Below are 57,671 nucleotides of genomic sequence, written 5' to 3'. Positions count from 1 at the left end.
CATCACCCGAAGGCGTGGCACGCGTCGAGGCCGAGCAACGCGACTACGCGAACAAGTGCGTGCAACGGACAGGCGACGGCGTCGAGATGCTCGCCAACATGGGCAGCAGGGACGTCGCCAAGGACATGGACGTGCTGCGGTCCGCGCTCGGTGACGAGAAGCTCACCTACATCGGCTACTCCTACGGCACGCGCCTCGGCTCGATGTACGCCGAGACGTTCCCCAAGAACGTCCGCGCGCTCGTGCTCGACGGCGCCCTGGACCCCGACCAGAACGTGGTCGACGAACTCGTCGCTCAGGGCGAGGGTTTCCAGAAGGCGTTCGACGCGTTCACCCAATGGTGTGTCAAACGCCAGGACTGTGCGCTCGGCCAGGACCAGGGTCGGGTCCTGCAGGGTTACTGGGACCTGCTCCGGCCGTTGATCGACCGGCCGCTGGACACCGGCGAGAACGGCCGGAAGCTGTCGTACTCCGACGCCACGACCGGTGTGATCCAGTCGCTCTACGCCGAAGAGCTGTGGGAGACGCTCAACAACGGCCTGTCGGAGCTGAAGCGCCAGCGCGCCACGACATTGATGATGCTCGCCGACACGTATTTCGAACGTGACCAGAACGGCCATTACTCGACCACGCAGGACGCCTTCACGGCCGTGCGATGCGTTGACGACCCGCGCGTGACGGACAAGGCGCTCGTGCTTGAGGCACAGCAGCGCTACAAACAAGCCGCGCCTTTCCTCGACGACGGCAAGCCCGCGAGCCCGGCGCTCGACGCGTGTGCCTTCTGGCCGGCGCCGAACACGTCCCAGCCGCACGTGCCGCAGATCCAAGGCCTGCCGCCGGTCCTGGTGGTCTCGACCACTGGTGACCCGGCCACGCCGTACCAGGCGGGCGTCAACCTGGCGAAGGCCCTTGGCGGCGGACTGCTGACCTACGAGGCGACTCAGCACACGGCCTTCCTGCAAGGAAACCGTTGCGTGGACGACGCCGGCTCGGCCTACCTGGTCGATCTGACCGTGCCGCCTGCCGGTCTGCGGTGCTCGTAGCGGCTATGTTGAAAGATGTGCGCCGATTGGGAGCGATGGCGGTTGCCGTCTTCACGCTGACCGCCTGCTCGACAGCCATGCCGGGAACTCCGCTCGCGGCACCGCCGCGCGGCCCGGTCGGCCCGATCCCCGCGGGACTGGAGAAGTTCTACGGACAGGAGCTCGCCTGGGGCGACTGCGAGCCCTATGTGAACGACGAGCTCAGCAAGTTGTCGTTCAAAGGCGATGTCGAGTGTGCGCGGCTGGAGGTGCCGGTCGACTACGCACGTCCGCAGGCAGCCACGGCCAAGCTCGGCCTGTTGCGCAAGCGGGCGGGCAAACCGGCCGACCGGATCGGCGCGCTCGTGCTCAATCCAGGTGGTCCAGGCCAGTCCGGGATGGTCGCTGCGGCGAGCATGGACTGGAAGAGCAGCCTCGCCGCCCGGTTCGACCTGGTCGGCTTCGACCCGCGTGGCGTGGGCGCCAGCGAGCCGAAGGTGAAATGCCTGTCGGACAAGGAAAAGGACGCCGAACGGCTGAAGCCGCCGATCACGGGCGTGTCGCCGGAGGCAGTGGCGGCCATCGAGCAGGAGAACAAGGAGTTCGCGGAGCGGTGCGCCAAGGAGACCGGCGCGGACATGCTTGCGAACATCGGCACGCGGGACGTCGTGAAGGACATGGACGTGCTGCGGTCGGTGCTCGGTGAGCGCAAACTGACCTACCTGGGATTCTCCTACGGTACGAGGATCGGCACGGCGTACGCGGAAGCGTTCCCCGGCAACGTCCGCGCGATGATCCTGGACGGAGCGGTCGCCCCGAACCAGGATCGCGTGCAGCAGATCATCGGCCAGGCCAACGGTTTCAAGAAGGCGTTCGACTCGTTCGCCGCGGCCTGCACCAAGAAATCCACCTGCGCGCTGGGCACGTCCGCGCCGGGCGCCGAGGCCGAGCTGGACAAGATGGTGGACCCGTTGAAGGCCACACCACTGGCGGTACGGGACCGTAAACTGTCCTATTCGGACGCGGCGATCGCGGTGATCCAGGGGCTGTACAGCGAAGAGCTCTGGCCCACGCTGGAACAGGCGCTCGGCGACTTCAAGGCAGGCCGGGGCGACATCCTGCTGAAGCTGTCGGATTTCTATCAGGGCCGCAACGCCGACGGCAGCTACTCCAGCTCGCAGGACGCCTTCACGGCCATCCGGTGCGTGGACGACCCGCCGGTGAAGGACCGCGCGGTCGTGGCGGACGAAGCCCGGCGAATCGCCGAGGGCGTGCCGAAAGGCGCACTGGACGATGAAGAGGACAACGCGCCCGCGTTGAGCCCGTGCGCGTTCTGGGCTGTCCCGAACACAAGCGCTCCGCACGAGCCGAAGGTTTCAGGCCTGCCTGAACTCCTGGTGATTTCGTCCACCGGTGATCCGGCCACGCCCTACGCCGCGGGAGTCGAGCTGGCGAAAGCACTCGGCGCGGCCCTGTTGACCGTGGAAGCCAACAGCCACACGGCTTTTCTGCAGGACAACCGTTGCGTGGACGACGCGGGGACGGCGTATCTGATCGACCTGAAACCGCCCGCGGAGGGCACGCGCTGCAAGTAGCTCGTCCCAATTGGACCGAAATAGGCATAGTCGTACGAGCCTGAGCGTGCCATTCTGTGCGCATGACACGCCCCCGCCGCGCCTTCATCGGCGTGATCGCCGCTGCGCTCGTCACGACAGTCTCCGGGTGTGGCCTGTTATCCGGCGAGGACTCCAGTACGCCCGCCGGCACCGGAGTGGAGAAAGCCAAGATCAGGCTGGGCATCATCCCCATTGTGGACGTAGCGCCCGTGCATATCGCGATTCAGAAAGGCTACTTCCGCGACGAGGGCGTGGAGGTGGAGCTCAAGGCCATTCAGGGTGGTGCGGCCGGTATCCCCGGTCTGGTCAACGGCGAGCTCGACGTGACCTTCGGCAACTGGGTCTCCTTCCTGGCCGCCCAGGCCAAGGGCGCGACCGACCTCAAACTGGTGGCCGACGGCTACCGCGGCAAGCCGGAGATGTTCCTGGTGATGGCCATGCCGGGCTCGCCGATCAAGACCGCGCAGGATCTGGTCGGCAAGAAGGTCGCGGTGAACACGCGCGGGAACGTCGCCGAACTGGCCGTGCGCGCCGCGGTCAAGGCCAAGGGCGTGGACGCCAACACCGTGCAGTTCACCGAGATGGCGTTCCCGGACATGCAGCCGGCATTGCAGCGCAACGACATTGACGCGGCTCTGCTCGTCGAGCCGTTCATCACCCGTGCGCAGCAACAGATCAATGCCTTCACCGTGGTCGACACGATGACTGGGGACGCCAGCGAACTGCCCATCGGCGGCTACGCGACCAGCGCGAAGTTCGCCGCCGGGAACCCCAAGACGATCGACGCCTTCCGGCGTGCGCTGGTCAAGGCCCAGCGGGACGCCGGTGAGCGGCGTGAGGTCGAATCCGTGGTCACGGGGTACGCCAAGGTGGACGCCGCGGCTGCGAGCATGCTGCACCTGGGCTCGTATCCGAGCAGTATCGACGTCGGGCGGCTGAAGGGTGTCGTGTCCTTGATGAAGGCCAACGGCATGCTCACCGGCGACGTCGACCCGGCCACGATGTTGCTTGCCCCTTAGGGCAGTTGGAAAGGGTTGCGCGGCAACGTCTCCGGCCGCGCAACCTCAGTTCCCTTGGTTTCCTGTGTAGTTGGCTGGCTGAAGAGGTTCTGATGGGAGGCCTTCGCCTTGGCCCGAGGGACGTCGCCCGCGTCATCGGCCGAGGCATGGCTGAACAGTTCTGGGGTAATGGCGCACATCCTTAAGGAAGAAGTGCTGTGACCCCACTGATTCTAGCCGCGAGCCGCCCACCGCAGGGGCCACTTCAGGGTGAGGCGCGCCGTTGTTGTTCGCGAATCGCGATCGGCGCCCCGGCGAGGTCCTCGTCGTTGCACAACAACTTGACCTCGTAGTACGGCGAATTCTCACTGTCGTCGTAGTCCAGGTGGATCGCGATCACGTCCACTGGCTCGCCGAGCCACTGCTCGGCTTTTCGCAGCCAGGCTGCTGACCGTTCCAAGGCGGTCGGCAGGTTGTCATCACGGAAATCCACCGGGCGGTACGCCACTTCCTGGACTTCGTCTTGCGCATGGTCCAGCCGGGGCAGATCAACCGCCACGCCGGCCTCGTCTAGATCCAGTACGACCCGTTGCTCGGTCACTTTCGAAGGGTCCCTTAATTCCGGCGCCTTCGCAATCCGCGATCGATCTCAATCTGCCTGCCGCGCACGCCCGACACACAGCGCGAGCAGGGCGCCTGCCACGCAGATCAGCGACGTGATCAGGAAGATCTCGCTGTACTCGGTGTTCAGTGCGTGAAACAGCTTTGCCTTGTACTCCACCACCTGGGCGTCGAACTGCTCCTTGCTCATCCCGGGGAACGGCAACGGCTGGTCGAGATCGGCGGTCAGGCTGTGGAAGCGGTAGAGGCCCCAGGCTGTGAGTGCAGCCACACCGACCAGCATGCCCGTCATCCGGGCTACGACCACACCGGCGGATGCCACACCGTGTTGCGCTGCGGGCACAACGCGTAGCACTGCCGAGGACAACGGCCCGATAACCAGGCCGAGACCGAGACCCGCCAGCACCAGATCGGTGTCCAACCGTGGCAGCGAGACGAAGCCGAGGTCGTGCCGCGCGGCCAGCACGTCGATCGGCCAGCCGGAGATCAGCAGGTAGCCGCCGGCCGCGATGAGCAGCCCGCCGAACGCGACCCATCGGTCGCCGACCCGGCCCGCGAGCCAGCCGCCGAGCAGCGCCCCGACGGGCAACGCGACCAGGAACCGCACCAGCAGGAAAACGGCTTCGTTCCGGTCCTTGCCGAGCAGTGTCTGCGCGATCAGTTCGACGTTGACCAACGTGACCATCAACGCGGCGCCCGCGGTCACGGAAGCGCCGAGTGCGGCCAACATCGGCCCCATCCGCACACCCGCCGGGTCGATCAGCTTGGTGCGCGCGAACTTTTCCCAAGCCAGGAACGCGAACAACGCGATGACCGCGCCGATCAGCACGGGCACGCCCCACGGAGGCAGCACCGCGTGTTCCGGATCGGGGTTGTACAGCGCGACAACAGTGAGCCCCAGTGTCACGGCCAGCAGCGCGCCGCCGGTGACGTCCACCTTGGCCGGTGGCGGGCCGCTCTTGTCCCGGCCAGGGACCGTGAAATGAATAGCCACCATCGCGATGATCGCCAGCGGCACGTTCACCCAGAACAACCCGCGCCACGAACCGAACGCGACCGCGAGCAGAACACCGTAAATAGGCCCGAGCACACTGCCGAGCTCCTGCGCGGCACCGACAGCGCCGAGCACTGTCGAGCGACGCCGTTCCGCCCATAGGTCTGCCGCGAGGGCGAGCGTGACTGGCAACAATGCACCACTGGCAATGCCTTGGATGACACGGCCGATCACCAGGATCGGCAGATCCGTCGCGATGGCCGTGACGATCGAACCGATGGTGAACCCGATCAGGCAGGCCTGCAACAGGGCCCGGCGGCCGAACCGGTCGGATGCCTGTCCCAGCAACGGCATCGCGGCGATGTAGCCGAGCAGGTACCCCGTCACGATCGGGGTGGCCTGCTCCAGCTTGTTCACCGCGATGCCCATGTCGCGCATGATGTCGTTGAGCACGCTCACGACCACGTACGTGTCGAGCGCGCCCAGCAGGACTGCCAGGCCCCCGGCCCCGATCGCGACCTTGCGGCCCTTGCGGGTCACGTCCCCCAGTACGGTCATCAGACCGGCTTGGTGACGGAGACCGGCTTGTTCACTTCGGACAGCGTGATGTCCACGGTGTTGCCCGGCGAGATCTCGACCTGCGCGCGCACAGGCTGGTGATTGCCCTCGTTGCGGACCCAGACCTTGACGTTCACATCGGACTGAACGCCCGGCACCAGGCCGGTGACGATGTCCTTGGCGACCTTGCCCGAGATCCGCACGGCCATGGCGCCTGCCACGTCCTCGTTGCCCTCGCTGACCGGGGACTGGATCGACGCGAGCAGTTTGGCCACGCCCCGCTCGGGATCCAGGATCGCCGACGGGTCGTAGATCTTGGACGCGTCACCGAACTCCTGCCAGGAGCCGGTGATCCCCTTGATGTACAGCTTCTTGCCGAACAGCACGAAGTCGACCTCGAAGACCTGGCCGAACTGGTCGAGTTTGGCCTTGCCCTTGGCCTCGCCCGCCCGGTTGAGATCGCCGCTGACCTCCTTGACCGGGACACCCGGCACCTGGCCGGTCACGGTCAGCGCGAAGGTCGCGCTGTTGACGGATTTCATCGTCTCGGAGGCATCCTTGAGCAACGCCGCGCCGTCCGGCGGCGGGGTACCGGTGTCCGGCGTCGACGAACAACCGGAGGCGGTGACCAGGCCAAGAACACCGAGCACGACCAGACGCTTGAACATGGGGGCATCGTAGGGCGCACTCGCTGAGACATCCCTGACACCTCACCCGCCGCAACCGAGTTGTTGTGCCCCCAAAGTGGCGTTGGGAGCATCCAGCGCTCCGAAAGCCACTTTGGGGGCACACCTTTTCAGCTCGGCGGGCGGAATGCCTTGCGGTATCCCAGCGGGGACACGCCGAGCGTCGTGCGCAAATGCTGGCGCAACGACGCCGCCGTGCCGAGCCCCGATTCCGTCGCGACCCGGTCGACCGCGAGATCAGTGCTTTCCAGCAGGTGCCGGGCGCGCTCCAGGCGCTGCTGAAGCAACCACTTGCCCGGCGACACCCCGGTTTCGGCCCGGAATCGCCGGCTGAACGTCCGCACGCTCATCCGCGCGTGCCCGGCCATCGTCTCCAGAGCCAGTTCCTGCCCGAGCCGTTCCAACGCCCACGCCCGGGTCGAGGCCGTGGACGCCTCGCCGATCTCGGGCATCGGCCGTTCGATGAACTGCCGCTGCCCGCCGTCCCGCCACGACGGGACAACGCAGTAACGCGCCGCGTGATTGGCGACTTCGCTGCCGTGGTCGTTGCGCACCACATGCAGGCACAGGTCGATGCCCGCGGCGAGCCCGGCCGAGGTGAGCACGTCGCCGTCGTCGACGAACAGCACCTCTTCATCGAGCAGCACATCCGGGTACAGCCTGCGGAACTCGCGGACGTGGGCCCAGTGCGTGGTCGCCGGCCGTCCGTTCAACAGCCCAGCCGCGCCGAGCACGAACGCGCCGGTGCAGATCGACATGATCCGGGTGCCCGGCCGGATGAGCGCCAACGCCTCGCCGACCTCCGCGGGCAGGACGCCGTCGTACCGCGGTCCATGGATCCGTGTGCCGGGGATGATCACGGTGTCGGCTTCGGCGAGCGCCTCCGGGCCGTGGTCCAGCAGGAGCGAGTACCCGGCTTCGTACGTCCGGACCGGCTTCGCGTCGACTCCGCATATGCGCACGTCGTAGCGGCCGGGCCCGGCGGCTCCGAAGACCATCGAAGGGATGGCCAGGTCGTAGCCGATCACGTCCGACAGTGCCAGAACGGCCACCACGTGCGTCATGGCCGAATTCTTGCACATATTGTCATTCTGGCCACTGGTTGGCGGCGGTCCGCCCATTCAGACTGACCCGGTGACTCAACTCGAGGTGCGGACCAGGCGCGTGCACTGGGCCTGGTGGGTGGCAGGCGTAGCGTTCATCTCCCTGCTCGGCGCGGCCGGATTCCGGGCGGCGCCCAGTGTCCTGATCGACCCGTTGCACCAGGAGTTCGGCTGGTCACGCGGCACGATCTCGTTCGCGGTGTCGGTGAACCTGGTGCTCTACGGCCTGATCTCCCCGTTCGCCGCGGCGCTGATGGAACGCCTCGGCATGCGCAAGGTCGTCGCGGGCGCGCTGGCGCTGGTCGCGGCAGGCGCAGGGCTGACGGTATTCATGACTGCCAGCTGGCAGCTGGTGCTGTTCTGGGGAATCTTCGTCGGCGTCGGTACCGGGTCGATGGCCATGGCCTTCGTCGCGACCGTGACCTCACGGTGGTTCGTCAAGCACCGAGGCCTGGTCAGCGGCGTACTCACGGCGGCGGGCGCGACCGGCCAGCTGATCTTCCTGCCGGTCGTGGCGAACATGGCCACCGATCTCGGCTGGCGCCCGGCCTCACTGGTGATCGCAGCCGTGGCGTTGCTGGTCGTGCCGATCGTGCTCATCTTCCTGCGGGACCACCCGCATGACGTCGGCACGACAGCACTCGGTGCCGAGACAGACGAGCCGCCGCCGGTCGCGAACAAAGGCGCGGCACGCCGTGCATTGCAGGTGCTGGGGACATCGGTGCGGTCCGGCACCTTCTGGATGCTCGCCGGTGGCTTCGCGATCTGCGGGGCGTCGACCAACGGCTTGGTCGGCACGCATTTCGTTCCCGCCGCGCACGACCACGGCGTACCTATGACCACCGCGGCAGGTCTGCTCGCGCTGGTCGGGATCTTCGACGTGGCCGGCACGATCTTCTCCGGCTGGCTGACCGACAGGATCGATCCGCGCTGGCTGCTCGGCGCGTACTACGCGTTGCGCGGCGGCTCGTTGTTGCTGCTGCCGCACCTGTTCGGACCGACGGTCGAACCACCGATGTGGGCCTTCATCATTTTCTACGGCCTCGACTGGGTGGCGACAGTTCCCCCGACCGTGGCGTTGTGCCGGGACAAGTTCGGTGTTTCCGGCCCGATCGTGTTCGGCTGGGTGTTCGCGTCGCACCAGCTGGGTGCGGCCGTCGCCGCTTTCGCCGCCGGCACGACCCGCGACCACCTCGGCAGCTACGACCTCGCCTGGTACGGCGCCGGAGCCCTCTGCATGATCGCCGCGCTGCTCTCGATATCCATCCGGCGAACCCCGACGCGCATGTGATCGACATCTGCAAAGGTCGCGGTGTCAAGGTGGATGTGGCCTGACACGCTCTGCGACCACGGAACCCCACCCACGAAACACGCCGTTAACACGGTCTGCCTAGGCTCACGACATGGATCGGCAGCAAGAGTTCGTCCTGCGCACACTCGAGGAGCGCGACATCCGGTTCGTCCGGCTGTGGTTCACCGATGTGCTGGGATTCCTGAAGTCCGTCGCGGTCGCGCCCGCGGAACTGGAAGGCGCGTTCGCCGAGGGAATCGGCTTTGACGGCTCGGCGATCCAGGGCTTCGCGCGGGTCTACGAGTCCGACATGGTCGCCAAGCCGGACCCGTCGACCTTCCAGGTCCTGCCGTGGGAGACCCCGGAGGGTGACCACTACTCGGCGCGGATGTTCTGCGACATCACGATGCCCGACGGGTCGCCGTCGTGGGCCGACCCGCGGCACGTGCTGCGCCGGACCCTCTCGCGGGCCAGCGAGATGGGCTTCACGGTGTACGTGCACCCGGAGATCGAGTTCTTCCTGCTCAAGGACCTGCCGGCGGACGGCCGCGAGCCGGAGCCTGCGGACAACGGCGGCTACTTCGACCAGGCCTCGCACGCCACGGCGACCAACTTCCGCCGGCACGCGATCGAGGCGCTCGAGGCGATGGGCATCTCGGTGGAGTTCAGCCACCACGAGGGCGCGCCCGGCCAGCAGGAGATCGACCTGCGTTACGCCGACGCGCTGACCATGGCCGACAACGTGATGACGTTCCGGTATGTGGTGAAGGAGGTCGCCCTCACCCAGGGGGTACACGCGTCCTTCATGCCGAAGCCGTTCTCCGACCAGGCCGGTTCCGGGATGCACACGCACCTGAGCCTGTTCGAGGGCGACCGCAACGCCTTCTACGACGCCGAGGACCCGTACGAGCTCTCCGAGGTCGGCAAGGCCTTCGTCGCCGGCCTGCTCAAGCACGCCCGCGAGATCTCAGCGGTGACCAACCAATGGGTGAATTCCTACAAGCGGCTGATCGTCGGCGGCGAAGCCCCGACAGCGGTCTGTTGGGGCCACGCGAACCGGTCGGCCCTGGTACGGGTCCCGATGTACTCGCTGGGCAAGGCGTCCTCCCGGCGCGTGGAGATCCGCAGCCTGGACTCGGCCTGCAACCCGTATCTGGCCTATGCGGTGATCATCGCGGCCGGCCTGCAGGGTGTGCAGAAGGGCTACGAACTGCCGCCCGCGGCCGAGGACGACGTCTGGTCGTTGTCGGATTCGGAGCGTCGTGCGGCCGGTTACGCGAACCTCCCGCAGAACCTGGGCGAGGCCCTGGCCGAGATGGAGAACTCGGAACTGCTGGCCGAATCACTCGGCGAGCACGTCTTCGACTTCTTCCTGCGTAACAAGCGTTCGGAGTGGGACCAGTACCGCCGCAGCGTCACCCCGTACGAGCTGCGGACACTGTTGCCGGTTCTGTGAGAGAAAGGGCCCTCGCGGTGAGGGCCCTTTCCGTACTAATTGGTCGGCAGGGTCGGAATGGCGCCACCGCCGAGTGATTCCCCGGGCTTCCTGGCGAATCCGTCCGGAATCGTGTGCTCAAGCAGTTTCCGGTTCTCCGCGGTGGCCGGCAGCCAGTCGATGGCCATCGTGTAGTTGCCGAAGACCGCCCGGTTGGGCAGGTAGGTCCTGGCGTCCAGCCATATCTCGACCCGCAGTCCCCGCCGGACCCCGATCAGGTGAATGCCGCCATCGTTCGGCCGTACTTCGGTGATCTGGTCGAACCATGAGTTCGGATCGCCCACCCCGGATCCGGAGACCTCGGCGACCACGTCGTCCCCGAGCCGGTATCCGTCGAAGAAGCCGACGGTCCGCGCCGGGTAGTCGATCTCCTCCTTGTAACCGGGGCGGACGATTCGGTCGAACTTGTCCGGCCAGCTGATCCGGGCGAGCTTCTCCGACCGCAGTGCCCAGCTCGCGGCCGTCGAGACCGTCGGGCTTTCCACCGAATGCCCCTCGGTGGTCCCGGGCGTGAACTGCGCGATCATGTTGTTCGTCGTGACATGCATGATCATGTTGTTCGCGGCGGCGGTGGCCTGCTTCGCCTTGCGGACGATCGCGGCCTGCCCCGGCGAGGCCGATTCGATCGGCAATGGCGTGCTGCTGGTGAACAGACCGCCCAGCAACGCCACCACCAGTGCGGTCGCCGCGATCGAACCGCCGACCAGGCCTGCCCTGGCCCGCTTGTGCCTGCGTGCGTGTCCTTCGGCGACGGTTTTCAGCAGATCGCCTCTTGGCATGAGCCGGACCGACTCGGCGTGCAGCCGGTCGCGCAGCTCGTCCTCGGTGATCATGAGTTCTGCACCTCGATCTCTCGTGGCTCTTCGAGCAGCTCGCGTAGCCGGTTCAGTGCTCTGCTGGTGTACGACTTGACCGTGCCTTCGGTGCAGCCGAGCGCGGCTGCGGTGTCGGCGATGGTCAGGTCGGCGAAGAACCGGAAGACGATCACCTCTCGTTGCCGTGCGGGCAGGTGGCGCAGTGCCTGGGTGAGCGACTCTCGGTCGGTGACCTGTTCGGCGGCGTCCGGGAGCGCGAGCTGCGGAAGATCTGGATGATGTCGCTCCCGGACGCGACGGCTCAGGTTCCGCCAACGGTCGCGGGAGAGGTTGACCAGCACCCTGCGCGCGTAGGCCTCGGGCCGCTCACTGGCAGCCGACCAACGCCACGCGACGCGGAGCAACGTCGTCTGCAACAGGTCCTCGGCATGGCCGCGGTCGCCGGTCAGCAGGTAGGCCGTGCGCAGCAACGACGGCGATCGTGCCCGCACGAAATCCTCGAACGCTGGGTCCAGCTCGCGAGAACCACCGTGGAATCTCATGCCAGTCAGAACTCCATCCCCAGGCACCGGGTTGCCCCCGATACTGGGTGACGACCCTGGGTCAGGAAAATTTCTCCGAACGGGTGGCGAGTCCCACTTCCGGGTCGACCCAGCGCGGCCCTGTCTGCGTCACGACCCGGCCGCACCCGCCCGTAAGCCGCCGAGGTATTTGGTCGCACTCCCGTGACCTGCAAGGACAGTGTGTTCCGGGTGCCACCGAAGCCAGGCACACCCGGGCCGCGCTAGTTTCGTGGGTGTGACCGAAGTGTCTGCGTGCACGGTGGCAACAAGCGCCCAGCTTCCCGCCGCCCGGGTGACGGCGGAGTCGTTCCGCGCCGCCCACCCCGGAGCCAGGTTCGACATTCTGCTGGTGGACGGCGAGCCCGGTGGTGATGTGCTGACGCCGTCGGATATCGGCATCAGCGATGACGAGCTGGCGATGCTGTCGACCGCCTACACCGCCGCGCAGGTGCGCGCGGTGCTGCGGCCACAGCTGCTGAAGGCGTTGCTGGGCAACGGTCCGGTGGTGTACCTCGATCCGTGGGTGCTTGTGCTCGCGTCGTTCGACGGAATCGTGCAGGACGCTTTGAAAACTGGCGACTTTGCGTTGGTGCCGCGAGTGCTGCAGCCGTTGCCGCATGACGGCCTGGCGCCGACGCCGGAAGACCTGATCGAAGCCGGTGTGTACGAACCCGGTTTCCTCGCGGTCGGGCCGGGCGCGGGGGAGGTGCTGAACTCCTGGTCACGGCATGCGCGCCGGACTCCCGAAGCCGCCGACGGCTTCCTCGACGGCCTGCCCGCGCTGGCGAAGCACCATGTCATCCGGGACGTCGGCGTCGGACTCTCGGTGTGGAACGCCGGCCAGCGTGACCCTGAGCTGCTGAGCAGCGGTTACATCGTGCAGGCCGTCCCCATCGGCGAGCCGCTGATCCTGCGGACAGTGCATTTCCACGGGTTCGACCCGAAAAAGCCCTGGCTGTTCTCCGCGGACATCACCGACCGCCCGCGGGTGTTGCTGTCTGAGCGGCCCGGTCTGGAAAACCTGTGTGAGGACTACCGCGCGAAACTGGTCGACGCGGGTATGTCGGGCAAGGGCAAACCGTTCGCGCGTCTGTCTGACGGGACGACGTTGCCCGAGGGGTTGCGCGCGGAGTTCCGTAAGGCGTGGCAGGACGCTGACGTGACAGGGACGCAGCCGCCACCTGCGGCGACCGACGAGAAGGCGTTCCTCCGTTGGGCCTGTGCGTCGGTCGACGGCCTGCCGGGCAGCACGAGGTGGGCGCACGCGTTGTGGCTGGATGACAAGTGGCTGCGCGAGCGTTATCCCGATCCTTTCGGTGCCAACGGGGACGAGTTCAGGCGTTGGTGCGAGGGCGAAGGCGTGCTGCAGGGCCGGTTGCATCCGGTCGCGGTACCCGCGCCGCCACCGGTGAAGGTGGAACTCGTCGACCAGCTGGGCGTCTCCGTGCTCGGTGTCGGCCCGCTCGCGGAGTCCGTACGGCTGAGCGCAGGTGCGTCAGGGCTGCCGGTGTCTGCTGACGCGAGGTATCCGGTCGTGCTGTGCTGTGGCGACGTGACTGACGTTCCGCTGAACCGTCACGTCGTGCAGGTGACGGACGAACCGATCGTGCCGTCGGCTGGTGTGGACGAGGTGTGGGTGCCGTGGCCGGCGCCGCCGGGTACCCAAGCCGTCGTGCTCCCTGTGCCTGACCAGGGGGAGCGCGAGGAGGATGAACGCGACGAGGCGCTGGCGAACCTTGGCGTCCCGTCGGGCGCGGTGTTCACCAGCTTCGTCGACCACGACGAGGGGTGTTGTCCCAACGAGTCGGATGTGGTCGCCGCTTTCCGGGCTGCCTTCCCTGACCGTTCGGACGTCACATTGCTTCTGGCTGTGCGTGGCGCGGCCGATCAGCGGGCCGCGGCGGAACGGTTGCGGCTCGCGACCGCGCACGACCGCAGAATCCGGTTGGTCGAGGCGGAATCCGCGCACCGGTTGGCAGTTGACGCCGCCGACTGGGTGGTTCTGTTGCACGCCAAGGAATGCGCGACCGCGACCGAGCTGAGTGCGATCGCGGCCCGTGGTGTTCCCCTGATCACCACGAATATCGGCGTCGCCGCCGAGCTGTTCGACTCCGACAGTGTGATGTTCGTGTCCCGTGTGGACAGACAGGACGAACATATCCAGCACGCCGCCCGGCTGATGCGAGAACTCGCGCCGGACACCGCGCGCGCCGACAAGGTGGGCGCCGCGGGCCGTACCCGCGTGCTGGAGCGGCGTTCGATCGGGATCTCGTCCGAGCAGTTGCGGGAACGGGTCGAACACGCCTATCGGAGCTGGCGGGTCGAGCACGGCCGCAGGGTGGCCGGGGAACCAGACCCGTTCGCGCCGTTGCAGGCAGCCAGGCATGCGTTACTGCGTCAGCCGGATGTCGAGATGGGACACCGGATCCCGATGGCGCCGGCGCTGCGCAAAGCCGTTCTGCGCGTGCTGAACCACTACGACCATCACGTCCGGGCGATGATGGGGTCCATTGTGGACTCCGTGGACCGGTCCACCAGGGAGGTCATCCGCCGCCAGGAGGAACTGGCGGCGGCCCCGCAGGCCGAGGCCCCGGCCGGGCCCGATCCGCGGGTGGACCGGCTGACCACGGCACTGGACACGGCCATGCGCCGGATCGAGAACCTCGAGGACCGGCTGATCGCCCAGACGCGGGACCGCGACGAGAGTCACCGAGCCGCCACGGCCGCGACGCGAACTGCTGACGCGCTGCGACGAGTCATGGTCCGTGAACACGAACGGGTACATGGCGGCGTCGAAGGCAGCTCGCTCGTGCTCACCGATGCCGGCCTGCTCAGACTGCCGTCCGACGACATCGCGATGTTGCCGTTGCTGTCCAGCAACGGGGTGTGGGAACAGCCGGTCGCGGACCTGATCGACTCGCTGATCGAACCCGACGGGGTGTTCCTCGACATCGGTGCCTATGTGGGGTACCACACACTCCGGATGCTCACCCGGATGGGGAATTCCGGCGCGGTGATCGCGGTCGAACCGGATCCGAAGGCGGTGCAGCTGCTCAGGCGCAACATCGCCGCCAACCTCCCCGAACACCTCGCCGACCGGCTCTTCGTGGTGGAAGCCGCGGCGTGGGACACCGAGGGAACGCTGGTCACCGATCCGGCACTGGGCGGTGGGGTCAGCGTCTGGCCAGGAGCCGGCGAACCCGAGCGGACCGTGCCGTCGGTCCGGCTCGACAAAGCGCTGGAAGCGTTGAAGGGCTTGGGAAAGCTCCGGCTTTCGGTGATCAAGGCGGACGTTCCGGGACGCAGTCACCGGGCGCTGGCCGGGCTGGTCCGGCTGCTGCGCAGGGACCGTCCGCACGTGATCTGCTCGTTCTCGTCCACGGGGATGAAGGAGCTCGGCGACGACCCGTTGACCGTGCTCCGGGAATTCCGCACGTGGGGTTACGAGGCGGCGTTCGTGGGCGACCAGCAGACCACCCCGCTGCCCGAGATGGCCCAGGCGCTGGCCTCCTCAGGGGAGCGAAACCTCTGGCTCAGGCCTCTGACCAGCCGATTTGACTTTGCCCCCCGGGACTGAGTAACTTTCTCCACGTCGCAAGGACAGCCGGACGGAACAGGACGAAAGAGCCTGGCGGGGACGGCGAAGGGCAGAAAGCCTCTCAGGTATCCTGAGTAGGAACAGCCCACCGGGTCAGGCGGATTTGACACCGCGAATCGAACCGGGTAAAGTTCTACGACGTGCCACCAACCACTTGAGCTTCTAGTGGGGCCCCTCGCCGGGCCGGTTCTGGAGCCTGGTAAAGTGGCAAAACCGAAGAAAAACAAGACTTAGTAGTGCAAGCCCCTTAGCGGGTCGGCTAAATGCCGGTTCAAAAAGGTGTGCGTGTGTTGTTTGAGAACTCAACAGTGTGTCGATCTATTGAAAGCCAGTAGAGCTTTTATATGAACCCCGATCAAGTGGGTTCCTTTGAGATGGACAGATAGACCAGATGAGTTCTGGTTTGTCAGGACATCGGATTTTCTGACAAAGCATTGTTGGAGAGTTTGATCCTGGCTCAGGACGAACGCTGGCGGCGTGCTTAACACATGCAAGTCGAGCGGTAAGGCCCTTCGGGGTACACGAGCGGCGAACGGGTGAGTAACACGTGGGTAATCTGCCCTGCACTCTGGGATAAGCCTTGGAAACGAGGTCTAATACCGGATACGACTTGCGGTCGCATGACTGTGGGTGGAAAGTTCCGGCGGTGCAGGATGAACCCGCGGCCTATCAGCTTGTTGGTGGGGTAATGGCCTACCAAGGCGACGACGGGTAGCCGGCCTGAGAGGGCGACCGGCCACACTGGGACTGAGACACGGCCCAGACTCCTACGGGAGGCAGCAGTGGGGAATATTGCGCAATGGGCGAAAGCCTGACGCAGCGACGCCGCGTGAGGGATGACGGCCTTCGGGTTGTAAACCTCTTTCGCCAGGGACGAAGCGAGAGTGACGGTACCTGGAGAAGAAGCACCGGCTAACTACGTGCCAGCAGCCGCGGTAATACGTAGGGTGCGAGCGTTGTCCGGAATTATTGGGCGTAAAGAGCTCGTAGGCGGTTTGTTGCGTCGGCCGTGAAAACTTCACGCTTAACGTGGAGCTTGCGGTCGATACGGGCAGACTTGAGTTCGGTAGGGGAGACTGGAATTCCTGGTGTAGCGGTGAAATGCGCAGATATCAGGAGGAACACCGGTGGCGAAGGCGGGTCTCTGGGCCGATACTGACGCTGAGGAGCGAAAGCGTGGGGAGCGAACAGGATTAGATACCCTGGTAGTCCACGCCGTAAACGTTGGGCGCTAGGTGTGGGGCTCTTTCCACGGGTTCCGTGCCGTAGCTAACGCATTAAGCGCCCCGCCTGGGGAGTACGGCCGCAAGGCTAAAACTCAAAGGAATTGACGGGGGCCCGCACAAGCGGCGGAGCATGTGGATTAATTCGATGCAACGCGAAGAACCTTACCTGGGCTTGACATGCGCCAGACATCCCTAGAGATAGGGCTTCCCTTGTGGTTGGTGTGCAGGTGGTGCATGGCTGTCGTCAGCTCGTGTCGTGAGATGTTGGGTTAAGTCCCGCAACGAGCGCAACCCTCGTTCCATGTTGCCAGCGGGTAATGCCGGGGACTCATGGGAGACTGCCGGGGTCAACTCGGAGGAAGGTGGGGATGACGTCAAGTCATCATGCCCCTTATGTCCAGGGCTTCACACATGCTACAATGGCTAGTACAGAGGGCTGCGAGACCGTGAGGTGGAGCGAATCCCTTAAAGCTGGTCTCAGTTCGGATTGGGGTCTGCAACTCGACCCCATGAAGTCGGAGTCGCTAGTAATCGCAGATCAGCAACGCTGCGGTGAATACGTTCCCGGGCCTTGTACACACCGCCCGTCACGTCACGAAAGTCGGTAACACCCGAAGCCCACGGCCTAACCCCTTGTGGGAGGGAGTGGTCGAAGGTGGGACTGGCGATTGGGACGAAGTCGTAACAAGGTAGCCGTACCGGAAGGTGCGGCTGGATCACCTCCTTTCTAAGGAGCACATCACCTGACAGGTTCAGTACAGGCCTCTTCGGAGGCATGGAACGACTGTGCAGGAGATCCACCAGCCGTGGCATGCGTTCACGGGGTGGAGCTCAAGGAATCGTGGAACTACTGGTCTTCCGCAGCCAAGTCTGCAGATAGTCGACACACTGTTGGGTCCTGAGGCAACACGCGCTTGCGTGTGCGCTGCTTCTGGTGACCGGGACTGCTTCGAGTTCAAACCGGCCGGCGTTGATCGGAATGGGTGTTCTCAACGGTAAGCGGTGTTCTGGTGTGGTGTTTGAGAACTGTACAGTGGATGCGAGCATCTTTGTGGTCAAGTTGTTAAGGGCATACGGTGGATGCCTTGGCATCAGGAGCCGATGAAGGACGTAGGAGGCTGCGATAAGCCTCGGGGAGCTGTCAACCGAGCTGTGATCCGAGGATTTCCGAATGGGGAAACCCGGCACCCGTTATGGGGTGTCACCTGCACCTGAATATATAGGGTGTGTGGAGGGAACGCGGGGAAGTGAAACATCTCAGTACCCGTAGGAAGAGAAAACAACCGTGATTCCGTGAGTAGTGGCGAGCGAAAGCGGATGAGGCTAAACCTACTGCGTGTGATACCTGACAGGGGTTGCGTAGTGGGGGTCGTGGGACCCACTGGCTGGGGCTGTCAACCTAGCGGGAAGTCATAAAGTCATGTTGCTAGTCAAATCGGTCTGGAAAGCCGAACCGTAGAGGGTGAAAGTCCCGTCGACGAAAGCGCGTGATCTTCCTTGGTGGTGTTCCCGAGTAGCAGCGAGCTCGTGGAATTTGCTGTGAATTTGGCGGGACCACCCGTTAAGCCTAAATACTTCCTGATGACCGATAGCGGACTAGTACCGTGAGGGAAAGGTGAAAAGTACCCCGGGAGGGGAGTGAAAGAGTACCTGAAACCGTGTGCCTACAAGCCGTCAGAGCCTTTTGGGGTGATGGCGTGCCTTTTGAAGAATGAGCCTGCGAGTTAGTGATGCGTGGCGAGGTTAACCCGTGTGGGGTAGCCGTAGCGAAAGCGAGTCTGAATAGGGCGTTGAGTCGCGTGTTCTAGACCCGAAGCGGAGTGATCTACCCATGGCCAGGGTGAAGCGCCGGTAAGACGGTGTGGAGGCCCGAACCCACCAGGGTTGAAAACCTGGGGGATGAGCTGTGGGTAGGGGTGAAAGGCCAATCAAACTCCGTGATAGCTGGTTCTCCCCGAAATGCATTTAGGTGCAGCGTCGTATGTTTCACCACGGGGGTAGAGCACTGGATGGCCTAGGGGGCCTACAAGCTTACTGAAGTCAACCAAACTCCGAATACCGTGGTGTGAGAGTGCGGCAGTGAGACTGCGGGGGATAAGCTTCGTAGTCGAGAGGGAAACAGCCCAGAACACCAGCTAAGGCCCCTAAGTGTGCGCTAAGTGGGAAAGGATGTGGGGTCGCCCAGACAACCAGGAGGTTGGCTTAGAAGCAGCCATCCTTGAAAGAGTGCGTAATAGCTCACTGGTCAAGTGGTCCTGCGCCGACAATGTAGCGGGGCTTAAGCGTACCGCCGAAGCTGTGTCATTCATGCATACAGATCCATGAGCGTCTTCGGATGCTTGTGCAGTCGCATGGATGGGTAGGGGAGCGTCCTGCACCCATGGAAGCGGCGACGGAAGTCAGCCGTGGAGGGTGTGGGAGTGAGAATGCAGGCATGAGTAGCGAAAGCAGAGTGAGAACCTCTGCCGCCGGATGACCAAGGGTTCCTGGGCCAGGCTAATCCGCCCAGGGTAAGTCGGGACCTAAGGCGAGGCCGACAGGCGTAGTCGATGGACAACGGGTTGATATTCCCGTACCCGCGTGAACGCGCCCATGATGAGGCGGTTGATGCTAACCACCCAAAGCTGTGCGAGTAAGCCTTCGGGTGAATCGTGTGGTGGAGCGTGGGATCCGATTCCGTATTAGTCAAGCGATGGGGTGACGCAGGAAGGTAGCTCCGCCAGTGAGTGGATTAACTGGTGTAAGCGTGTAGGGAGTGGTGTAGGCAAATCCGCACTGCATATATCCTGAGACGTGATGCGTAGCCGATTGAGGCGAAGTGGGTGATCCTATGCTGCCGAGAAAAGCCTCTAGTGAGTGTTCAAGCGGCCCGTACCCTAAACCGACACAGGTGGTCAGGTAGAGAATACTAAGGCGTTCGGGTGAACTGTGGTTAAGGAACTCGGCAAAATGCCCCCGTAACTTCGGGAGAAGGGGGGCCGTGTGACGTGACGGGGCTTTGCTCCTTGAGCGTTGTGTGGCCGCAGAGACTAGCGAGAAGCGACTGTTTACTAAAAACACAGGTCCATGCGAAGTCGTAAGACGATGTATATGGACTGACGCCTGCCCGGTGCTGGAACGTTAAGAGGACGGGTTAGTCTGTAAGGGCGAAGCTCAGAATTTAAGCGCCAGTAAACGGCGGTGGTAACTATAACCATCCTAAGGTAGCGAAATTCCTTGTCGGGTAAGTTCCGACCTGCACGAATGGCGTAACGACTTCTCGGCTGTCTCAACCACAGGCCCGGTGAAATTGCACTACGAGTAAAGATGCTCGTTACGCGCGGCAGGACGGAAAGACCCCGGGACCTTTACTATAGCTTGGTATTGGTGCTCGGTTCGGCTTGTGTAGGATAGGTGGGAGACTGTGAAGCTCGGACGCTAGTTCGGGTGGAGTCGTTGTTGAAATACCACTCTGGTCGAATTGGGTGTCTAACCTCGGACCATGATCTGGTTCAGGGACAGTGCCTGGTGGGTAGTTTAACTGGGGCGGTTGCCTCCCAAAGAGTAACGGAGGCGCTCAAAGGTTCCCTCAGCCTGGTTGGCAATCAGGTGTTGAGTGCAAGTGCACAAGGGGGCTTGACTGTGAGACTGACGGGTCGAGCAGGGACGAAAGTCGGAACTAGTGATCCGGCCATGGCTTGTGGAAGCGTGGTCGCTCAACGGATAAAAGGTACCCCGGGGATAACAGGCTGATCTTGCCCAAGAGTCCATATCGACGGCATGGTTTGGCACCTCGATGTCGGCTCGTCGCATCCTGGGGCCGGAGTAGGTCCCAAGGGTTGGGCTGTTCGCCCATTAAAGCGGTACGCGAGCTGGGTTTAGAACGTCGTGAGACAGTTCGGTCCCTATCCGCCGCGCGCGTAGGAGACTTGAGGAAGGCTGTCCCTAGTACGAGAGGACCGGGACGGACGAACCTCTGGTGTGCCAGTTGTTCTGCCAAGGGCATGGCTGGTTGGCTACGTTCGGAAGGGATAACCGCTGAAGGCATCTAAGCGGGAAGCTCGTTCCAAGATGAGGTCTCCCACCTGTTTACAGGGTAAGGCTCCCAGCTAGACGACTGGGTTGATAGGCCAGAGATGGAAGCGCGGTAACGTGTGGAGTTGACTGGTACTAATAGGCCGAGGACTTGACTACAAAGACGCTACGCATCCACTGTACGGTTTCTGAAATACCAGACCGGGCACCCTGAAAAGGGTGAGGTCTGATAATTTCAAAGATTTACGGTGATTATAGCGAAGAGGAAACGCCCGGTCCCATTCCGAACCCGGAAGCTAAGCTCTTCAGCGCCGATGGTACTGCACTCGGTAGGGTGTGGGAGAGTAGGACATCGCCGTAATTTACTTCGAGAGGCCCGGTTCGCACTTTCCGCGAGCCGGGCCTCTCTCATTGTGCCTTCTCTGGGGCCGACCTTCACGGTGCGAGCCCACCCGGGTCCCCGCCGGCCCCTTCCCATGTGATCGTCATCCCCTTTGACCAGGCCTTTCCTAGCAGTCAAGGCAGAACTGTCAGACCCCTCCGGTAGTGTGAAAATCAGGGGTCCCCCTGGCGAATTGCCGATGCGGTGAGGTGTGCCCGGGCCGAGCACGTCGCGTGCAGCGCCAGTCCACTTCGTTGATCGTTCGCCGCACCGGTCCAGTTGGTAAATCGGTCGCCTTCACTCCCGCCTGGTGTCACCGTGGGGCGATGGAAGCGCAAGTACATGAGACCACCGCGGAGTTCCGGGAGACCGCGTGGCAACTTCTTGCCGAAGACCCGGTCAGGTACACCGTGATCCTCACCGCGACCGCGCAGCCCCTGTCGGGCGCGCTGTTGATCACTTTGCACGACAACGGAAACGTCGTCGGCGCGGCCATCCAGACAGCGGCCTATCCGATGATCGTGACCGCAGTGCCGCCCCATGCCGCCGAGTTCGCCGCAACGACGGTCCACGGCCTCATGCCCGACCTGCCGGCCGTGAGCGGCACCGAGGCAGAAGCCAAGGCTTTCGCCGACGCCTGGACCGCACGGACGGGCAAGTCCGCCACCCAGAGCATGGCAACCCGCCTCTTCAAACTCGATACTCTCCGCCCACCCCAGTCGAAGGCACGGCCCGCCATGCCACCAAGGCCGACCTACCACTGATGACCCAGTGGTTCGAGGAGTTCATCGTCGAAACCATCCCGCCGCCGGCGAGCGACACTGCCGCGGCCCCGCTGGCCAAAGCCGCCCTCGAACCTGGCGCCTTCTGCCTCTTCTGGGAAATAAACAGAACTCCAGTCTCCGTCGCCGCCGGCCGTGGCCCAGTCACCGGCATGTCCCGGATAGCACCCGTCTACACCCCGCTCAACCAACGCGGCCACGGCTACGCCTCCGCCATCACAGCCGCCGCCACCCAGACCGCCCTCGACCGCGGCTCCGACCAAGTCCTGATCTTCACCGACCTGGCCAACCCGACCACAAACCACATCTACCCAGCCATCGGCTACGAGCCCATCAGCGACTCAGCCGAGTACCACTTCTCCTGACCAACAGCTGAGGTGGCTTGTCCTGACCTGCTGCCTGCGTTCTACCGTGGGGGTATGACGCGCCTGCTTGTGATTCAGCCGGATGACTCCGACCCGCTTGCCAACCTTGGCGATTGGCTGACGGGGGCCGGTGCTGAGCTGCATGTGGTGCGGCCGTTCGCGGAGCCGTTGCCTGCGCTCGATGACTACCAGGGTCTGGTGTGTCTGGGCGGTGAGATGGGGGCGCTGGACGACCTGAAGCATCCGTGGCTCAAGGATGTTCGCGAGCTGCTCGCGTCCGCTGTCGGCCGGAGAATGCCGACGCTTGCCGTCTGTCTTGGTGGGCAATTGCTGGCGGCCGCGACTGGTGGCCGGGTGGTCAAGGGGGATCAGGGGCCTGAGGTCGGGCCTGCGATGGTGGCCAAGCGGGATGTCGCCCTGTCCGATCCGTTGTTCGGTGAGATGCCGATGGTTCAGGACGTCATGCAGTTCCATGTCGACGCCATCGATCGGCTGCCACCGGGCGCCGAGCTGATGACTTCTTCGTACAGGTACCCGAATCAGGCGTTCCGGCTCAACGGCAGCGCATACGGCCTGCAGTTCCACATCGAGACCACGACGCAGATTGTGCTCGACTGGGCGGCCATGGCGCCGGATGCCGCGGCGCACGCGAAGCCGGGGAGTCTCGACAAGGAGCGTCTGGACGCCGCGCACGCGGACATCGCCGAGATGTGGCAGCCGTTCGCGGAACGCTTTGTGCGGCTCGCGTCCGGTGAACTTCCGCTGGCCGACCTGGCGCGCACCACGTTGCCGCTGGTCTGACTACACGAACGACGCGCAGAAGACGATGGGCATCATCACGCTAGGGTTCGCCGCGCAGACCAGTTCCGCCGTGGTGATCCTGGCGTCTTCGCACGTCGGCTTCGCACTGTCCACAACGCACGTGTGCTCCGGTGGCGTGATGGGGTCCGGACTGGGCCGGGAGCCACGCGGTGTGCGGAGTGGTGACCTTGTTCGGGATTGCCGGGATTCTGGCGTAAGTTTCTTAACTGATGGCTGATCGCGCTCGTACCGTCCCGTCCACTGCCCGCTTCGGGCTGACGGACGATCGTGCCGACGCCGCGCTCAGAGCCGCCGGATGGTGGGATGACGGCGGCCCGGTGAAGGGGGCCGAGCCGATGCTGACCGCGCTGTCGCGTAGTCCGGACCCTGACTTGGCGCTGCGCGGCATGGATCGTCTGCGTGAATCGGCAGGCGCCGGCTGGCCACGTCTGGACGACGCGTTGCGCGGGGACAGGGCGCTGCGCGGCAGGTTGATCGCCGTGCTGGGTGCGTCCACAGCGTTCGCGGACTTCCTGGTCGCCAACCCGGACAGCTGCCACGCGCTCAGCGACGGCTCCAGCCTTGACCTGATCTCCGCGGTCGAGGGCCTGACGGGGCCGGAGGCTGTCCGCGCGTTGCGCTCGGCTTACCGGGCGCAGCTGCTCGAGATCGCTGCCGACGACCTCGGTCATCTGGTCGAGCCCGATCTCGGCGCACCGAATTTCGACGACGTGACCGCCCGGTTGACCGAGCTGGCCGAGGAAGCGTTGCGTGCGGCGCTTGTCGTGGCGCAGGCCGAGCAAGGCCCGAACGACGCGCGCCTGGCGATCATCGCGATGGGCAAGTGCGGAGGCCGCGAACTCAACTACGTCAGTGATGTCGACGTGGTGTTCGTCGGCGAAGACAACGTGGACGTCGCCACGCGCCTGGCCAGCCGCATGATGACGGTCGCCGATTCCGCCTGCTTCGAGGTCGACGCGGCGTTGCGGCCGGAAGGCAAGGCCGGCGCGCTCGTGCGGACCCTCGACGGTCATGCCGCGTACTACCGTCGTTGGGCGCGGACCTGGGAGTTCCAGGCGTTGCTCAAGGCACGGCCGGTGGCTGGCGACGCCGAACTGGGCGAGGCATACCTGGACGTGGTGCGGCCGATGGTCTGGACGGCCGCGGACCGTGACGGCTTTGTCGGCGACGTGCAGCAGATGCGCCGCCGCGTGGAGGACCACGTCCCCGCCGAACTCCTCGAACGCGAGCTCAAACTGGGCCGCGGTGGGCTGCGCGACGTCGAGTTCGCCGTGCAGCTCCTGCAGCTTGTGCACGGCCGAAGCGATGAGGACCTGAGGCTGGGGTCGACCACGGCCGCGCTGACCGCGTTGGGCTCCGGCGGGTATGTCGGCCGCGCGGATGCAGCCGGGCTGGGGGAGTCGTACCGGTTCCTCCGAACCTTGGAACACAGGCTCCAACTGCAGAAACTCCGTCGTACGCACCTGTTCCCGGATGAGAGCAACCTGGTCGACCTGCGCTGGCTCGCGCGGGCTGCCGGCGTACGACCGGACCGTGGCCGCGCGGAAGAGCAGGTGCTGCTGTCGGAGTTCCGGCGGCACGCCAACCGTGTCCGACGGTTGCACGAGAAGCTGTTCTACCGGCCGTTGCTCGAGGCTGTGGCCAACGTGCCGACCGAAGCGTTGCGGTTGACCGCTTCTGAGGCTGTGGCCCGGCTTGGCGCGCTTGGGTACGCCAGTCCGGAAGGCGCGCTGAACCACATCCACGCGCTCACCACGGGTGTCTCGCGTCGCGCCGCGATCCAGAGCGCGTTGTTGCCCGTCTTGCTGGACCTTCTTGCGACCACACCTGACCCTGACGGTGGTTTGCTGTCGTACCGCAAGATGTCCGAGGCGCTCGCGACGACGCCTTGGTATCTGCGTCTGCTTCGCGACGAGGGTGCGGTCGTGCAGCGCCTCGCGCAGTTGCTGGGCATGTCGAAGCTCGTGCCGGAGATGGTGGCCCGCGCGCCTGAGGTGCTGCGGCTGCTTGCCGACACCAAGGAACTCGCCAACCGTGACCCGGCTGAGGTGGCGTCGTCACTGCGTACGGCCGTCGCACGTCATCGTGACCTGCATGGTGCTGTGGCTGCGGCGCGTTCCTTGCGACGGCACGAGCTGGCGCGCGTCGCGTGCGCCGATTTGCTCGGGTTGATGCAGACGCCCGCTGTGTGCGGGGCGTTGTCGAGCATCTGGGCTGCGGTTCTGCAGGCCGCGCTCGCCTCGGTGGAGCGCGAGAAGTCCGTGGAAGCCGGTGGCTGGCCGAAGGCGAAGATCGCGATCATCGGTATGGGCCGGCTCGGCGGTAACGAGCTGGGATACGGCTCCGACGCTGACGTGATGTTCGTGTGCGAGCCCGTCGAGGGGGCCAGTGGCGACGAGGCCGCCAAGTTCGCTGCCTCGGTCGCCGAGGCGATGCGGCGCCAGCTGGGCGCGCCGAGCCAGGACCCGCCGCTCGAAGTGGACGTAGGACTGCGACCGCAAGGCAAGCAAGGCCCACTTGCGCGCACTTTGGACTCGTACATCGAGTACTACCGGCGATGGGGCGAGGTCTGGGAGGCGCAGGCGCTGCTACGGGCGTCGTTCGTCGCGGGAGATCCGGCTCTTGGCGCGCGTTTCATCAATGCGATCGACGAATTCCGTTATCCCCGGGGCGGTTTGGACGCCACAAGCGTGCGCGAGATCCGACGCATCAAGGCCAGAGTGGACACTGAACGGCTGCCGCGCGGTGCTGATCCGACCACACACACCAAGCTCGGCCGCGGCGGGCTCGCAGATGTCGAATGGACTGTGCAATTGCTGCAACTACAGCATGCGCACGAAGTCCCGAGCCTGCGTACCCCGAGCACACTCGACGGATTGACGGCTGCGGTTGAGGCGCATCTGATTTCCAAATCGGACGCCGAGGAGTTGCGCGCCGCGTGGCTGCTGGCGACCAGCGTCCGAAATGCGACGATGCTCGTCCGCGGCAAGCCGAGCGACCAGGTGCCGACGTCCGGACGTGAGCTGCTCGCGGTGGCCCGGGCACTCGGATACTCCCAGGATGTGGACCCGGGCGAGGTCCTCGACGGGTACCGCCGCACCACCCGCCGGGCCAGGGCGGTGGTCGAGCGGGTCTTCTACGGCTAGTACCATCCGCTGAGTGTTGCGGAACCAGGGAGTCCGAGTCGGCGCGGGCGTGTTTCTGACGTCGCTAGCTGTCATGTTCATTCGGTTCCTGGTGCCGAAACCCATCGGCATGGCGGACAACGGTGACGGATGGCGGTTGCTCTGCCAGCTCGGCGGCGGCAATCACGTGACATTCCAGAAGTACATCCAGATGGGTTATCCGCCCGCACCGGCATGTAGCAGTCAATACGTCTCCAGCCAGATGTGGATCGACCGCCCGGTGGCGTGGCTGGGCCGCGCGATCGGCCTGGATTCGGTCTTCAACCTGTACCTGCTCGGCGCGGTCTGCATTTTCCTGGCCGCATTCGGTATCGCGATGATTGTGCTCGCGCTGAAGCTGACTCGCCGCTGGCAGATCGCGGTCACGATCCTGTTGCTGCTGGTCGTGGCCGATTCCGCCCTGTTCGGGTATTTCGCGGCGCCGCTCAGCGAGGCCGCCGCGTTCCTGGGGATCCTGCTGATGGTGGCCGGTCTGCTGGTCATGCAGCAGGACAACGGCTGGCGTTACTTCGGCACGGCCGTGCTCATCGGCGGCGCGATGGTCGGCGTGAACGCCAAGGTCCAGACGCTGGTCATCCTGCCGTTGCTGGTCCTGGCGCTGCTGGCGATGCGGCGTAACTGGGTGCTGAAGGCCCTGGTCGTGGTCATCGTCGGCGCGGGTACGTACCTCACGCAGACCAGCGGCGGTTCGGCCGCGGGCGAGGAGTACCGCGAGGCCAACATGTTCAACGCGATCTTCACCAGCATTCTGGACACCGGCCAGCCCAACCAGGAATACCTGCGTGACATGGGCCTGCCGGAGTCGTTCGACAAATACGTCGGCCTTGTCTTCTGGGCGCCGAACGCCGCGCACAGCGATCCGCTCTACCCGCAGTACCGGCATTTGATCAACCGGGACACCGTGCTCAAGTTCTACCTGAAACACCCGTGGCGCACGGTCGAGATCCTGCACCGGAATGCCTCGGACCAGCTGATCGCCCGGCCGGCGACGCAGGGCAGTTTCGAGGTCGACTCCGGTGAGCCGCCGTACGCCAAGGAATACCGCGTGCCGGTGTTCTCGGGGATCGGCCGGTTGCTGTCTCCGCTCGGGCTGTTCTTCCTGATCCCGTTGTGGTCGTTCATTCTGTGGGCAGGGCTGCGGGTGTGGCGGTCGCGACGGGAGATCTCGGTGGTGATCCTGCTGCTCATGGGCACGGCGATCACTCAGTTCCTGCTGGCCTCACTGGCCGAGGGCGGCGGTGTGGAAGGCATCAAGCACCAGGTGATCTCGCTGTTCAGCGTGCTGCTGGCCGGGGTGTTCGCAGTGGTCTCCTTCTCTGACGGACACGCCCCACCGGTGTTCGGCAAGCTCTTCAAGGGGCGCCGCGGACGTGGGGACGACGTCGAGAGCCCAGCACAGGTTGCCGAACCTGTGCAGGAGGAAGTACGCCAGTAGGCGTCCTAGCTGGACGCGATCTTGATCGCCTCTTGCTTGGTCAGGTCGCCTTCCAGGCGCATGGTCTTGGGCCCGGCCTGCCAGATCAGCGTCTTGCCTGACATGCGGGCCGATTCGCGTTTCCAGGCGCCGGTGCGGTCGATGTAGAACAGTTCGTGCGGCCGGGGGATCCAGAGCGCGTCGGTGTCGTTGACCCGCACCCGTTCGAGCTCCTCGGCCTGCGCGAACTTTCCCATCGCCGGGCCGAACTCGCCGTCGAACTCGTCCAGCCGGAGGTCGTCGTAGATCAACGAGACGACGCGCCCGTCGACGACCCGGACCTCCTTGGGCGCGCCCAGTGCCGTGGGTACGCGCACACCGAACTTGTCCTTGGCCTCGTCGAGGCTGATCACGCGCTCGCCAGGCATCAGCGGCGTGACTGGGAGCGGCGGTGGCGAGTCCTGCCGGAACTCGACGCCCGCGAACCCGAAGAACCGCGCGACGCCTGCCCGGACATCCGGCGACACCGCGAACGCGACCGCTCCGGCCAGCAGCAACGCCAGCAACCCGATCAGCACTGGTCGCAGGATCTGGCGCTTCTGTTTCTGCGCGATGCGCTTGCGGACGCTCGCCGCGACGTCGGGCGGGTCCGGAATCTCGATCTGCGTGCCCAGGCTGCGGAGAGCGGCCTCGAGATCGTCACTCATCGGCCACCACCTCCTCCAGCAACGGCCGCAGCCTTGCCAACGCCCGCGACAGCCTCGACTTCACGGTGCCCTTGGCGAGGCCAAGCGTTTGCGCGGTCTCGGCCTCGCTGAGATCGAGCAGGTAGCGGCAGGTGACGACTTCCCGGTCCTTGTCGGGCAGCGTTTTGATGGCGTTGAGCAAGGCGGTCCTCGCCGCGTCCCGGACGGCGACCGAAGCCGGATCCCGGTGGTCGACCGGGTCCTGCATCTGCGCGACCCGCAGTTCCATCAGCCCACGGCGGCGCTGGGACCGATGCAGGTTCTTGGTCTCGTTGGCGACGATCTTGAGCAGCCACGGCCGGAACGCGGCGCCGGTTTTGAAGGACTTAAGGCCACGGAACCCCTTCACGAACGCCTCCTGCACCACATCGCTGGTGTCAGGCCCGGCGCCGAGCAGGAAGGCCGTCCGGTTCGCGAGCGCGGTGTACCGGGCGACCAGGGTTGCGTACGCGTCCAGGTCACCTGCCCTTGCCTGGGCTATGGCTTCCTCGTCTGTGATGACAACCCTTGTACACCGCTCACCGCGGCCGGGTTCCAGAAAGTTAGGGGCTCGCCGGCCGGCCAAGGGGCTGCGCGCATCGGTGAGGACGGCCGGCCGGCGAGTCCGATGGTTCCGCGCCCAGGAAGAGTCGGGGTTTTCCCGGGCGGGACCACGTCTTCGTGACCTTCTCGTTATCCATACGAGCGGTGGTGTCGAACCGGTTCAGCCGAATCGGCTATTTCTTCACGGCCCGTTCGATCGCCGAGTAGGAAACGCGTTCCTGCTCGAGGCGGACGCCTGGCCCGAAGACGTCCTCGACGAGGTCGTTGTACAGCGCGGCCTCGTCCGGTGCCAGCATCTCGAGGTGATCGGCGACCGGACTCGGTTCCCGAACCCATTGGCCTTCGTGTGCCAGCAGTGTCGCCCGGTCCATCAGCATCGACCGGGCATGGCCGAAGGTGCGGCGCAGCCTGTTGAGGATCGCGAAACCGTGCGTGTCGATGTCGCCCCAGTACACAAGCTCCTTGTCCGCCAGCCAGCGCAGCGGTTCCAGCCGGGTCGCGGCGTAACCCTCGCCGAAGAGGACAACAGCGTCGTCAACGGGTGGAAAAGCCAGGTACGTGACCTCGTTCTCGACGACGAACACCGTGCGCACATCCAGCGGCGTGTCCGCCAGTTCGGATATCCGCACGCCCAGCTCGCTGAAGCCGGTGTTCGTGCCGAGCCGGCGGAACCGGACATAGCCGGGTTTGGCCCGCAGCAGGTAGCGGCCGGTGAAGTCCGATGGTGGCCGGGTGCGGTCGATCCGTTCCCCGGGCAGTTGCCGGTCCAGCATCGTCGACAGGATCGTGCGGTTGCGTTCGATGAACTTGGTGTCGACGCCTGGCACGTCGACCTGCCGCAGGTACATGTCGGAGTGCGCGTGTGCGTCGATCCACAGCACGGTGCGGACAAGGCTGTCCCACTCGCCGGCGTGCCGGAGGACCTCCATCGGCTTGATACACATCCACTCGGCGACCAGCGGAACGCTGATCTTGGTCGCGTTCAACAGGTCCAGGAATTTCCGCACGTCGGTTCGTACGCCGAGCACGGTCCACAACTGATCGTACGAGTCGATCCAAGCGCGGGCAGGCAGTTCGTTGACGCCTGCGACCCGGCCTCCGACTGTCGTTGTCTCGACTCGAAGGCGTAGTTCCTGCCGCCACTGATCGACCCAGGCACGTACTTCGTCGTACCGGGCGGCGGTGTCCTGGGCACTCGGCCTGCGCAGGCCGACCGACAGCGGTGTCCACGCCTCGCCTGACGCGCACTGTGACAGGAACTCGCCGCGATCCCACTGCCGCCGCAGTTTCCGCACGACATCGGCAGGTGCGGTCCACCCTGGGGCTGCCATGGTCAATTGACCGGGGCGGACGCGGTCTCGATGGCGTGGGCGAGCTGGCGCTGCCGGTACTCCTCGATGGTCAGGGTCTGCAGCCGGGAACTCGCGCCGTTCTTGTTGTCCACAAAGCCGACCGCCGCGACGTACGGTTCGATGACGTGGATCTTCTGCAGCGGGGTCACGATCAGCAGCTGCAGGCCGAGCCGCCGGAACAGGCCGAGCGCGAACCGCGTGGAGTCGTCGGAGCCCCGGCCGAACGCCTCGTCGATGACCACGAACCGGAAGGTCTTCGACTTGTCGTTGTCCCAGTCGAGTTTGAACTGGTACGCCAGCGAGGCGGCCAGGATCGTGTAGGCGAGTTTCTCCTTCTGCCCACCGGACTTGCCGCCGGAGTCGGTGTAGTTCTCGTGCTCTGTGTCGTCGGCACGCCAGCGTTCCGACGCCGCGAACGTGAACCAGTTGCGCACGTCGGTGACCCGGCGCGTCCACGACCGGTCGGTCTCGGTCTGGCCGACGCGTCCCCTGAACCGTTCGATGATCGCCTTGACCTGGAGGAATTTCAGCTCCGAGTACTGGTCGCCCTCGTCGCCTGCGAGCGACCCGCTGGTGCATTCCCGCAGGTCCTTGCGGAAGTCGCGGATCTCGACGTTGACCGTCGGGTGCAGTTCGAGCCGGATGAACCGGCCCGGGTTGTAGTCGATGCCGACCAGCGAGTCGTTGATGGTCTCGATCCGCTGCTTGATCAGTTCCGCCTGCTTGGTCAGCTGGGAGTGGAAACCGGCGATGTCGCGGATCGTGTTGGTGTTGAGGTAGGTCTTGAACTCCGACTCGAATCTCGGGAGGTCGTCACGCGCGATCCGGTCGTGCAACGCGCGGTACTCGCCCGCCGACTGCACCGAGTTGTCGAACTCGCTGGTCTCCAACGGATACGCCTTGCGGAAGTCGCCCATCCGCCCGACCACCCGGCTGGCGATCTTGTTCTGCCTTGTGCCGAGTTTGTCGGCCTCGTCGGTGAGTTCGGCTGCCAGGTCGATCTGGCATCGGTCGCAGTCCTCGGGCGTGGCCGGCTTCCGGCCGCCGAGGCGCTTGTCGAGCAAGGGGAACGACTCCCGGGCCGATTCGTGGCCCGGCTCGGCCAGAACTCGTTGCACGCCAAGCAATTGCCCTTGCGCGGTGTCACGCTCGCCGCCGAGCTTGCCGATCGCGGAGGTCTCGGCGTCCCGGGCCGTCTCTGTCTCCGCGATGTGCCTGGCAACGTTCTCGAGCTCGTCGTTGAGCCGCTTCAACTCGTCGGACTGCTCCTCCAGACGCCGTTTCTCCGCGGTCAGGCCGGCGATGCGGTTCACCGAGGCCTGCCAGTCGATCTCACCGAATCCGCTGCGCTCGGCGAGCAACGAGAGCGTGGTGGCGAGCTTGCGTTTCCCGGCCAGTTCCCCGGTCAGCGCCTGGGCCCGCTGCTGCAGGGTGGCCAACCGCCGGTGCAGCTGGTTGGCCTGGTCGAGCAGTGCGTCGATCTTGGCCTGGTTGTCCCAGCCGAGCACGTAGTGCCTGCGGTCGTCGATGCGGCGGGCGTCGTCCTTCTCGTGCCTGCCACGAGCGCCCTTGAACTGCCCGGCCTTGGTGATGGCTTTGGCCGCGCGCCGGAAATCGGCCATCGTCCCGACACATTCGTAGTCCGCGCGGTGCGCCAGTTCGCGATCAAGCCAGGCCGAGAACGACGACTCCTTGATCTCCAGCTTGTCGTACAGGCTGCCGCTGGGCAGCGATGCGGGCGGCGCGGCGGTCGACCGCTCCGGAACCCGGTAGTAGACCAGTTTGACGCCGAGATGCTTCTCGTTGATCCAGTCGGACACCGCGGCGTAGTGCTCACTCGCCACCAGCATGGACAGACCGAAGCCGTGCAACAGGCGCTCGGCAGCGCCCTCCCACTCCGCACACTCGGCCCTTACCTGGATGAGCTCACCGGCGAACGGCAACGCCTCGGCGTCCACACCCAGTTGACCGCACAGTGCTTCCCGAACGTCCAGGATGCGCTTGGGAATGTTGCTTCGCCGGTCGCGCAGGCTGATCAACTCCGCGTTGAGCTCCGCGGATTCGGCGTCGAGCTCACGGCGCTGCACGCTGATGTCCGTCAGCTGGTTCTGCAAGTCGGCTTGCGCCTCGTCGAGGGCTTCCGCGCTTTGTGCGACTTCACGTTGCCGCACGGCGAACTGCGCGGCATCCGCCACGGCCGCGAGCCCGGCTTCGTGCAGCAGCGTGTGATATCGCTCGGACAGGTCCTTACGCCGCGCGCGTTCTTTCTCTTCGGCCGCGATCTCGGCTTCGATCTGGCCGATGCGGTCGCCGCCGCACCCGGCGCGCTGAACGGTCAGGTCTTTTTCCTTGCCGCGCAGCCGTTCTAGCTCGTCCTTCGCCTCGGTCAGCACAGCCTGACGCGCGCCGATCTCACTGCCGAGTTCGCTGATCCGGGCCGTGAGCAGCGTCGACTTGCGGCTCGCGCAGTAGTACCGCGACGCCTCGCGCTGCGCGCGGGCTGACGCGATCTGCTTGTCCAGCTGGTCATACGTGTCGCAGTCCGCGAGCAACGGCTCGAGCTGGGTCAGTTGCTCGCGCGCCTTGCGGACCGCGTCGTGTGCCTTGGTCAGATCCTCGAAGTGGTCGATCAGCCTGTTCGTCCAGTCGGCCGCGTCGAAGGGCTCCAGCATGTGCGAGCGGACGAAGTCGTTCAGGTTGCCGACCGACTTCATCGACACGGTCTGGTGGAACAGTTCCATGGCCTGGTCGGAGTCGATGCCCAGCCGACGGCGGAAGTCCTTGCTGTAGGCGGGAAAATGGTCGTGCACCCGGACTTCCTGCTTGCGCAGCCTGCGTTTGAGCGTCGCGATGTCGCCGCCGAACTCGGCGAAATCACCGGCGATGGTCAGGCCGCGGTCGGCCGTGGCGAAAAACCGGTCCGGCTGGCCGACAGACGCGTCACGGAACCAGAACACCTGCGCGAGGGTCACCGTCGAGTCGTAGCCCTGATTGGTGAAGCAACCGAGGATGACCGAGAACGACCGGCGATCCCGCAACCCGACGGGTTTGGACGCACCCGTCGCCTCGTTGCGCTCGGACTTGTAGTAGCCCAGGACATACGAGCGCAGGTCACGCTCTCGCGAGTCTGCCCCCGCCGCCTTGTTGTAGGAGATTCGGTTGGCAGGCAACAGCAATGTGGTGATCGCGTCGACGATCGTGGACTTGCCGGAGCCGATGTCCCCGGTCAGCAGGCTGTCGCGGCCATCCGGCCGGAACGTCCACACGCGCTGGTCGAACGTGCCCCAGTTGTAGACCTCCAGGCGTTCGAGCCGGTAGCCGGCGAGGCTGTCCATCAGTCGTCATCCCCCTGTCCGCCGAGCTGGCTCGCGTACTCGGCGAGCCGTTGGCCGAACTCCGCCAGCCACTGCCCGTCCACAAAGGCCTTCAGGATGCGCCGCACCTCGAAGGTGGCGTCCTGCCCGGTGATCCGGCGCAGGAAACCCAGCTCGATGATCTTGGTGATCTGGGTGTCGATCTGGTCGACCAGCCGTGCCTCGTTGCTGCGCTCGGGCAGGAACAGCCGCACCATCTCCACGATCTGTTCCCTGGTCAGGATCAGCCGTGTCTCCGCGCCGGACGCGTCGAACTCGGCAAGTTTCTTACGCAGCAAGGCAAGCAGCAGACTTACGTGGAACGACAGGGCGCGCCGCGGGATCAGCCGCGGGACGGTCTGCTCGTCGTCCTCGCCGTCAGCCTTGGAACGAAGGAACGCATAGCCTTCGGCCTCGTCGACGACCACAGTCAGGCCCATGACGCCGACGTAGTCACGCACCTGGGCCTGCAGCGGCAGCAGGTGGCGCCAGACCTTCTCGTGGCCGTCGGCGTACACCACACCTTTCATCAGGTGCGTGACCACGAGCGACAGGTCCAGCTCGTCTCTGCGCAGCGATGTGGTCACGCCAGCCATGCTAGAGACCCCCACTGACAATAAAGGTCACGCGGGGAATGCTGGCGATTCGCTCCGTGCCGGTGGCGTCCACCCAACGCACCTGCTCACGTGCGGTTTCGTCGAAAACCACCTGGAAGGCCGGATCGTCCAGGGAAAGGTAGCCGACCAGTTCGGCCATGCCCTGCTCAAGCGGCTGCCGTTCGAGCACCTGGCTGAGCCCGACCTGGGTGCGGTGGCGCAACTCGCCGCGCACGAAGCCGCGTAGCCGTTCCCGGTCCACATGGGCCTGCTCGAACAACGCGGACGCGTCAAGATCCTCATCGGCCGTACTGATGTCCTCACTTTCGAGCGCGACTTTGACCTTGGGCGTGTAGAGCGGGCGTTCCATCGGCAGCACGATCGACGGGACAGTGCCGTCGAGTTCGTAGGTGACATCAGGGGAATGGTCCCGCAACTTGAGCGCGGACGACTCGATGCTGCGCAGGATGTCCATCACCCGGCGGTTCTCAAGCCACACCTGGTCATCGAGAAACCGCCGAAGCTGCTCCGACAACAGCCGCACAGTCGCCTGCGTGCGTTCGGCCGCGTCAAGCCAGTCGTGGTGGATGTGCCGCATCCGCGAGTCAGTGTCGACAGCGTCGAGGGACTGGACCTTCGCGAGCAGGTCGGTGAGCTCGGCCTGCCGCTCGTGCGAGAGCAGGAAGTCGTAGAAGGCCTGGAAGCTACGGCCCTGGTCGGAGTCCGCGATGGTGTTGCGGTTGCCCACGACATCGTCGAGCAGTTCACCCTTGGAGCCCTGCCACCCGGCGATCCTGGCCCGCAGCGCCCGGTCCAAAGCCCGGAAGTTGGCCTCGACCTCCCGGAAGTCGGACAACAATTCCCGCGCGGTGGCAGCGAACTGCTGATAGCGATCCCGCTGGGCGGAGGAGTCGAGCAACGCGACGTCGCCGCCCTCGACCCGGCTGATCTCAGCGTCGATCTTGGCGCGGCGCCTGTGCAACTCGGCGAGCCGGACATCCGGATCGGCCTCCGCGCCGTAAGCCATCTGCCGCAGCAGTTCGAAGATGGTGTTCAACCGCGACTCGGTGCCGACGAAAGTGCGTTCCCGCAACGTGTCCACCCAGGCCAGCGCCTTCTCCACAGCAGGAGTCGCGTCGAAATGCACCTCATCGGACCCAGCCGGGTAGTACTTGCGCAGCCAGCCGTTCTCCGCGGCCGCCCAATCATCGAGATAAGCCTTGGCAGGCTTCGGAAACGCCCCCTCCCCAAGCCGCTCGTTCAGCGCGTACAACTCATCGTCCAGCCGGCTGATCAGCTCGGTGGCGGAAATGGACCGAAAGTTGTCGTCGACAAAGACTTTCCCGAGGAAAGCCAGGACAAGCGGGCCGTTGGCGGCGCGCAACAGCTTCCAAGCCGGATTGTTGCGGCGCAGCAGGTCAAGCTCGTCGAAATCCACGCGTTCCCTCGGTTTGTACGGCGGCCTCACCCATTGCACCACGGACCCCTGTCTACGCTGCACGGGGTGGAGCACCTCGCCGGGACAGCCCGGGAATGCAACGCGTTGCAGCAGGCTCTGGCCCTGGCCAAATGGGTCGGCCCTGGTCGGCCGGTGACTGCGAAAGGCGTACTGCGGCGAGCTGACCTGCCGGAAGCAGGTCAAGTGCTGGGTGTCGCGATGCCACAGTCGGTACGCAGCACGGCGGACGTCCCCGCCCTACAGCGCCCGTGGACGGCCGCGGTCGCGGCAGGGCTGTTGTCGGTCAGCGACGGCCGCGCCGTATCGGGACCCACGTTGGCCGATGGTGACGCGGTGCTGGAGGCCTGGCTACGGGCCCTTGCCGCAGTGCTGGCCGTGACATTCGATGGCGACGAGCCTGACGTACTGGAAATCGGCCGCCTGGTGCTCACAGCGCTGGCAGCTGAGCCGGCACCGGATTTGCAGAAGATCATCAATCAATCGAGCTACGAGGTGTACGACGCGTTCCACCGCGGTTTCGGCGACCGAGACCCAGCTGAGGCGGCGTTGGAGTTGATGGCAGCCTTCGGCGCCGTCGACCGACAGCGGCGAATCACACCGCTCGGCCGCTGGGCACTGACATCTCTGCGCGACTCGCCGGACACGCAGTCCGAGCTGGAGGGCATCTGCCAACTCAAGATCACCTTGCGGTACGTGCAGCCGCAATGCTTGCGCCGGGTGCTTGTACCGTCGTCGGCCACGCTCGGTGACCTGCACGACATCATCCAGATCGCCTTCAACTGGGACGGCGACCACCTGCACGCGTTCAAAGTCGGCCGACGCCAGTACGGCGACCCGTACTTCGACGCCGAACACGACGAGGACAAGATCACTCTCGGCGCCGTGTTCGCTGTGTTCGCCAAGCGGCTCTCGTACATCTACGACTTCGGCGACAGCTGGATGCACGACATCACGCTGGAGAAAGTCATCGAACCAGACCCGGACACGGCCTACCCGGTTTGCTCAGGCGGAAGAGGAGACGCCCCGGTCGAGGACGTGGGCCCGGAGAACCCGCAGTGGACTCCGTTCGACCAGGCCGAAATCAACACGCAGCTTGCCCACCTGGCGAGTGGTGCCCACGACGTCGAAGCCTTGCTTCGTGACGACATCGAGGTCATCGTCACCGACGCCTACGGCGAACACGAGCAGATGACCGCCTTCCTCACCGTGCTGGACGAGGAGATCAAGTTCCCGGTCCCCGCAACCCTGCTCGGCGAGCCCGTCGTCGTGACAAAGTTGGTCGAGGACGACGCCACAGTCGAACTCCGCGCCCACTGCCGTGCGAAACGCGCGACCGGTCTCATGTCTTTTGCCGACTTGGAATTCCTGCCAGGCACCGTCGAAGCATGGCTGCACTCCGCCTACCTCGTATACCTCGGCAGACCCCCGGTGGCGACGGCACCGCCAGCCGACTGGGACCACCTGGCTCAATGGAGGTCCTAATGGACGAGCAGTCATTGCTGAAGTTCTTGCGCGCCCAAGACCCAGCCTGGCTGGCGGACCACCTGCTGTCCGCGGCAAAGAATGATCCACGCCTCCGAGCCCGCCTCGAATTCGCAGCAGGCCCGCCCGCGACGAGCATGCACTGCGAGCCCGCCTCGAATCGACAATCAAGATCAGCCACTACGTGGACTACCGAGCGACATACCCGTATTTCGAAGACGTGCACGAAGCACTGGACGCAGTGGCCGAACTGGTCGATGCGGACCTCCCTGGCGTGGCCGCCGAGCTGGCCGAATATGCGCTGGACCTGCTGGAAAGCGCGACCGGAATGCTCGACGATTCCCGCAGCGGCCTGGGCGGGGCCATGAGCAGAGCCCAGGAAATCCACCTGAACGCATGCGCAGCCAGCCCGCCCAACCCGACAGCACTGGCAGAGATGCTGGTCAAACGCGCCCTGACCAGCGACTACGAGGTATTCCGGACCGTCCTGCCGGACTACGAACCAATACTCGGGCCAGCTGGTTTGGCCCGCTACCAAGAGTTGGTTGAGCAGGCATGGCAGGCGCTACCCTCGAAGAAACGTTATGGCTACGACAGGCGCAGATCCGCCATCACCTACCTGATGGAACAACTCGCCGAACTTACGGAGCCGGTGCGCTCCTCGATGGACCTGCCGTCTCATTGACGCCGGCGCCCAACACCCACAACGATGAAGACGTGATGACCACCCCGCCTCGGATGACCTACACCCAGGGCGGCTTCTGGCATTGGCTCATCAGAGGACCTCGCGCACTACGCAGCCTCCTAGGCGTCATCGTCGGAGTGGGCGCGGCCGTGACCCTTCAGTACCTCTGGGCCGATCCCTCAGCGCCCGTCATCCGCACAGTCGTCCTCTCCGCGTGGCTCGTGTTGCTATACGTCGGTATCGCCTACTGGCAGTGGCGCTCCGGCATACGACGGCAGTAAGCCGGGCACTTTCTCGCGGCGGCTCGTGAGCTGGCCTCAGAAGGGAAACTGGCGCCTGCCCACTGAGAGGGGCGTAAATGCTCAGGCCGGGTGGTCGAGGAAAGTCACTCGACCACCCGGCCTGTGTCTACACGGACCTACGGCGCCTGATCAGACGTCGTAGTAGAGGGCGAACTCATACGGGTGCGGACGCAGACGCAGCGGGTCGATCTCGTTCTCGCGCTTGAAGGAGATCCAGGTGTCGATCACGTCTGGCGTGAAGACGCCACCCTCGAGCAGATAGTCGTGGTCGGCCTCGAGGGTGTCGAGGACTGTGCCGAGGTCTGCGGGGACCTGCTTGACGTTCTTGGCCTCCTCGGGCGGGAGCTCGTAGAGGTCCTTGTCGATGGGGGCGGCCGGTTCGATCTTGTTCTTGATGCCGTCGAGGCCGGCCATGACCATCGCTGAGAAGGCCAGGTAGGGGTTTCCGGAGGAGTCGGGGCAACGGAACTCGATGCGCTTGGCCTTCGGGTTGTTGCCGGTGATCGGGATGCGGACGCAGGCCGAACGGTTGCGCTGTGAGTAGACCAGGCTGACCGGGGCTTCGTAGCCGGGCACCAGGCGGTGGTACGAGTTCACGGTCGGGTTGGTGAAGGCCAGCAGCGACGGGGCGTGGTGCAGGATGCCGCCGATGTAGTGCCGGGCCACGTCCGAGAGGCCTGCGTAGCCGGACTCGTCGTGGAACAGCGGCTCGCCTTCCTTCCACAACGACTGGTGGCAGTGCATGCCGGAGCCGTTGTCGCCGAAGAGGGGCTTCGGCATGAAGGTGACGCTCTTGTTCGCGTGCCAGGCGGTGTTCTTGATGATGTACTTGAACAACTGCAGGTCGTCGGCCGCGTGCAGCAGTGTGTTGAACTTGTAGTTGATCTCTGCCTGGCCTGCGGTGCCCACCTCGTGGTGACCGCGCTCGACGGTGAAGCCCGAGTCGATCAGGTTCAGGGTCATCTGGTCGCGCAGGTCGGCGAAGTGGTCGACCGGCGACACCGGGAAGTAGCCGCCCTTGTACTTCGTCTTGTAGCCGCGGTTTCCGCCTTCTTCGTCGGTGCCGGTGTTCCACCAGCCCTCGACGGAGTCGATCTCGTAGAAGGCGCCGTTCTCGGCGTTGTCGAAGCGCACCGAGTCGAAGATGTAGAACTCGGCTTCGGCACCGAAGTAGGCGGTGTCCGCGATACCGGACTCGGCCAGGTACAGCTCCGCCTTGCGCGCGATGTTGCGCGGGTCGCGGCTGTAGGCCTCACGGGTGAACGGGTCGTGCACGAAGAAGTTCAGGACCAGGGTCTTCTCCACCCGGAACGGGTCGAGTCGCGCCGTGTAGGGGTCCGGCAGCAGCAGCATGTCCGACTCGTGGATCGACTGGAAGCCACGAACCGAAGACCCGTCGAAGGCCAGTCCGTCCTCGAACGCCGACGCGTCGAAGGACTCCGCCGGGACGGTGAAGTGCTGCATGATGCCCGGCAGGTCGCAGAACCGGACGTCAACGAAGCGAACCTGTTCGTCTTTGATGAAGCGCAAGACCTCGTCGGGGCTATTGAACACGCTCGTAGGCTCCTTACTCAGTGCTTGGCGCCGACGGGCGCGCCACTTCCGCTATGCGTCGTGAAGCTATGAGCGTGGTGTTGCCCGACCGTCACCCGGATGTTTCGCCGATGTTAACGAGCCTCGCAATGCCGGAAATGTCGACCGTTGGACACTGGATTGTGACGTGGTTCTACTCTGGAGGGGTGACAAGGTGGACCGGATCGTGGTTGTCCGGGCCCCGCGCCGCGCTCGAGCCCGGCGAGGACGCCGGCGACCGACCCGCGCAGAGTTACCCGGGGGAACGTCTCGGGCTGCCGAAGGACGGGCCCGGCTCGGTGGCCGGGACCGGCGTGCGCGCGCTCGCCCTACTGATCGACGCTGTTCTGGCCGGGCTGGTCGCGGGTCTGTTCACCGCACCTGAGCTGCCCCGCAACTGGAGCCTGCTGGCCTGGTTCCTGATCACCGTCATCGCGGTGTCCTTCTTCGGGTTCACCCCCGGCATGAAGGTCTTCGGCATCCGGGTGGCCCGGCTGGGGGACCACCCCATGGTCGGGGTGATCCGGGCAGTGCCGCGGACACTGCTGGTCGCGCTGATCATTCCCGCCGCGATCTGGGACGCCGACCGCCGGGGACTGCACGACAAGCTGCTCGGCACGGTGGTGGTGCGCACCCGTTGACCGGCCGCGTCAAGGCCGCGATCGCCGCCGGCCTCGGGGTTCTGGGGCTGGCCAGCGGGGTCGCCGCGGCGGTGGTCACCGAGGCGGGGAACCTGTGGGGCTACTCCGGGTACGCTGCGATGCCGCTGGACGTCGAGATCGCGATCTTCTACGCCGCTATGGGCATGCTCGTGACCTGGCGGAAGCCCGGCAACGGCGTCGGCTGGGCGCTGGTCGCGATCGCGGCGTGGGACGGCGTTGTCGCGTTGATGACCGCGCTCGTCGGTGCGTTCGACTCGCCTGATCATCCGGTCGTCCAGGTGCTGATGCCGATCCAGCACGCCCTGTGGGCGCCGCCGATCTGGGCCATCGCGACGCTGTTGCCGTTGATCTACCCGGAAGGCCGGCTGCCCAGCCGCCGCTGGTGGTGGGCGGTCGCGTTCGCGTCGATCGGCATCGTGCTCTACACCGTCGGCCTGGAACTGTCCGAAGGCAACTACGGCGCCAGGTACACCGTCACCAATCCGGCTGCCGTGCCGGAGCTGCAGGGCCTGGCGAACGCGCTGGTCAGCACGGGTGAGGTGATTCTGATCGCCGCGACCGTGGTCGCCTTGATCGGGCTGGCGTTCCGCTGGCGCAAGGCGACCGGTGTGCAGGCGCGACGGCTCTCCTTGCTGCTGTGGGTCCTGCTGTTCGGCGCCGCGCAGGCGGTGCTGCGGGAGATCGTGCCGATGCCGCAGGTCGTGCACCACATCCTTGAGGTGCTCGCGGCGGCCTTGATACCGATGGCCGTGGCGGTCGCGGTGACGAGAGATCGTTTGTACGACTTGGATCTTGCGGTACGCCGTGCGGTCGTCGTGGTCGCTGTCGCGAGCAGTCTGCTTGCCTGCTACCTGGGCCTGTATGCCGTTCTGTCGTTCATCATCCCGATCGACACCGTGTTCGAGGCGGGGCTGGTGGGCGCCGCGATCTTCCCGTTCGGGCTGCTGCTCACGCGGTGGGTCCGGCAGGTCGCGTGGGGCCGTCGCGTCGACATCGCGGAGGCCGTGACTGGCCTGGGACAACGGATGCGTGACCGGCTTGAGGTGTCCGAGGTGCCTGCGGCGGTGTGCGAGGAGGTCGTCAACTCGCTGCACCTGCGGTTCGCCCGGCTGGAGCTGGAGACCGCGGATGGTGTGCGGACCCTGGCCGAGGTCCGGACCTGCAAAGATGACGCCGAGCCGGTCACATTCGACTTGTGGCACCGGGGCACGATCGTGGGCCGTTTACTCGTCGCGCCGCCTGAAGGCCGCACGCATCTGGACGAAATGCTTGTTCAGGCGCTCGCTTCGTTGGCTGACCAAGTGGCGCCGGTGGTCGCGGCGTTGCGGTTGGACGAGGAGCTGCTGCGCAGCCGGGAGCAGTTGGTCACCGCACGCGAAGAGGAACGGCTACGGCTGTCGCGCGATCTGCATGACGATGTGGGGCCGACGCTTGCGGGCATCCGGCTTCAACTCGACGCGGTGCGCGCGAAGCTGCCGGACAACGCGCCTGTTCTCGACCTGATGGATCGTGCTGTGACTGCAATCCAGGACGCGTTGGGGATTGTGCGCAGGGTCGCCTACCGGCTCCGGCCGCCGGAACTGGACACGCTTGGCCTGGTCGGAGCGCTGCGAGAGCTCTCGGTGTTCCTGTCCGGCCCGACGCTCAAGGTGGAGGCGAGACTGCCGGACGATGTCTCCGCGTTGTCCCAGTCCGTGGAGATGGCGGCGTACCGGATCGTTGCCGAAGCGTTGACCAACGTCGTGAAGCACGCACAGGCGACGTCCGCGTCCGTGAGCCTGGCGATCAACGATCACGGTGTCGTCGTGGAGGTCCGGGACGACGGCGTCGGGCTGCCAGAGGACGCGAGCAGCCGCGGGATGGGCCTGAAGTTCATGGCCCAGCGTGCGCAGGAGATAGCTGGTGAGTTCTCCTGCCGCACGACTGAGCACGGATCGATCGTCCGAGCGGTCCTGCCGATCGCCAAGCGGCGTTAGCGGCGGCGGATCGTGCGCTGGATGTTGCGCATCTTGGCGCCCTGCGGCATCGGGCCCTTGGGCATGGCCGCGCCCCGGCTGGCCAGCGCCGACAGCCGCTTCTCCAGTGTGTCGACCTGCTTGGGGCCGAGGTTGCGGGGCAGCTTCATCAGCTTGGACTGCAGCTTGGCCAGCGGGACCTGGCCTTCCTCGTTGCCGATGATCATGTCGTAGATCGGTGTGTCGCCGACGAGTCGCGCGACGCGCTTCTTCTCCTGCGCGAGCAGTGCCTTCACGCGGTGCGGCGCGCCTTCGGCGACAAGCACGATGCCCGGACGGCCCAGCACGCGGTGGACCGCGTCGAGTTGCGTCGTCGCGGCCACGGTCGGCGTCACGCGCCAGCCACGCTTCAGGTTCTCCAGCGCCCACGCACCCGCGCCGGGCTGGCCGTCGGCCTTGCTGAACACGTTCTTCTGCACGCGGCGGCCGAACACGATCACAGCGCCGAGCACACCGAACATGATGCCGACCGGCAGCGCCATCCACTCGATGCCCCACCACGCGCCGAGCAGGAAGATAACGCCCGTCACCAGCAGGAAGACGCCGAGCATCCAGGGGATCAGCCAAGGGTCTTCCTTGCGCTGCATCTTGAAGGCCTGCCAGATCTGGCTGCGCTTGGCCTTCGACTCGGCCTTGCGTTGGGCCTTCGCCGCCTTGAGGGCTTCCTTGTCCTGCTTACCAGCCATGAATACCAGGATACGGCCAGGGGAAACCGTACGAACGGGCCGTTCGCACCGACACACCCCCGTTGGCGCGTTGACGAAGGGGAGTGGCTCTCTGTCAGGATGAAATCATGGTCGGCGAAGCAGAAAAGAACCTCCTGGAGGGCCTGGATCCGGAGCAGCGTGCGGCAGTGCAGGCCCCGCGCGGACCGGTGTGCGTACTCGCCGGCGCGGGCACCGGTAAGACCAGAACGATCACCCACCGGATCGCCTACCTCGTCCACACCGGACACGTCGCCGCAGGCCAGGTGCTCGCGGTCACGTTCACCAACCGCGCGGCCGGGGAGATGCGGACCCGGTTGCGCGCCTTGGGAATCACCGCCGCGCAGGCGCGTACGTTCCACAGTGCCGCGCTGCGGCAGCTGCGCTACTTCTGGCCGAGAGTGGTCGGGGACGCGCCCTGGGAGCTGATCGACGGCAAGATCCGCCTGGTCGGCCAGGCGGCGCATCGGGTGGGCGCGCCGACCGAGGTCGAGGTGCTGCGGGACCTGGCCGCCGAGATCGAGTGGTCGAAGTCGTCGTTGATCGCTCCGGACGACTATCCCGAAGCGGTCCGCCGTCGTAACCGTCAGCCACCGGTGCAGGCGCAGCAGGTCGTCGCGGTCTACCAGGGCTACGAGAAGCTCAAGAACCAGCACAAGCTGCTCGACTTCGAGGATCTCCTGCTGCACACGGCCGCGGTGCTGGAGGACCATCCCCAGGTCGCCGAGGAGTTCCGCGAGCGCTACCGCTGTTTTGTTGTGGACGAGTACCAGGACGTCACGCCGCTGCAGCAACGCGTGCTGAGCGGCTGGCTCGGCGCGCGCGACGATCTCACGGTGGTCGGCGACGCGAACCAGACGATCTATTCCTTCGCCGGTGCCTCGCCGCGACCGTTGCTGGAGTTCACCAGGCGCTTTCCGGAGGCGGCCGTGGTGCGGCTGGAGCGTGACTACCGGTCGACTCCGCAGGTGGTCTCGCTGGCCAACCAGGTTATTTCCGCGGCTCGTGACCGGCCCGCGGGATCGCGCCTCAAGCTGATCGGCCAGCGACCGGCCGGTCCGCCGCCGCGGTTCGCCGAGTATGACGACGAGCCAGCCGAGGCGGCAGCCGTCGCCCAGCGAATCAAGGACCTGGTCGACGCGGGCACGTCGCTGAGTGAGATCGCGGTGCTGTACCGGGTGAACGCGCAGTCGGAGCTGTATGAGCAGGCGCTGACCGAGATCGGGATCCCGTATCTCGTGCGGGGCGGCGAGCGGTTCTTCGAGCGGCAGGAGATCCGGCAGGCCGTGATGGCCTTGCGTGGGGCGAGTGCCGATCCGCCTTCGGGCGAGCTGCCGGATGTGGTGCGGGCGTTGCTGCATCGCCTGGGCCTGACGGAAGAGCCGCCGACAGGTGGGTCCGCCCGGGAGCGTTGGGAGTCGCTTCTGGCCTTGGTCGAGCTGGCGGAGGAACTCGCCGCCACGGTTGAGGGCGCCGATCTGTCGCGATTCGTCGGTGAGCTGGAGATGCGTGCCGCGGCGCAGCATCCGCCGACGGTCGAGGGCGTCACGTTGGCGTCGTTGCATGCGTCGAAGGGCTTGGAGTGGGATGCGGTTTTCCTGATCGGGCTCGTGGACGGCACGATGCCGATTCAGTTCGCCGACGGTGACGACGCGGCGATAGAGGAGGAACGGCGGCTGCTGTATGTCGGTGTGACTCGCGCCCGTGAGCACTTGTGGATGTCGTGGGCGCTTTCCCGGTCGCCTGGCGGTCGCAGGCATCGTCGGCGCAGTCGTTTCCTGTACGGCTTGGTTCCTGATGATCACCCAGCAGCCCGGGTGGCGCGGAGCCAAAGCCATGGCAAGCCGTCGGCCACCAAGCTCACCTGCCGGATCTGTGGTGGCGCGCTGGTCGGGACCGTGCCGGTGAAACTCGGCCGTTGCAAGGACTGCCCGTCCGACATCGACCAGGACCTGCTCGGCCGGTTGCGGGACTGGCGCAGTACCCGGGCCAAGGAGCTGAAGGTGCCGGCCTATGTGGTCTTCACTGACGCGACGCTCGTGGCGATCGCCGAACAACGCCCGACGGACACGGCCGGCCTGGTCTCGATCTCCGGGATCGGCGCCTCCAAACTCGACCGCTTCGGCGGAGACGTGCTGGCCCTTGTCCGGGATGGAGCTCCGCAGACCTCGCCTTAGGGAGTGAGGCCGCCCCGAGCGGGCGGCCTCGGTCTCAGACGGCTTTGGTGAGGGTGTCGAACTCTTCGTCGCTCAGCTCGATTTCGGCAGCGCGGACGTTGTCCTCCAGGTGCGCGACGCTCGATGTCCCCGGGATCGGCAGCATGACGGGGGAGCGCCTGAGCAGCCAGGCCAGTGCCAGCTGAGACGGCGACGCGTCGTGTTCCTTGGCCAGCGTGGCGAGCGGGCCGTCGCCCGCCGCGAGTGCGCCGGTGGCCAGCGGGAACCACGGGATGAAGCCGATGTTGTTGCTGGTGGAGAAGTCCAGCAGCTCTTCGGCGGTTCGCTTGGACAGGTTGTACAGGTTCTGCACGGACACGATCGTCGCGACTTTCTGTGCCGCCTGGACCTCGGCGACACTGACCTCGCTCAGTCCGATGTGCCGGATCTTGCCCTCGTCCTGCAGTTGTTTCAGAGTGCCGACCTGGTCCTCGAGCGGGACCTGCGGATCGATCCGGTGCAGCTGGAACAGGTCGATGCGGTCCAGGCCCAGGTTGCGCAGGCTCAGCTCGGCCTGCTGGCGCAGGTATTCCGGCCGGCCGATCGGCCACCACTTGCCTGGACCCTGGCGGCTCAAGCCGGCTTTTGTCGCGATGACCAGGCCGTCCGCATACGGGTGCAGAGCGGTCTTGAGCAGTTGCTCGGCGACGACCGGACCGTAGGAGTCGGCGGTGTCGAAGAAATTCACGCCCAGTTCGACGGCGCGGCGCAGGACTCGCACGGCCTCGTCAGGGTCTTTGGGGTCACCCCACACGCCTGGTCCAGGCAACTGCATGGTGCCGTAACCCATGCGGTTGACGGGCAGGTCGCCGCCGAGGAGGAACGTTCCGGCAGCTTGGGCGGGCTGAGCGGTCGTCGGCACTGGGTGTCCTTTCCAGCAGTTCGATTTACGAGGTGTCCCGTCAGGGTCGAGGTTCGTGTGGCCTGCTCGACTGGCGGTCCTTGATAGTCCAACCGTGGCTCCGGCCGTTCATTCCCGATCTTGGTGAAGGCCGGCAGGACGCGCTGTGACCGGTTGGCAACGGTAAACGCCCTGGTTGACGGCTTATGTCGCCCAATCGGGCGGTAGTGTGACCGGCGTCACCAGATTCTGTCAAAAACCTGTTGCGGCGGTACCTGCACCACTAATAACCTGCAGTAGCCGGGCGAGAAGGCCCGAAGGTTTTCAGCCTCCAGCGGAGGCGACGGTCGAGAAGGGGGGAGTGGACGATGAAGCTCTACACAATCATCTGTGGCACCCCCGGCCTCCCGTCGTCGAAAGGCTCCAAGGCGCATGCCGAATGGCGTGCAGTCGAGCCAATGACCGCGAACCGGCTGCGAGGTGGCGCCATTGTCGCGCCCAAGCAGATCACCGCCCAGGGGACCAGTGTGCCCACGGTCCTGACCGTCACTGGCGATTTTCCGTACATTCCTGTCCGCGCAGGAGAGCAGGGCCTGACCTAAGTCAGGACCCCACCAGGCTCACAGAGGCCGCGGACCCGGAAACGGATCCGCGGCCTCTGTGTTTTTTGTTGCCCACCAGGAAAAACAGCACACCACACACAACCTGACAGGAGCTCCACCAGATGTCTCCGATAGCTGTCCCTCGAACTGAGGACAGATCACTGGACAACCCCATCGACTTGGCGGAGGCGGGAATGACTGGCCTGCTCGACGCCGCACCCCTGGCTGGATTGGACCTGCCTTGCCGGTCCGCCACCAACCCTGACCTCTGGTTCGCAGAGGCCCCGACCGACCTGGAGCGGGCGAAGCAGCTCTGCGGTAGCTGCCCAGTCCGGGCCGAGTGCCTGGCCGGAGCAGTCGCACGGCACGAGCCGTGGGGCGTCTGGGGTGGCGAGATCTTCGAGCGCGGTGTCGTCATCGCGCGGAAGCGGCCACGTGGCCGTCCGCGTAAGGACGCGACCGTCACGGCGAGCACCCAGGGGGCGGCGGCATGACCTCGCGCACCTACTACACGGCAGTTCCCAAGGGAGACAGCACGATGTTGCTTTATGAAGATCTCGCGCGTGCTCGAATGCGCGAGGCGGAACAGGCAGCGAGCAAGCTGCGACTGGTCCGCCGTCTGACCGCCGCGAAGCGGTGGAACCGGGTGTCGAAGTGGGCGGCCAAGCGCGCCGACCAGGTCGCATCCTCGCTGTAAAGCGAACCTTGCCGGCGGGTGCTCGTCTTCGGACGGGCACCCGCCCCTTTTCGGTTAAGTTGAGCCATGAGCTCGCACACTCATGACGACTACGACTGGGTTTCCCGGCTCAGCGACCTCCGGCGCAGCGACGAGATCCGCGCCGAGGCGCACAGGACCGCGGCCGATCGCCTGGTCGCCATGCTCGCCCCCGGCGCGACTATTGTCGATATTGGTTCCGGTGCAGGCGGAATGGCCGCGCAGCTCGCTCTGGCTCTGCGGGCCCACGGTGGTGGCCGAGTAATCCTGGTCGATGCTGTGCCCGAACTCCTTGACGCCGCAGGCGAACACGTCCGCGCAACCCTGGCTGGTCCAGGTGAGACAGTCAAAGTGGACAGTGTGCTGGCGGACGCGGCCAGCGATACGTTGCCGGACCAAGTCCCCGCGGCGGACCTGGTGTGGGCGTCGTTCGTCGTACATCACCTCCGGGATCAACAGGAAGGCGTCAACCGGTTGGCGCGCCTGCTTGCGCCGGGTGGCTGGCTCGCCCTGGCTGAGGGCGGCCTCGGAACCCAATGTCTGCCCTGGGACCTGGGCGTCGGCGAGCCCGGCCTGATCGACCGGCTGCAGGCCGCCCGCAAGGCCTGGTTCGCCAAGATGCGCGCGGACATGCCCGGTTCGATACGGCTCACCGTGGGCTGGACCCGTTCGCTCACTGACGCCGGCTTGTCCGATGTCACGTCCTTCAGCTATCTGGTCGACCATCCCGCGCCCGTGTCCGACGACGTCCGGACAGCCGTGGTCGGCTGGCTGGGTTTCCTGGCCCACGTCAGCGAAGACTGGCTGCCCGAGGACGACCGGATCGCCCTCACCCGTCTGCTGGACCCAGCCGACCCGGTGTTCATCGGCGCCCGTGACGACCTCTTCTATCTCGCCTCCGACACCGTCAACCTGGGCCGACGCACCTGATCCGGCCCGCCACGCATTCACCGCAAGCCGCTGCGCTGCACATGTTCTATCTTCGAGCTGTGGGTGATGCGACGTGCTCCAGATGCGGCCGATCCAAAGCGAAGGCAACACCACTGGACGCCCTCGCATGGGTCAGCGAGCGAACCAGCGGCCGCACAACCTGGCTCTGCCCCACCTGCGCCCGGACCCACGTCCGCGACATCGAAGGCAAACTCCCCGAAGAGTATTGGTGAGTCCCAGTCCAACCGGACTGGACCAACAGTTCGGAACTCGATCGCCCGGTTGCCTCAGTCCATGGGTTGGCCTCCGCAGAACTCCACGTCGATGAGCCTCTGCACATTCTTCGGGAAGGTCCCTGCCACGGACATCGGCACATCGTCCACATAGTTCACGGAGGCGGTCAGGGTCTTGCTGCCGTCGGGCGTGCTGTACATCAGCGTCCCGTAACCCTGGACGCCGCCGTTGTGCTGGAGAACGGTGACACCGCAGCTCAAGTCCTGCACGAACAGTCCGAGGCCGTAGCGGTAGTCGCCGCTCTTCGGGTGCGGCGTGCGCATTTCGGCCAGCAGCGCAGCCGGGAGGAGCCTGCCGCCTTGCAGCGCGGAGAAGAACTTGTGGAGATCCTGAGTGGTCGAGATCATGTCACCGCCGCTGGAGATCCAGGAGGGATTCTGGCGGCTGACGTCGACCGTCTTCTGCTGGCCGGCCTCCTCGTACCGGTAGTAGGCATGGGCGTGCGGCCCGGGGATCTCCGACTGAGTGGTCGGTGCCACGGTGCCCGATAATCCGAGCGGCCGCAGGATCCGCCGCTGCATCTCCTCGGCGTACGAGTGGCCCGTGACCTTCTCGATCAGCAGCCTGGCCAGCACGTAGTTGGTATTGGAGTAGCTCCAGTTCGTCCCTGGCTCGAACTTCGCCGGCTTGGACAACGCCAGCCGTACCAGCTCCTCCGGCTCGTAGGTGTGGAACCGATAGTTCACCCATTCCTTGTCCCGCCACAGGACCCCCGGTACGTACTTCCCGTCCGCGTCGAAATCGCCGGTGTGGTTGAACACACCGCTGGTGTGCTGCAACAACATCCGTACCGTGATCCGCCGATCCAACCCGAATTGGGGCAGGTAGCCGGCCACCGTGGAGTCCAGTCCGAGCGTGCCCTCGGCCACCAGCTGCAGCACGACGGTCGCGGTGAAGGTCTTGGTGACACTGCCCACCCGGAACCGCCCATTTGTCGGCGGCTTCGCGGCCTCACCCAGCTTGCGCACCCCTGCGCTGCCGGCCCACTCGCCCCGCTGATCGTGCACGCGCAGCTGCACCCCGGTGGAACCGGAATCCACAAACGCCTGCATGGCCTCTTGCAATTCTGGACGATCCCGCCCGACCTCAGTGTCGGCTGCGGTTGCCACCCCGGGTGCGGCTACGCCGGCCAACAGCGTGACTGCCACCGCCGCCACTCCAACCCGCCGGAAGGCCTGAGGCATCCGGCCCTTGCTGTTCTTGGTACCGCTGGTCATCGCTGAACTGGTCATGGCGGTAACGATCACCTCCTACCCTGACGTCGAACAGTCACAGCACTGACACCGCAACTGACATGGTGTCTCCTAGGAGAAAAGCGCAGCTCACCGAGGCAAGGTGACCCACCGAGCGGGGATTCGCGTGGTGATGTCCGCACGCTGGCGAGGCGAACTCAGGCCTAAGTGGACATTTTGGAATCGTGGGCGTGTGTTCACCTGTGAGCCGCAATGGTGTCCAGGGCGGAGTCGTTTCCCTGCGAAGTCGCCTGGCCATGCCCCACGTCGGACTTTCCACGCGATGATCGGCTGAAGCTGGATCCAGTCGCCCACCAACGAATGTGGTGCCGCTCGGTTGGCTTTACCCGGCGAAGGCGGCACTCTCCGCTCGGCAGAGGCAGCCGAAAACGTCGATCACCTCGCGGTCCAGATGATCCGACCCGCCGGTGTCCAGCCACCAGGCGTTGTCTCAGTCGCAGGCGACGCGACTGCGGTGCCGCACGACCGGATCCTGGAATGGCTGGCTGTCAGGCCAGGGTCGTTGTCATGCAGCCGGTTCAGTAGGCGACCTCGCTCCCGTGCTTGTGGATCGTCTTGCCGAAGCCGGTGCGTTGCCCCCATTGCCTGGTGTTGGCTGTGGGTTTCGGTAGGTACAGGTCCCGGGCACCTGTACCTGTGTTGGCTGCTCCGGTGGGGAAGCTGGACGTCGAAGTGTGGTGCTAACAGGTTCCGTAGTGCATGGGGCGGCATTCGATGGGCAGGCCGATGGCTTTCGCGATCTTCCGGCCCCATTCCAGGGCGGCGTCGAGGTCTTCGGCCTGGATGACGGTGAATCCGCCGATGTGTTCCTTGCCTTCGATGTACGGGCCGTCGGTCGTGAGCACTTCGCCGTCCTTGCTGTGCAGGACTGTGGCTGTGGTCGGTGGGTGCAGGCCGCCTGCGAAGACCCAGGCTCCGGCCTCCCTCAGTTCGGTGTTCACTTTGTCCAGTTCCTGCATGATCGGCTCCAGTACCTCCGGGGGCGGCGGGTCGCCGTCCGGCTGGTAGATGCTGAGCAAGTACTGCTTCATGGTTTGTTCCTCCTGGTTGAAGTCGGTCTGTCACCGTCTACACGAACGTGCCCGTCGCATATCGACACCTGGCGTCAGCCGGGTACGAAGATTTTTCCGGCTGCGGGGTCAGCGGGGGATTCGCCGGCCGGGCGGAATTGATCTTTGCCGGGGACGGGGCCCGGTTTGGGGCACGGTGTGCGCAGGGCGGGGTTGACCGAGGCGAAGGTGGATTCGACTGGAATGGGGGAGGTCATCGGTGGGCCTGCACTTTCGGGCGGGGACGGCTGGCGGCGTGAAGGAAACCGAGGGTGAGTTCGCGGACCACGTCTTCGGGGTTGCCGCGCAGTTCGGGCAGTGATGTCCGGACCAGTACGAGACCGGCTTTGGTGAAGCGTTCTTCCCGGCGGTCGGCGCCGTCGTCACGCTGGTTGTCGAAATCCCAGGCGAGGGCGACCTCGTCCCACCAGGCGTCGGCAACGCCCAGGGGTTTGCCGGAGCCGTTGTAGACCGGGACGTTCCATTCGGGATTGGGTACCGGCGCCTGGTTGATGACGCGCTTGGCCCAGCCTTGGTGGACTGTGCTTGTCAGCACTGGAGTCGCAGATTCGTCGAGCAATGGCCGTAGTGCTGCTGTGCCGCGTTGGGAGCAGGCTTTCAGTTCGGTGCGGATGTCGTCGAGTGAGCACAGCCCGGCATGGACGGGGGAGAAGAGAAGCATTCGCTGATCGGTTGGATCGCGGCTGTGGCGCGCCGCGTCGACGGCCGCGCGATGTGGCGGGGCGAATGGCAAACCATTGAGGATTACGGGTTTCGGCATTCTTGATGTGCGTTCCACTCGCACGTAGCCGCGGGCGGACAACCGCCGGTTGTCGGGGATCAGAATGCTTACTTCGGTTGTGTCGGTGAGGATCAGGTCGTGCTCACGCAGGGCCTCGGAGCCCGTGATCACGGCTTCGTTCCTCGCGTAGAGCACGGCGGCTTTCAGCCGTTGCCGCCTGTTGGGCGGGCTGTTGGCCAGGAGCAGGATTCCGGGCAGGATCGGCTGCCACGGTCCGCCAGGCCGGCATCGGGTCGCCAGCGAATAGTTCGAGTGCCCGGCCGCGACCATGTCACTTCGCCGGACGACACCGTCGACGAACGGGTTGCTGGGATGTTGTTCCAGGGCTGGTGTTCCGGTCATGCTTCGATCTTGCGGATCTGGCGGGATTCCGGAAAGAGGGCCGGCCCGGGCTGTGGACAACTTGGTCGTACCGGTGGGCCGTTCGTTCTGAGATGCCCTGGTCAGGCCACGAATCCTGGTTGCCAGCGCTCCACTATCTCCCGGGCGGGCAATTCCGCGTCCAGCTGGCAGAGAATGCCGGTCGAGCCGGCCAGCACACGATGGATCAGCAGATATTGGGGCGGCAGGTTCAGCGATCGGCCGGTGCGGAAGTCCTGTCCGCCCAGGTCACCGACACGCTCAGCCTGCCTCTGCATCCATTTCCTGGTGAAGTGGAACTTCTCGGACAACAACGGCTCCACGAACGGAGCCAGATAGGCGTGCACGTGCTCGGCCGGGACCTGCGTCCCCGGTCGCACGAAACCCTCGGCGCGCAGCGTCTCGAACAGGCTGTCGGAGTCGTCTTCCATCGCGAACCGCATCAGCCGCCCCAGCGGGGCGGGCAGCCCTTCGGACAGCCTTGCCACGCCACCGAAGTCGATCACGCACATCCGGCCGTCCTCGGCCAGCATGAAGTTGCCCGGGTGCGGATCGGCGTGCAGCAGGCCTGCCTTGGCCGGTGCCGAGTAGTGGAACTCGGCCAGCAGGTACCCGGCCTTGTCGCGCAGTTGCTTGTCGCCCTCGCGGATGATCTTGGCCAGCGGCATGCCGGAGACCCATTCACTGACCAGGACCTTCGGCGCGCTGGCGACCACCTTGGGCACGAGGAAGTGCTCGTCGCCGTCGTACGCCGTGGCCACCGTGCGCTGGTTGTCGGCCTCCTGGCGGTAATCCAGCTCCTCGGTCATCCGGGCGGTCAATTCGGCCAGCAGCGGTTTGATTTCCGTGCCCGGAACCAGCGCCTGGAACAATCGGCTAAAACGGGATAATTGGCGTAGATCGGACATCAATGCCTCGTCTGCGCCTGGGTACTGCACCTTGACCGCCACCGGCCTGCCGTCGTGCCAGACCGCGCGGTGCACCTGGCCGATGCTCGCGGACGCGGCCGGATCGTCGTCGAACTGCGAGAACCGGCTCCGCCAGGACCTGCCCAGCTGCTCGGCGAGCATCCGGTGGGTGGCGCGTGTGCTCATCGGCGGCGCTGCTGCCTGCAGTTTTGTCAGGGCTTCGCGATAGGGCGCGGCCATTTCGTCCGGCACCGCGGCCTCGAACACCGACAGCGCCTGGCCGAACTTCATCGCGCCGCCCTTGAGCTGCCCGAGGACCGCGAACAACTGCTCCGCCGTTTTCGCGGACATCTGTGCGCTGACCTCGGCGGCGTCGTGGCCGACGAGCCTTTTCCCCCAGCCGCCGACAACACGTCCGGCGACACCTAACGGGAGGCTGGCGAGCCGAGCCGTGCGGGCTACGGTCTTGCGCGGCATCTCGTTCACTAGCTGATTCTCCCCTGTGGATCGCCATTTCCGCAGCAATTTCGCTAATGGGCACCGCACGAGCAGTGCGGATGCGGCGGCCAAGATCGCCGGTCCAGCCTGCCATGGAAGGGATCAAGCTCCATGGTCGTGTTCCACGCCGGCGGCTGACTGTCGCCGCCGCTCAGCCATGCCAACGCCCGCATCACCTGCTCCGCGGCGAGCGCCGCTGTGGCATGTGCGCAGGTCAGGCCTGCTGGTTGGACCTGTCCGACCAGCTGCGCCGCAACAGTTGTCCAGCCACTGTCACGGTCCGCGCGATGAAGATCGGCACAGCTGAGACAGCTGCTGCGGCCGGGGACCACGAACGGCCCGACGATCCCGATGCCCTCACGAGCCCGCACGCCCAAGTGCGGAACTGAATCCGAGAGCAACCGAGTGACGACCTCGGGCGCGGGCACCATCGAATCGGTCAGAACTACCAAATCCGGACGCGAAACCCTGGCGTTGCCCAAGATCGACTGGGCGATGTCGCGCCGGGGTTTGCCGACATCCTCATCGCGATAGCCGGATCCTGTGTCCTCGGGCGCGACGAGACCGTCGGCCTGGACCTCGACTGCCCCGATGCCGGCTGACGCGAGCAACGTCGCGACGGCGATCCCGAGCCGCCCCGAACCATGCACCAGAACCGACGACTCCTTGCGTGCTGTGGCCAATTGGCCCGGTCGGTGCCCGGTCCGCAACGCCCACGCGGAAGCGTCGGCAGCCAGCCTCCCCGGCACTTTGGAGCGCGCCGCGTCGTCGATCAGGCCAAGATCGTGCAGTTCCCGCAGCAGCCCGGCCAGGGCCGGCCGCTCCTCCTCCGGGGTGCGCTCCAGCAGCTGCCTGGCCTGAACCTGGCCGTCCAGTCTTCGAACACTCTCCGCAACTGTTCTGGTTACTCCTTCGATCACCACAGCGTGCCGCGGATCCAGGCCGAGCTGGATCTCGTCGTCGCCGCGGCGCAGTACCGGCAGCCCCGCCAGCAACCTCGGCCGGCGTGGCAGTGAGCTTCCACGATGTGACATACCTCAAGGCTCGCAAGGGATGCGCGACGAACCAAACGTTTGTCCACAGGGGGCTGTGGGTGAAGGTCACCCTCCTGGCGAGTCCCAAATTGTCGGTGGGTGGTCGTACGGTTGTCGGGTGGCCGAACCAGTCGTCGAAGTACGTCGCAGCAAGCGGCGTACTCGGACAGTCACCGCGTACCGGGAGGGGGACGCTCTCATCGTCCTGCTCCCAGCTCGGATGACCAAGAAGGAAGAAGCGCATTGGGTCGCCGAGATGCAACGGCGCCTGTTGCGTAGCGAGTCCCGCCGCCGCTCGCCTGCGCGGACGTCGGACAGCGCGCTGCTCGATAGGTGCAACGAGCTCTCGGACCGGCATTTAGGCGGCGAAGCAGTGCCGCTGAGCGTTCGCTGGGTGCCACCCATGCGCACGCGTTGGGCATCTTGCACGCCCGTTGACCGGACTATCCGCGTCAGCGAGCGCCTGCGTGAGGTGCCGTCATGGGTATTGGACTACGTGCTGGTGCATGAGCTGGCGCACCTGCTCGTCCCAGGACACGATCAGGAGTTCTGGGGCCTGGTACAGCGTTATCCGCGGACCGAGCGGGCCATCGGGTATCTCGAGGGCCTGGCCTCGGCGGCGGGTTCCGGACCGATGGCCGAGGACTAGCGAGAGAACGGGAGAGAACGGCGTGAGGGCCGCCTCGGCTGCGCCGAGGCGGCCCTCACCCTCCTGAAAGATCTACTTGTCGTCGTCGTTCTTCTGCTCGCGCTCGGCTTGCTCGGTGCGCTGAAGTTCGGCGATCGGGTCGACGTCCGAGGTCGCTCCGATGCGGTCGGCGAACTCCATCGGGTCGTCCAGGTCCGCGGCCGTCGGCACGAGATCCGGGTGTGCCCACACGCCGTCACGCGCGTCGATGCCGTGCTTGTCGCCGACCAGACGCCACAACGCCGACGCGGCACGCAAGCGACGAGGCCGTAGCTCAAGGCCGACAAGCGTGGCGAAGGTCTGCTCAGTGGGACCGCCGGAAGCGCGCCGCCGACGCAATGTCTCGCGCAACGCGTCCGCACCCGGCAACCGGTCGCCAACCGCATCCGCGACCACCACGTCGACCCAGCCCTCGACCAGCGCGAGCAGGGTCTCCAGGCGCGCGAGGGCGACCTGCTGCTCAGGGGTGGTCTGCGGCTCGAGAATGCCGGACTGCATGGCCTGCTCGACCGACTGCGGGTTCGCCGGGTCGAACTGCGTCGCCAACTGCTCGAGAGCGGAGGTGTCCACAGTTATGCCACGAGCGAACTCTTCGACGGTGGCCAGCAACCGCTGACGCAGCCACGGAACGTGAGCGAACAGCCGTTGGTGCGCGGCCTCGCGCGCCGCGAGGTACACGAGCACCTCGCTCGCCGGACGCTCCAGCCCGTCGCTGAACTTGGAGATGTTCGCTGGAAGCAGAGCGCCGATGGCCTCCGGGCCGAGCGGCAGACCGATGTCGGTCGACGTCAGCACCTCGGCGCCGAGCTGGGCAAGCGCGTTGCCGAGCTGTGAACCGAACGCCATGCCGCCCATCTGGCTGACCATCGACAGCAGCGGACCGGCGGCCTCCTTGGCCTCGGCGGGGATCGCCTCGACCCAGGCCCCGGACATCCGCCTGGCCACCGGGTCACACAACCGCTGCCAGGTCGGCAGTGTCTTCTCCACCCAGTCCTTCGCGGTCCACGACTTGGTCGATGTCGCGCCGGCGGGCAGGATCGTCGCGGCGTCCAGCCACACCTCGGCCAGCCGGGCAGCGTCGGCCACCGCTTCCGGCGACTCCGCGCCGGCCGGCTCGGTCTCGGCGAGCCGCTGCATCGCGATCTGTTTGGCCAGGTCGTAGTTGACCGGCCCGGTCGATGTGCCTGCCTGGGTCAGCATCTGGCCGAGCTGGCTGAGCATCTGGCCGAGCTGGCTGAACGCGTCGAACGGGTTCTCCTGCCCACCGCCCGGCTGCTTTTCGGCAGGGTCCTTCTTACCTTTGTCCTCGGGCTCCGGCATATTGAAGCCGAAGGGGAACTCGTTCATACCTCCACGGTACGCGGGGTGGCGTAGTCGTAGGCTGTTGCCTCGTGAGTACTCCCAGCAAAGAGGCGACACAGGAGACCGACGCCGCCGCCGAACAGCGGGCGAAGGACGAACGCTGGCACCTGTCGCGGCGCGGCTGGACAGTTCTGCTGAGCTTCCTGATCGTCATCACGCTCGGCCTGGTCGGCGCGTTCGTGCCGGTGCCGTTCGTCGCACTCGGCCCTGGGCCGACCTACAACACCCTCGGTTCGGTCGACAAGACCGAGATCGTGCAGGTCGAAGGCACGCAGACGTACCCGACCACGGGTCAGCTGCGGATGACGACCGTGTCGCTGAAGCGTGAGGTCACTCTGTTCAGCGCGTTCGGACTGTGGGTGAGCGGGCGGTACGCGCTCGCGCCGCGCGAGGAGTACATCAAGCCGGGCCAGACCGAAGACGAGGTCCAGCAGCAAAACGTGAAAATGTTTCAGGATTCGCAGAGTGACGCCGAAGTGGCGGCACTGCGATACCTGGGCCACCCGGTGAAGGTCGTCGTCAGCGAGGTTACCTCAGGCGCGCCCGCCGACAAGATCATCGAGCCGGGCGATCGGCTGCTGCGCGTGAACGGCAAGCAGATCGTGCAGCAGGACGACGTGATCTCCGCGGTCGAGAGCACCCGGCCGGGACAGGCCATCGAGGTCGTGCTGCAGCGCAACGGGCAGGACCGGACAGTCTCGGTCACGCTCGGCAAAGCGCCCGACGACCGGCAGCAGGGCTACATGGGCATCCGCGGCGTCGACCGGGCGGACGTGCCGTTCAAGACCACGATCCACCTGCAGGATGTCGGCGGCCCGTCGGCCGGCCTGATCTTCTCGCTGGCGATCGTCGACCGGCTCACACCCGACGACCTCGCCGGCGGCCAGCCGATCGCCGGCACCGGCGAGATCGACGTGAAAGGCAACGTCGGGCCGATCGGTGGCATCGGCTTCAAACTGGTCGCGGCCGCCGAGGACGGCGCCAAGACATTCCTCGTCCCCGCCGAGAACTGCGCCGAGGCCAAAGCCGACCCGCCACCCGGCCTGCAACTGATCAAGGTCGAGAACCTGCCGGGCGCGGTCAAGGCCCTCGAGGACC

General features: G+C 65.6%; 44 protein-coding genes, 3 rRNA genes and 1 pseudogene (2 of these 48 running past the window's edge). 27 read left to right on the top strand and 21 right to left on the bottom strand.

All coding sequences use genetic code 11. The features are described 5' to 3' along the window. The 3 genes from JOF56_RS04850 to JOF56_RS04840 all read left to right on the top strand — a co-directional run. A protein-coding gene (locus tag JOF56_RS04850) for an alpha/beta hydrolase (protein WP_209634958.1) crosses the window boundary here: on the top strand, nt 1-1,043 show its 3' portion. 514 nt of this gene lie to the left of the window's left edge; only the last 1,043 of its 1,557 coding nucleotides appear in the window; the start codon falls outside the window, past its left edge; it ends in the stop codon at nt 1,041-1,043. A 35-nt stretch (nt 1,044-1,078) separates the two neighbouring features. Next, nucleotides 1,079-2,617, top strand: a complete 1,539-nt coding sequence (locus JOF56_RS04845) for an alpha/beta fold hydrolase (RefSeq protein ID WP_209634956.1) — start codon at nt 1,079-1,081, stop codon at nt 2,615-2,617. A gap of 62 nt (nt 2,618-2,679) precedes the next feature. Beyond that, nucleotides 2,680-3,657: an ABC transporter substrate-binding protein gene (locus JOF56_RS04840; protein ID WP_209634954.1), complete on the top strand. Its 978-nt coding sequence runs from the start codon at nt 2,680-2,682 to the stop codon at nt 3,655-3,657. A 244-nt stretch (nt 3,658-3,901) separates the two neighbouring features. On the opposite strand, the gene JOF56_RS04835 is transcribed toward JOF56_RS04840, so the two are convergent. The 4 genes from JOF56_RS04835 to JOF56_RS04820 all read right to left on the bottom strand — a co-directional run bounded on the left by JOF56_RS04835 (nt 3,902) and on the right by JOF56_RS04820 (nt 7,559). Beyond that, nucleotides 3,902-4,237 carry a hypothetical protein gene (locus JOF56_RS04835; protein WP_209634951.1) on the bottom strand — a complete coding sequence of 112 codons (336 nt, stop codon included), beginning with the start codon at nt 4,235-4,237 and terminating at the stop codon, nt 3,902-3,904. A gap of 48 nt (nt 4,238-4,285) precedes the next feature. Then, on the bottom strand, nt 4,286-5,809 hold the full coding sequence (locus JOF56_RS04830) for an MFS transporter (RefSeq protein ID WP_209634948.1): 1,524 nt from the start codon (nt 5,807-5,809) through the stop codon (nt 4,286-4,288). Further along, on the bottom strand, nt 5,809-6,477 hold the full coding sequence (locus JOF56_RS04825; RefSeq protein WP_209634945.1) for an LppX_LprAFG lipoprotein: 669 nt from the start codon (nt 6,475-6,477) through the stop codon (nt 5,809-5,811). Before JOF56_RS04825 ends, JOF56_RS04830 begins: the two co-directional genes overlap by 1 nt. Nucleotides 6,478-6,605: 128 nt before the next feature. Next, nucleotides 6,606-7,559, bottom strand: coding sequence for a GlxA family transcriptional regulator (locus JOF56_RS04820; RefSeq protein WP_245378146.1), 954 nt, complete (start codon nt 7,557-7,559; stop codon nt 6,606-6,608). 70 nt (nt 7,560-7,629) lie between these two features. Here JOF56_RS04820 and JOF56_RS04815 point away from each other — a divergent pair, with 70 nt between their 5' ends. Together JOF56_RS04815 and glnA (JOF56_RS04810) are read left to right on the top strand one after the other, a co-directional pair. Next, nucleotides 7,630-8,889, top strand: coding sequence for an MFS transporter (locus tag JOF56_RS04815; RefSeq protein WP_307854922.1), 1,260 nt, complete (start codon nt 7,630-7,632; stop codon nt 8,887-8,889). Nucleotides 8,890-9,001: 112 nt separating this feature from the next. Beyond that, nucleotides 9,002-10,345 (top strand): type I glutamate--ammonia ligase, encoded by a 1,344-nt coding sequence (glnA, locus tag JOF56_RS04810; RefSeq protein WP_209634923.1) that lies wholly within the window; start codon nt 9,002-9,004, stop codon nt 10,343-10,345. Nucleotides 10,346-10,380: 35 nt separating this feature from the next. On the opposite strand, the gene JOF56_RS04805 is transcribed toward glnA (JOF56_RS04810), so the two are convergent. Both JOF56_RS04805 and JOF56_RS04800 read right to left on the bottom strand, forming a co-directional pair. Next, the gene (locus JOF56_RS04805) at nt 10,381-11,217 is read right to left on the bottom strand and encodes a hypothetical protein (RefSeq protein ID WP_209634920.1); all 837 of its coding nucleotides are present in this window, start codon (nt 11,215-11,217) and stop codon (nt 10,381-10,383) included. Further along, nucleotides 11,214-11,741, bottom strand: coding sequence for a SigE family RNA polymerase sigma factor (locus JOF56_RS04800; protein ID WP_209634916.1), 528 nt, complete (start codon nt 11,739-11,741; stop codon nt 11,214-11,216). Before JOF56_RS04800 ends, JOF56_RS04805 begins: the two co-directional genes overlap by 4 nt. 256 nt (nt 11,742-11,997) lie before the next feature. On the opposite strand from JOF56_RS04800, the gene JOF56_RS59985 reads away from it, so the two are divergent. From JOF56_RS59985 to wsfD, 10 genes and pseudogenes are all read left to right on the top strand, one after another. Continuing rightward, complete coding sequence (locus JOF56_RS59985; RefSeq protein WP_209634913.1) at nt 11,998-15,339, top strand: FkbM family methyltransferase; 3,342 nt, start codon at nt 11,998-12,000, stop codon at nt 15,337-15,339. A 455-nt stretch (nt 15,340-15,794) separates the two neighbouring features. Next, nucleotides 15,795-17,313 (top strand): 16S ribosomal RNA (locus JOF56_RS04790). A gap of 326 nt (nt 17,314-17,639) precedes the next feature. Continuing rightward, nucleotides 17,640-20,759: ribosomal RNA gene (locus JOF56_RS04785) — 23S ribosomal RNA — on the top strand. 85 nt (nt 20,760-20,844) lie between these two features. Next, a 5S ribosomal RNA gene (rrf, locus tag JOF56_RS04780) occupies nt 20,845-20,961 on the top strand. The 16S, 23S and 5S rRNA genes sit together here, the layout of an rRNA operon. 347 nt (nt 20,962-21,308) lie before the next feature. Beyond that, nucleotides 21,309-21,746: a hypothetical protein gene (locus JOF56_RS04775; protein WP_209634910.1), complete on the top strand. Its 438-nt coding sequence runs from the start codon at nt 21,309-21,311 to the stop codon at nt 21,744-21,746. After that, the gene (locus tag JOF56_RS04770; protein WP_209634907.1) at nt 21,746-22,129 is read left to right on the top strand and encodes a GNAT family N-acetyltransferase; all 384 of its coding nucleotides are present in this window, start codon (nt 21,746-21,748) and stop codon (nt 22,127-22,129) included. Before JOF56_RS04775 ends, JOF56_RS04770 begins: the two co-directional genes overlap by 1 nt. 54 nt (nt 22,130-22,183) lie before the next feature. Further along, nucleotides 22,184-22,930 carry a type 1 glutamine amidotransferase gene (locus JOF56_RS04765; RefSeq protein WP_209634905.1) on the top strand — a complete coding sequence of 249 codons (747 nt, stop codon included), beginning with the start codon at nt 22,184-22,186 and terminating at the stop codon, nt 22,928-22,930. 43 nt (nt 22,931-22,973) lie between these two features. Next, nucleotides 22,974-23,114 (top strand): annotated as a pseudogene (locus JOF56_RS57660) (inorganic phosphate transporter); the annotation flags it as partial. Nucleotides 23,115-23,160: 46 nt separating this feature from the next. After that, complete coding sequence (locus JOF56_RS04755; RefSeq protein WP_209634902.1) at nt 23,161-26,097, top strand: bifunctional [glutamine synthetase] adenylyltransferase/[glutamine synthetase]-adenylyl-L-tyrosine phosphorylase; 2,937 nt, start codon at nt 23,161-23,163, stop codon at nt 26,095-26,097. 13 nt (nt 26,098-26,110) lie between these two features. Beyond that, nucleotides 26,111-27,571: a glycan biosynthesis hexose transferase WsfD gene (gene wsfD, locus JOF56_RS04750; protein WP_209634899.1), complete on the top strand. Its 1,461-nt coding sequence runs from the start codon at nt 26,111-26,113 to the stop codon at nt 27,569-27,571. Between the two features lie 5 nt (nt 27,572-27,576). On the opposite strand, the gene JOF56_RS04745 is transcribed toward wsfD, so the two are convergent. The 6 genes from JOF56_RS04745 to JOF56_RS04720 all read right to left on the bottom strand — a co-directional run bounded on the left by JOF56_RS04745 (nt 27,577) and on the right by JOF56_RS04720 (nt 35,608). Continuing rightward, nucleotides 27,577-28,257: a hypothetical protein gene (locus JOF56_RS04745; RefSeq protein ID WP_209634896.1), complete on the bottom strand. Its 681-nt coding sequence runs from the start codon at nt 28,255-28,257 to the stop codon at nt 27,577-27,579. Beyond that, complete coding sequence (locus JOF56_RS04740) at nt 28,250-28,861, bottom strand: RNA polymerase sigma factor (RefSeq protein ID WP_209634893.1); 612 nt, start codon at nt 28,859-28,861, stop codon at nt 28,250-28,252. Before JOF56_RS04740 ends, JOF56_RS04745 begins: the two co-directional genes overlap by 8 nt. Before the next feature lie 151 nt (nt 28,862-29,012). Then, nucleotides 29,013-30,170 (bottom strand): DUF3322 domain-containing protein, encoded by a 1,158-nt coding sequence (locus JOF56_RS04735; RefSeq protein WP_209634890.1) that lies wholly within the window; start codon nt 30,168-30,170, stop codon nt 29,013-29,015. A gap of 2 nt (nt 30,171-30,172) precedes the next feature. Continuing rightward, a complete protein-coding gene (locus JOF56_RS04730) occupies nt 30,173-33,526 on the bottom strand; it encodes an ATP-binding protein (protein WP_209634887.1) in 3,354 nt (1,117 codons plus the stop codon). Continuing rightward, a complete protein-coding gene (locus JOF56_RS04725) occupies nt 33,526-34,131 on the bottom strand; it encodes a DUF4194 domain-containing protein (RefSeq protein ID WP_209634885.1) in 606 nt (201 codons plus the stop codon). Before JOF56_RS04725 ends, JOF56_RS04730 begins: the two co-directional genes overlap by 1 nt. 10 nt (nt 34,132-34,141) lie before the next feature. Further along, nucleotides 34,142-35,608, bottom strand: coding sequence for a DUF3375 domain-containing protein (locus JOF56_RS04720; RefSeq protein WP_209634882.1), 1,467 nt, complete (start codon nt 35,606-35,608; stop codon nt 34,142-34,144). A 36-nt stretch (nt 35,609-35,644) separates the two neighbouring features. Between JOF56_RS04720 and JOF56_RS04715 the strand changes: the two genes are divergently transcribed. The 3 genes from JOF56_RS04715 (at nt 35,645) to JOF56_RS04705 (ending at nt 38,047) form a co-directional block, all read left to right on the top strand. Beyond that, nucleotides 35,645-37,081, top strand: coding sequence for a plasmid pRiA4b ORF-3 family protein (locus JOF56_RS04715; protein ID WP_307854921.1), 1,437 nt, complete (start codon nt 35,645-35,647; stop codon nt 37,079-37,081). Nucleotides 37,082-37,190: 109 nt separating this feature from the next. Then, on the top strand, nt 37,191-37,766 hold the full coding sequence (locus JOF56_RS04710) for a DUF6880 family protein (RefSeq protein WP_372448363.1): 576 nt from the start codon (nt 37,191-37,193) through the stop codon (nt 37,764-37,766). A 35-nt stretch (nt 37,767-37,801) separates the two neighbouring features. Beyond that, complete coding sequence (locus JOF56_RS04705) at nt 37,802-38,047, top strand: hypothetical protein (RefSeq protein ID WP_209634876.1); 246 nt, start codon at nt 37,802-37,804, stop codon at nt 38,045-38,047. A gap of 150 nt (nt 38,048-38,197) precedes the next feature. Here JOF56_RS04705 and glnA (JOF56_RS04700) read toward each other — a convergent pair whose 3' ends face one another. Continuing rightward, on the bottom strand, nt 38,198-39,622 hold the full coding sequence (gene glnA / locus JOF56_RS04700) for a type I glutamate--ammonia ligase (RefSeq protein WP_209634873.1): 1,425 nt from the start codon (nt 39,620-39,622) through the stop codon (nt 38,198-38,200). A gap of 185 nt (nt 39,623-39,807) precedes the next feature. Here glnA (JOF56_RS04700) and JOF56_RS04695 point away from each other — a divergent pair, with 185 nt between their 5' ends. Together JOF56_RS04695 and JOF56_RS04690 are read left to right on the top strand one after the other, a co-directional pair. Further along, nucleotides 39,808-40,281: an RDD family protein gene (locus JOF56_RS04695; protein ID WP_209634870.1), complete on the top strand. Its 474-nt coding sequence runs from the start codon at nt 39,808-39,810 to the stop codon at nt 40,279-40,281. After that, nucleotides 40,278-42,278 carry a sensor histidine kinase gene (locus JOF56_RS04690; RefSeq protein WP_209634867.1) on the top strand — a complete coding sequence of 667 codons (2,001 nt, stop codon included), beginning with the start codon at nt 40,278-40,280 and terminating at the stop codon, nt 42,276-42,278. The genes JOF56_RS04695 and JOF56_RS04690 overlap by 4 nt, the downstream gene beginning before the upstream one ends. On the opposite strand, the gene JOF56_RS04685 is transcribed toward JOF56_RS04690, so the two are convergent. Beyond that, nucleotides 42,275-43,003 carry a DUF4191 domain-containing protein gene (locus tag JOF56_RS04685; RefSeq protein ID WP_209634864.1) on the bottom strand — a complete coding sequence of 243 codons (729 nt, stop codon included), beginning with the start codon at nt 43,001-43,003 and terminating at the stop codon, nt 42,275-42,277. The two genes, JOF56_RS04690 and JOF56_RS04685, sit on opposite strands and share 4 nt — an antisense overlap. Before the next feature lie 107 nt (nt 43,004-43,110). Here JOF56_RS04685 and JOF56_RS04680 point away from each other — a divergent pair, with 107 nt between their 5' ends. Further along, entirely contained in the window at nt 43,111-45,198 is a 2,088-nt protein-coding gene (locus JOF56_RS04680; protein WP_209634861.1) for an ATP-dependent DNA helicase UvrD2, read from the top strand. 34 nt (nt 45,199-45,232) lie between these two features. On the opposite strand, the gene JOF56_RS04675 is transcribed toward JOF56_RS04680, so the two are convergent. Next, nucleotides 45,233-46,099, bottom strand: coding sequence for an aldo/keto reductase (locus JOF56_RS04675; protein WP_209634858.1), 867 nt, complete (start codon nt 46,097-46,099; stop codon nt 45,233-45,235). 347 nt (nt 46,100-46,446) lie between these two features. On the opposite strand from JOF56_RS04675, the gene JOF56_RS04670 reads away from it, so the two are divergent. The 4 genes from JOF56_RS04670 (at nt 46,447) to JOF56_RS04655 (ending at nt 48,325) form a co-directional block, all read left to right on the top strand. Further along, a complete protein-coding gene (locus tag JOF56_RS04670) occupies nt 46,447-46,680 on the top strand; it encodes a hypothetical protein (RefSeq protein WP_209634856.1) in 234 nt (77 codons plus the stop codon). 194 nt (nt 46,681-46,874) lie between these two features. Beyond that, on the top strand, nt 46,875-47,174 hold the full coding sequence (locus tag JOF56_RS04665) for a WhiB family transcriptional regulator (protein WP_209634853.1): 300 nt from the start codon (nt 46,875-46,877) through the stop codon (nt 47,172-47,174). Next, nucleotides 47,171-47,377 carry a hypothetical protein gene (locus JOF56_RS04660; protein WP_209634850.1) on the top strand — a complete coding sequence of 69 codons (207 nt, stop codon included), beginning with the start codon at nt 47,171-47,173 and terminating at the stop codon, nt 47,375-47,377. Before JOF56_RS04665 ends, JOF56_RS04660 begins: the two co-directional genes overlap by 4 nt. Nucleotides 47,378-47,443: 66 nt before the next feature. Then, complete coding sequence (locus tag JOF56_RS04655) at nt 47,444-48,325, top strand: class I SAM-dependent methyltransferase (protein WP_209634847.1); 882 nt, start codon at nt 47,444-47,446, stop codon at nt 48,323-48,325. A 287-nt stretch (nt 48,326-48,612) separates the two neighbouring features. Here JOF56_RS04655 and JOF56_RS04650 read toward each other — a convergent pair whose 3' ends face one another. The 5 genes from JOF56_RS04650 to JOF56_RS04630 form a co-directional block, all read right to left on the bottom strand. Continuing rightward, on the bottom strand, nt 48,613-49,851 hold the full coding sequence (locus JOF56_RS04650; RefSeq protein WP_209634844.1) for a serine hydrolase domain-containing protein: 1,239 nt from the start codon (nt 49,849-49,851) through the stop codon (nt 48,613-48,615). A gap of 701 nt (nt 49,852-50,552) precedes the next feature. Further along, on the bottom strand, nt 50,553-50,903 hold the full coding sequence (locus tag JOF56_RS04645) for a YciI family protein (RefSeq protein WP_209634841.1): 351 nt from the start codon (nt 50,901-50,903) through the stop codon (nt 50,553-50,555). Nucleotides 50,904-51,135: 232 nt separating this feature from the next. Further along, nucleotides 51,136-52,065, bottom strand: coding sequence for a hypothetical protein (locus JOF56_RS04640; protein WP_209634838.1), 930 nt, complete (start codon nt 52,063-52,065; stop codon nt 51,136-51,138). A 101-nt stretch (nt 52,066-52,166) separates the two neighbouring features. Further along, nucleotides 52,167-53,468 (bottom strand): ABC1 kinase family protein, encoded by a 1,302-nt coding sequence (locus JOF56_RS04635; protein WP_209648003.1) that lies wholly within the window; start codon nt 53,466-53,468, stop codon nt 52,167-52,169. Nucleotides 53,469-53,521: 53 nt separating this feature from the next. Then, complete coding sequence (locus JOF56_RS04630; protein WP_209634834.1) at nt 53,522-54,523, bottom strand: ThiF family adenylyltransferase; 1,002 nt, start codon at nt 54,521-54,523, stop codon at nt 53,522-53,524. Nucleotides 54,524-54,641: 118 nt separating this feature from the next. On the opposite strand from JOF56_RS04630, the gene JOF56_RS04625 reads away from it, so the two are divergent. Beyond that, nucleotides 54,642-55,172 carry a M48 metallopeptidase family protein gene (locus tag JOF56_RS04625; RefSeq protein WP_307854920.1) on the top strand — a complete coding sequence of 177 codons (531 nt, stop codon included), beginning with the start codon at nt 54,642-54,644 and terminating at the stop codon, nt 55,170-55,172. A gap of 72 nt (nt 55,173-55,244) precedes the next feature. Here JOF56_RS04625 and JOF56_RS04620 read toward each other — a convergent pair whose 3' ends face one another. Further along, nucleotides 55,245-56,558 (bottom strand): zinc-dependent metalloprotease, encoded by a 1,314-nt coding sequence (locus JOF56_RS04620; RefSeq protein ID WP_209634828.1) that lies wholly within the window; start codon nt 56,556-56,558, stop codon nt 55,245-55,247. Nucleotides 56,559-56,602: 44 nt separating this feature from the next. Here JOF56_RS04620 and JOF56_RS04615 point away from each other — a divergent pair, with 44 nt between their 5' ends. Then, nucleotides 56,603-57,671, top strand: partial view of a YlbL family protein gene (locus JOF56_RS04615; protein ID WP_307854919.1) — the 5' portion only. Its footprint extends 32 nt past the window's final position; the window shows 1,069 of its 1,101 coding nt (coding positions 1-1,069); the start codon lies at nt 56,603-56,605; its stop codon lies off the right edge, out of view.

Origin of the sequence: Kibdelosporangium banguiense (genome assembly GCF_017876405.1) — a bacterium.
GTDB lineage: Bacteria > Actinomycetota > Actinomycetes > Mycobacteriales > Pseudonocardiaceae > Kibdelosporangium > Kibdelosporangium banguiense.
The sequence above is the reverse complement of the archived record's forward strand: the minus strand, read 5'-3'. Positions and strand labels throughout refer to the sequence as shown.

What these genes read in the sequence shown, in the direction of transcription:
- JOF56_RS04635 (WP_209648003.1), bottom strand. Translation starts at nt 53,468, where the DNA reads ATGCCGCGCAAGACCGTAGCCCGCACGGCTCGGCTCGCCAGCCTCCCG.
- JOF56_RS04840 (WP_209634954.1), top strand. Translation starts at nt 2,680, where the DNA reads ATGACACGCCCCCGCCGCGCCTTCATCGGCGTGATCGCCGCTGCGCTC.
- JOF56_RS04845 (WP_209634956.1), top strand. Translation starts at nt 1,079, where the DNA reads ATGGCGGTTGCCGTCTTCACGCTGACCGCCTGCTCGACAGCCATGCCG.
- JOF56_RS04745 (WP_209634896.1), bottom strand. Translation starts at nt 28,257, where the DNA reads ATGAGTGACGATCTCGAGGCCGCTCTCCGCAGCCTGGGCACGCAGATC.
- JOF56_RS04775 (WP_209634910.1), top strand. Translation starts at nt 21,309, where the DNA reads ATGGAAGCGCAAGTACATGAGACCACCGCGGAGTTCCGGGAGACCGCG.
- JOF56_RS04800 (WP_209634916.1), bottom strand. Translation starts at nt 11,741, where the DNA reads ATGAGATTCCACGGTGGTTCTCGCGAGCTGGACCCAGCGTTCGAGGAT.
- JOF56_RS04825 (WP_209634945.1), bottom strand. Translation starts at nt 6,477, where the DNA reads ATGTTCAAGCGTCTGGTCGTGCTCGGTGTTCTTGGCCTGGTCACCGCC.
- JOF56_RS04660 (WP_209634850.1), top strand. Translation starts at nt 47,171, where the DNA reads ATGACCTCGCGCACCTACTACACGGCAGTTCCCAAGGGAGACAGCACG.
- JOF56_RS04730 (WP_209634887.1), bottom strand. Translation starts at nt 33,526, where the DNA reads ATGGACAGCCTCGCCGGCTACCGGCTCGAACGCCTGGAGGTCTACAAC.
- JOF56_RS04820 (WP_245378146.1), bottom strand. Translation starts at nt 7,559, where the DNA reads ATGACGCACGTGGTGGCCGTTCTGGCACTGTCGGACGTGATCGGCTAC.
- JOF56_RS04670 (WP_209634856.1), top strand. Translation starts at nt 46,447, where the DNA reads ATGAAGCTCTACACAATCATCTGTGGCACCCCCGGCCTCCCGTCGTCG.
- JOF56_RS04705 (WP_209634876.1), top strand. Translation starts at nt 37,802, where the DNA reads ATGACCACCCCGCCTCGGATGACCTACACCCAGGGCGGCTTCTGGCAT.
- JOF56_RS04765 (WP_209634905.1), top strand. Translation starts at nt 22,184, where the DNA reads ATGACGCGCCTGCTTGTGATTCAGCCGGATGACTCCGACCCGCTTGCC.
- JOF56_RS04655 (WP_209634847.1), top strand. Translation starts at nt 47,444, where the DNA reads ATGAGCTCGCACACTCATGACGACTACGACTGGGTTTCCCGGCTCAGC.
- JOF56_RS04650 (WP_209634844.1), bottom strand. Translation starts at nt 49,851, where the DNA reads ATGACCAGTTCAGCGATGACCAGCGGTACCAAGAACAGCAAGGGCCGG.
- JOF56_RS04620 (WP_209634828.1), bottom strand. Translation starts at nt 56,558, where the DNA reads ATGAACGAGTTCCCCTTCGGCTTCAATATGCCGGAGCCCGAGGACAAA.
- JOF56_RS04830 (WP_209634948.1), bottom strand. Translation starts at nt 5,809, where the DNA reads ATGACCGTACTGGGGGACGTGACCCGCAAGGGCCGCAAGGTCGCGATC.
- JOF56_RS04770 (WP_209634907.1), top strand. Translation starts at nt 21,746, where the DNA reads ATGACCCAGTGGTTCGAGGAGTTCATCGTCGAAACCATCCCGCCGCCG.
- JOF56_RS04645 (WP_209634841.1), bottom strand. Translation starts at nt 50,903, where the DNA reads ATGAAGCAGTACTTGCTCAGCATCTACCAGCCGGACGGCGACCCGCCG.
- JOF56_RS04665 (WP_209634853.1), top strand. Translation starts at nt 46,875, where the DNA reads ATGACTGGCCTGCTCGACGCCGCACCCCTGGCTGGATTGGACCTGCCT.
- JOF56_RS04630 (WP_209634834.1), bottom strand. Translation starts at nt 54,523, where the DNA reads ATGTCACATCGTGGAAGCTCACTGCCACGCCGGCCGAGGTTGCTGGCG.
- JOF56_RS04805 (WP_209634920.1), bottom strand. Translation starts at nt 11,217, where the DNA reads ATGATCACCGAGGACGAGCTGCGCGACCGGCTGCACGCCGAGTCGGTC.
- JOF56_RS04680 (WP_209634861.1), top strand. Translation starts at nt 43,111, where the DNA reads ATGGTCGGCGAAGCAGAAAAGAACCTCCTGGAGGGCCTGGATCCGGAG.
- JOF56_RS04685 (WP_209634864.1), bottom strand. Translation starts at nt 43,003, where the DNA reads ATGGCTGGTAAGCAGGACAAGGAAGCCCTCAAGGCGGCGAAGGCCCAA.
- JOF56_RS04735 (WP_209634890.1), bottom strand. Translation starts at nt 30,170, where the DNA reads ATGGCAGCCCCAGGGTGGACCGCACCTGCCGATGTCGTGCGGAAACTG.
- glnA (WP_209634923.1), top strand. Translation starts at nt 9,002, where the DNA reads ATGGATCGGCAGCAAGAGTTCGTCCTGCGCACACTCGAGGAGCGCGAC.
- JOF56_RS04640 (WP_209634838.1), bottom strand. Translation starts at nt 52,065, where the DNA reads ATGACCGGAACACCAGCCCTGGAACAACATCCCAGCAACCCGTTCGTC.
- JOF56_RS04755 (WP_209634902.1), top strand. Translation starts at nt 23,161, where the DNA reads ATGGCTGATCGCGCTCGTACCGTCCCGTCCACTGCCCGCTTCGGGCTG.